General features: G+C 40.1%; 57 protein-coding genes, 1 tRNA gene and 1 pseudogene (1 of these 59 running past the window's edge). 37 read left to right on the top strand and 22 right to left on the bottom strand.

The window, feature by feature from the left end; all coding sequences use genetic code 11:
• The 4 genes from rpmB to cgtA form a co-directional block, all read left to right on the top strand.
• On the top strand, positions 1-144 hold the 3' portion of the coding sequence (gene rpmB, locus QV04_RS02790; protein ID WP_013746215.1) for a 50S ribosomal protein L28. The gene continues 93 nt to the left of window position 1, outside the view; the window shows 144 of its 237 coding nt (coding positions 94-237); the start codon falls outside the window, past its left edge; its stop codon occupies positions 142-144.
• Positions 145-155: 11 nt separating this feature from the next.
• A complete protein-coding gene (rpmG, locus tag QV04_RS02785; RefSeq protein WP_005542835.1) occupies positions 156-326 on the top strand; it encodes a 50S ribosomal protein L33 in 171 nt (56 codons plus the stop codon).
• Between the two features lie 169 nt (positions 327-495).
• Positions 496-1,440 carry a DMT family transporter gene (locus QV04_RS02780; RefSeq protein WP_065231078.1) on the top strand — a complete coding sequence of 315 codons (945 nt, stop codon included), beginning with the start codon at positions 496-498 and terminating at the stop codon, positions 1,438-1,440.
• A gap of 17 nt (positions 1,441-1,457) precedes the next feature.
• Complete coding sequence (gene cgtA / locus QV04_RS02775) at positions 1,458-2,624, top strand: Obg family GTPase CgtA (protein WP_065231079.1); 1,167 nt, start codon at positions 1,458-1,460, stop codon at positions 2,622-2,624.
• Between the two features lie 57 nt (positions 2,625-2,681).
• Here the strand turns inward: cgtA and QV04_RS02770 are convergent, their stop codons facing one another.
• Together QV04_RS02770 and proC are read right to left on the bottom strand one after the other, a co-directional pair.
• Entirely contained in the window at positions 2,682-3,854 is a 1,173-nt protein-coding gene (locus QV04_RS02770; RefSeq protein ID WP_039172255.1) for a 3-phenylpropionate MFS transporter, read from the bottom strand.
• Positions 3,854-4,669, bottom strand: coding sequence for a pyrroline-5-carboxylate reductase (gene proC, locus QV04_RS02765; protein ID WP_039135041.1), 816 nt, complete (start codon positions 4,667-4,669; stop codon positions 3,854-3,856). Before proC ends, QV04_RS02770 begins: the two co-directional genes overlap by 1 nt.
• A gap of 78 nt (positions 4,670-4,747) precedes the next feature.
• On the opposite strand from proC, the gene rdgC reads away from it, so the two are divergent.
• From rdgC to QV04_RS02740, 5 genes are all read left to right on the top strand, one after another.
• Positions 4,748-5,656 carry a recombination-associated protein RdgC gene (rdgC, locus tag QV04_RS02760; protein ID WP_039172210.1) on the top strand — a complete coding sequence of 303 codons (909 nt, stop codon included), beginning with the start codon at positions 4,748-4,750 and terminating at the stop codon, positions 5,654-5,656.
• Positions 5,657-5,863: 207 nt separating this feature from the next.
• On the top strand, positions 5,864-8,020 hold the full coding sequence (gene pnp / locus QV04_RS02755; protein ID WP_039172207.1) for a polyribonucleotide nucleotidyltransferase: 2,157 nt from the start codon (positions 5,864-5,866) through the stop codon (positions 8,018-8,020).
• An 86-nt stretch (positions 8,021-8,106) separates the two neighbouring features.
• Positions 8,107-9,027, top strand: a complete 921-nt coding sequence (gene nlpI / locus QV04_RS02750) for a lipoprotein NlpI (protein ID WP_065231080.1) — start codon at positions 8,107-8,109, stop codon at positions 9,025-9,027.
• Positions 9,028-9,063: 36 nt separating this feature from the next.
• On the top strand, positions 9,064-10,851 hold the full coding sequence (locus tag QV04_RS02745) for a DEAD/DEAH box helicase (protein WP_039083671.1): 1,788 nt from the start codon (positions 9,064-9,066) through the stop codon (positions 10,849-10,851).
• Between the two features lie 51 nt (positions 10,852-10,902).
• A complete protein-coding gene (locus tag QV04_RS02740) occupies positions 10,903-11,793 on the top strand; it encodes a YgfZ/GcvT domain-containing protein (protein WP_065233142.1) in 891 nt (296 codons plus the stop codon).
• A 34-nt stretch (positions 11,794-11,827) separates the two neighbouring features.
• On the opposite strand, the gene QV04_RS02735 is transcribed toward QV04_RS02740, so the two are convergent.
• Positions 11,828-12,688 (bottom strand): YicC/YloC family endoribonuclease, encoded by an 861-nt coding sequence (locus tag QV04_RS02735; RefSeq protein ID WP_065233141.1) that lies wholly within the window; start codon positions 12,686-12,688, stop codon positions 11,828-11,830.
• Between the two features lie 23 nt (positions 12,689-12,711).
• Positions 12,712-14,070, bottom strand: coding sequence for a CDP-diacylglycerol--serine O-phosphatidyltransferase (gene pssA / locus QV04_RS02730; protein WP_065233147.1), 1,359 nt, complete (start codon positions 14,068-14,070; stop codon positions 12,712-12,714).
• Positions 14,071-14,213: 143 nt separating this feature from the next.
• On the opposite strand from pssA, the gene QV04_RS02725 reads away from it, so the two are divergent.
• A complete protein-coding gene (locus QV04_RS02725; protein ID WP_039172194.1) occupies positions 14,214-15,287 on the top strand; it encodes a TrmH family RNA methyltransferase in 1,074 nt (357 codons plus the stop codon).
• A 97-nt stretch (positions 15,288-15,384) separates the two neighbouring features.
• On the opposite strand, the gene dnaE is transcribed toward QV04_RS02725, so the two are convergent.
• The 7 genes from dnaE to QV04_RS02690 form a co-directional block, all read right to left on the bottom strand.
• On the bottom strand, positions 15,385-18,858 hold the full coding sequence (gene dnaE / locus QV04_RS02720; protein ID WP_039172190.1) for a DNA polymerase III subunit alpha: 3,474 nt from the start codon (positions 18,856-18,858) through the stop codon (positions 15,385-15,387).
• A gap of 75 nt (positions 18,859-18,933) precedes the next feature.
• On the bottom strand, positions 18,934-19,188 hold the full coding sequence (locus QV04_RS02715) for a BolA family protein (protein ID WP_039135023.1): 255 nt from the start codon (positions 19,186-19,188) through the stop codon (positions 18,934-18,936).
• Positions 19,189-19,208: 20 nt separating this feature from the next.
• On the bottom strand, positions 19,209-19,544 hold the full coding sequence (locus QV04_RS02710; protein WP_039172187.1) for an STAS domain-containing protein: 336 nt from the start codon (positions 19,542-19,544) through the stop codon (positions 19,209-19,211).
• Positions 19,545-19,569: 25 nt separating this feature from the next.
• Positions 19,570-20,193 (bottom strand): phospholipid-binding protein MlaC, encoded by a 624-nt coding sequence (gene mlaC, locus QV04_RS02705; RefSeq protein ID WP_231924164.1) that lies wholly within the window; start codon positions 20,191-20,193, stop codon positions 19,570-19,572.
• A gap of 46 nt (positions 20,194-20,239) precedes the next feature.
• Positions 20,240-20,749 (bottom strand): outer membrane lipid asymmetry maintenance protein MlaD, encoded by a 510-nt coding sequence (gene mlaD / locus QV04_RS02700; protein ID WP_039172185.1) that lies wholly within the window; start codon positions 20,747-20,749, stop codon positions 20,240-20,242.
• Positions 20,750-20,765: 16 nt separating this feature from the next.
• Positions 20,766-21,527 (bottom strand): lipid asymmetry maintenance ABC transporter permease subunit MlaE, encoded by a 762-nt coding sequence (gene mlaE / locus QV04_RS02695; protein WP_039172248.1) that lies wholly within the window; start codon positions 21,525-21,527, stop codon positions 20,766-20,768.
• 20 nt (positions 21,528-21,547) lie between these two features.
• On the bottom strand, positions 21,548-22,342 hold the full coding sequence (locus tag QV04_RS02690) for an ATP-binding cassette domain-containing protein (protein ID WP_065233140.1): 795 nt from the start codon (positions 22,340-22,342) through the stop codon (positions 21,548-21,550).
• A gap of 139 nt (positions 22,343-22,481) precedes the next feature.
• On the opposite strand from QV04_RS02690, the gene lptC reads away from it, so the two are divergent.
• The 8 genes from lptC (at position 22,482) to QV04_RS02650 (ending at position 27,245) form a co-directional block, all read left to right on the top strand.
• Positions 22,482-23,036: an LPS export ABC transporter periplasmic protein LptC gene (gene lptC / locus QV04_RS02685; protein ID WP_039135092.1), complete on the top strand. Its 555-nt coding sequence runs from the start codon at positions 22,482-22,484 to the stop codon at positions 23,034-23,036.
• On the top strand, positions 23,017-23,535 hold the full coding sequence (gene lptA, locus QV04_RS02680) for a lipopolysaccharide transport periplasmic protein LptA (RefSeq protein ID WP_013746237.1): 519 nt from the start codon (positions 23,017-23,019) through the stop codon (positions 23,533-23,535). Before lptC ends, lptA begins: the two co-directional genes overlap by 20 nt.
• A gap of 9 nt (positions 23,536-23,544) precedes the next feature.
• Entirely contained in the window at positions 23,545-24,270 is a 726-nt protein-coding gene (gene lptB, locus QV04_RS02675) for an LPS export ABC transporter ATP-binding protein (protein WP_065231082.1), read from the top strand.
• Positions 24,271-24,284: 14 nt separating this feature from the next.
• Positions 24,285-24,764, top strand: a complete 480-nt coding sequence (ptsN, locus tag QV04_RS02670) for a PTS IIA-like nitrogen regulatory protein PtsN (RefSeq protein ID WP_065231083.1) — start codon at positions 24,285-24,287, stop codon at positions 24,762-24,764.
• A gap of 68 nt (positions 24,765-24,832) precedes the next feature.
• The gene (gene rapZ, locus QV04_RS02665; RefSeq protein ID WP_065231084.1) at positions 24,833-25,702 is read left to right on the top strand and encodes an RNase adapter RapZ; all 870 of its coding nucleotides are present in this window, start codon (positions 24,833-24,835) and stop codon (positions 25,700-25,702) included.
• A gap of 14 nt (positions 25,703-25,716) precedes the next feature.
• A tRNA-Arg gene (locus tag QV04_RS02660) sits at positions 25,717-25,793 on the top strand.
• Positions 25,794-25,827: 34 nt separating this feature from the next.
• Entirely contained in the window at positions 25,828-26,325 is a 498-nt protein-coding gene (gene tadA, locus QV04_RS02655) for a tRNA adenosine(34) deaminase TadA (RefSeq protein WP_065231085.1), read from the top strand.
• Positions 26,326-26,417: 92 nt separating this feature from the next.
• A complete protein-coding gene (locus tag QV04_RS02650) occupies positions 26,418-27,245 on the top strand; it encodes a class II glutamine amidotransferase (RefSeq protein ID WP_039089084.1) in 828 nt (275 codons plus the stop codon).
• 72 nt (positions 27,246-27,317) lie between these two features.
• Here QV04_RS02650 and QV04_RS02645 read toward each other — a convergent pair whose 3' ends face one another.
• Entirely contained in the window at positions 27,318-28,307 is a 990-nt protein-coding gene (locus tag QV04_RS02645; protein WP_039163355.1) for an amidohydrolase family protein, read from the bottom strand.
• Positions 28,308-28,559: 252 nt separating this feature from the next.
• Positions 28,560-29,885, bottom strand: a complete 1,326-nt coding sequence (locus QV04_RS02640; RefSeq protein WP_039172167.1) for a sodium-dependent transporter — start codon at positions 29,883-29,885, stop codon at positions 28,560-28,562.
• 190 nt (positions 29,886-30,075) lie between these two features.
• On the opposite strand from QV04_RS02640, the gene xerD reads away from it, so the two are divergent.
• A complete protein-coding gene (xerD, locus tag QV04_RS02635; protein WP_039172165.1) occupies positions 30,076-30,969 on the top strand; it encodes a site-specific tyrosine recombinase XerD in 894 nt (297 codons plus the stop codon).
• 50 nt (positions 30,970-31,019) lie between these two features.
• Here the strand turns inward: xerD and trpS are convergent, their stop codons facing one another.
• From trpS to srmB, 6 genes are all read right to left on the bottom strand, one after another.
• Positions 31,020-32,018, bottom strand: a complete 999-nt coding sequence (trpS, locus tag QV04_RS02630; protein ID WP_065231086.1) for a tryptophan--tRNA ligase — start codon at positions 32,016-32,018, stop codon at positions 31,020-31,022.
• A gap of 15 nt (positions 32,019-32,033) precedes the next feature.
• Positions 32,034-32,696 carry a phosphoglycolate phosphatase gene (locus tag QV04_RS02625; protein WP_065231087.1) on the bottom strand — a complete coding sequence of 221 codons (663 nt, stop codon included), beginning with the start codon at positions 32,694-32,696 and terminating at the stop codon, positions 32,034-32,036.
• A 12-nt stretch (positions 32,697-32,708) separates the two neighbouring features.
• Positions 32,709-33,383 carry a ribulose-phosphate 3-epimerase gene (gene rpe, locus QV04_RS02620; protein ID WP_065231088.1) on the bottom strand — a complete coding sequence of 225 codons (675 nt, stop codon included), beginning with the start codon at positions 33,381-33,383 and terminating at the stop codon, positions 32,709-32,711.
• A gap of 163 nt (positions 33,384-33,546) precedes the next feature.
• Positions 33,547-34,689, bottom strand: a complete 1,143-nt coding sequence (locus QV04_RS02615; protein ID WP_065231089.1) for an N-acetylneuraminate epimerase — start codon at positions 34,687-34,689, stop codon at positions 33,547-33,549.
• Positions 34,690-35,003: 314 nt separating this feature from the next.
• Complete coding sequence (gene glmU / locus QV04_RS02610) at positions 35,004-36,389, bottom strand: bifunctional UDP-N-acetylglucosamine diphosphorylase/glucosamine-1-phosphate N-acetyltransferase GlmU (protein WP_065231090.1); 1,386 nt, start codon at positions 36,387-36,389, stop codon at positions 35,004-35,006.
• 9 nt (positions 36,390-36,398) lie between these two features.
• Positions 36,399-37,742 (bottom strand): ATP-dependent RNA helicase SrmB, encoded by a 1,344-nt coding sequence (gene srmB / locus QV04_RS02605; RefSeq protein ID WP_039134964.1) that lies wholly within the window; start codon positions 37,740-37,742, stop codon positions 36,399-36,401.
• A 91-nt stretch (positions 37,743-37,833) separates the two neighbouring features.
• Here srmB and QV04_RS02600 point away from each other — a divergent pair, with 91 nt between their 5' ends.
• From QV04_RS02600 to QV04_RS02575, 6 genes are all read left to right on the top strand, one after another.
• Positions 37,834-38,565, top strand: a complete 732-nt coding sequence (locus QV04_RS02600) for a tRNA1(Val) (adenine(37)-N6)-methyltransferase (RefSeq protein ID WP_197494783.1) — start codon at positions 37,834-37,836, stop codon at positions 38,563-38,565.
• 176 nt (positions 38,566-38,741) lie between these two features.
• The gene (locus QV04_RS02595; protein WP_065231093.1) at positions 38,742-39,578 is read left to right on the top strand and encodes an efflux RND transporter periplasmic adaptor subunit; all 837 of its coding nucleotides are present in this window, start codon (positions 38,742-38,744) and stop codon (positions 39,576-39,578) included.
• The gene (locus QV04_RS02590) at positions 39,578-41,299 is read left to right on the top strand and encodes an ATP-binding cassette domain-containing protein (protein ID WP_065231094.1); all 1,722 of its coding nucleotides are present in this window, start codon (positions 39,578-39,580) and stop codon (positions 41,297-41,299) included. Before QV04_RS02595 ends, QV04_RS02590 begins: the two co-directional genes overlap by 1 nt.
• A complete protein-coding gene (locus QV04_RS02585; RefSeq protein WP_065231095.1) occupies positions 41,296-42,402 on the top strand; it encodes an ABC transporter permease in 1,107 nt (368 codons plus the stop codon). Before QV04_RS02590 ends, QV04_RS02585 begins: the two co-directional genes overlap by 4 nt.
• Entirely contained in the window at positions 42,399-43,514 is a 1,116-nt protein-coding gene (locus QV04_RS02580) for an ABC transporter permease (protein WP_065233139.1), read from the top strand. Before QV04_RS02585 ends, QV04_RS02580 begins: the two co-directional genes overlap by 4 nt.
• A 244-nt stretch (positions 43,515-43,758) precedes the next feature.
• The gene (locus QV04_RS02575; RefSeq protein ID WP_039092700.1) at positions 43,759-46,002 is read left to right on the top strand and encodes a nitric-oxide reductase large subunit; all 2,244 of its coding nucleotides are present in this window, start codon (positions 43,759-43,761) and stop codon (positions 46,000-46,002) included.
• Between the two features lie 64 nt (positions 46,003-46,066).
• On the opposite strand, the pseudogene QV04_RS02570 reads toward QV04_RS02575, so the two are convergent.
• A pseudogene (locus QV04_RS02570) lies at positions 46,067-47,326 on the bottom strand (D-amino acid dehydrogenase).
• Between the two features lie 220 nt (positions 47,327-47,546).
• Here QV04_RS02570 and QV04_RS02565 point away from each other — a divergent pair.
• The 5 genes from QV04_RS02565 (at position 47,547) to QV04_RS02545 (ending at position 50,581) form a co-directional block, all read left to right on the top strand.
• Entirely contained in the window at positions 47,547-47,798 is a 252-nt protein-coding gene (locus QV04_RS02565; protein ID WP_039172144.1) for a succinate dehydrogenase assembly factor 2, read from the top strand.
• Positions 47,799-47,940: 142 nt separating this feature from the next.
• Positions 47,941-48,516 (top strand): RNA polymerase sigma factor RpoE, encoded by a 576-nt coding sequence (gene rpoE, locus QV04_RS02560; protein WP_039172141.1) that lies wholly within the window; start codon positions 47,941-47,943, stop codon positions 48,514-48,516.
• A gap of 21 nt (positions 48,517-48,537) precedes the next feature.
• Positions 48,538-49,101, top strand: a complete 564-nt coding sequence (locus tag QV04_RS02555; RefSeq protein WP_039172138.1) for a sigma-E factor negative regulatory protein — start codon at positions 48,538-48,540, stop codon at positions 49,099-49,101.
• Positions 49,102-49,196: 95 nt separating this feature from the next.
• The gene (locus tag QV04_RS02550) at positions 49,197-50,150 is read left to right on the top strand and encodes a MucB/RseB C-terminal domain-containing protein (RefSeq protein ID WP_013746446.1); all 954 of its coding nucleotides are present in this window, start codon (positions 49,197-49,199) and stop codon (positions 50,148-50,150) included.
• Positions 50,147-50,581 (top strand): SoxR reducing system RseC family protein, encoded by a 435-nt coding sequence (locus QV04_RS02545; RefSeq protein WP_039172130.1) that lies wholly within the window; start codon positions 50,147-50,149, stop codon positions 50,579-50,581. Before QV04_RS02550 ends, QV04_RS02545 begins: the two co-directional genes overlap by 4 nt.
• Positions 50,582-50,621: 40 nt before the next feature.
• Here QV04_RS02545 and greB read toward each other — a convergent pair whose 3' ends face one another.
• Together greB and hslR are read right to left on the bottom strand one after the other, a co-directional pair.
• Positions 50,622-51,107: a transcription elongation factor GreB gene (gene greB, locus QV04_RS02540; RefSeq protein WP_065231097.1), complete on the bottom strand. Its 486-nt coding sequence runs from the start codon at positions 51,105-51,107 to the stop codon at positions 50,622-50,624.
• A 3-nt stretch (positions 51,108-51,110) separates the two neighbouring features.
• On the bottom strand, positions 51,111-51,518 hold the full coding sequence (hslR, locus tag QV04_RS02535; RefSeq protein WP_065231098.1) for a ribosome-associated heat shock protein Hsp15: 408 nt from the start codon (positions 51,516-51,518) through the stop codon (positions 51,111-51,113).
• A 126-nt stretch (positions 51,519-51,644) separates the two neighbouring features.
• On the opposite strand from hslR, the gene nudE reads away from it, so the two are divergent.
• The 7 genes from nudE to gnd all read left to right on the top strand — a co-directional run bounded on the left by nudE (position 51,645) and on the right by gnd (position 57,598).
• Entirely contained in the window at positions 51,645-52,187 is a 543-nt protein-coding gene (gene nudE / locus QV04_RS02530; RefSeq protein ID WP_065231099.1) for an ADP compounds hydrolase NudE, read from the top strand.
• Between the two features lie 10 nt (positions 52,188-52,197).
• Positions 52,198-53,001, top strand: coding sequence for a 3'(2'),5'-bisphosphate nucleotidase CysQ (gene cysQ, locus QV04_RS02525; protein WP_065231100.1), 804 nt, complete (start codon positions 52,198-52,200; stop codon positions 52,999-53,001).
• A gap of 124 nt (positions 53,002-53,125) precedes the next feature.
• On the top strand, positions 53,126-54,625 hold the full coding sequence (gene zwf / locus QV04_RS02520) for a glucose-6-phosphate dehydrogenase (protein WP_039136953.1): 1,500 nt from the start codon (positions 53,126-53,128) through the stop codon (positions 54,623-54,625).
• A 2-nt stretch (positions 54,626-54,627) separates the two neighbouring features.
• Entirely contained in the window at positions 54,628-55,347 is a 720-nt protein-coding gene (gene pgl, locus QV04_RS02515; protein ID WP_065233138.1) for a 6-phosphogluconolactonase, read from the top strand.
• Between the two features lie 7 nt (positions 55,348-55,354).
• On the top strand, positions 55,355-55,783 hold the full coding sequence (locus QV04_RS02510; RefSeq protein WP_065231102.1) for a nucleotidyltransferase substrate binding protein: 429 nt from the start codon (positions 55,355-55,357) through the stop codon (positions 55,781-55,783).
• Positions 55,776-56,087: a nucleotidyltransferase family protein gene (locus QV04_RS02505; RefSeq protein ID WP_039136947.1), complete on the top strand. Its 312-nt coding sequence runs from the start codon at positions 55,776-55,778 to the stop codon at positions 56,085-56,087. Before QV04_RS02510 ends, QV04_RS02505 begins: the two co-directional genes overlap by 8 nt.
• A gap of 56 nt (positions 56,088-56,143) precedes the next feature.
• Positions 56,144-57,598, top strand: a complete 1,455-nt coding sequence (gnd, locus tag QV04_RS02500) for a decarboxylating NADP(+)-dependent phosphogluconate dehydrogenase (protein ID WP_065231103.1) — start codon at positions 56,144-56,146, stop codon at positions 57,596-57,598.
• Positions 57,599-57,671: the final 73 nt, after the last annotated feature.

The following is a 57,671-nucleotide window of genomic DNA, read 5'->3' as shown; positions in this document are numbered from 1 at the left end:
AATCTACATACCCATCGTTTTTGGGTTGAAAGTGAAAACCGTTTCGTAACTTTACGCTTAACAGCGAAAGGTATGCGTATTATTGATAAAAAAGGCATCGATGCAGTTTTAGCTGATCTTCGTGCTAAAGGCGAAAAAATCTAAGGAGCTGAACAATGGCAGCAAAAGGTGCACGTGAGAAAATCAGACTAGTTTCAACTGCTGAAACAGGTCATTTCTATACTACAACTAAAAATAAACGTAATATGCCGGAAAAAATGGAAATCAAAAAATTTGATCCAGTTGTTCGTAAGCATGTTATTTATAAAGAAGCGAAAATTAAATAATCGTTTTTTTGTAAGTCAAAATTTTTAATTCTAACTGCACCCAACGGTTTTTACTGATGGGTGCAGTTTTTTATATTCTTTAATGGAAGAAGTTATAGTATTTCCTGAATTGAGCCTGAAAAAGATTGAGAGTATTCTGAGCAGAAAGATAAACAAGTAAGGAAAAACAATGAAGCAGAAGCAAGTAGAACGACCATTATCGGGGTTTTTATTGGCATTGACGACAGCGATCTGTTGGGGATCTCTGCCGCTTGCATTGCAACGTGTTTTAACTGTTTTAGATAGTTACACCATAGTATGGTTACGTTTTTTAGTAGCGATGCTTGGGCTAGCGATTATCTTGCTGGTGACAGGAAAAATGCCGAAGTTTCGCATTGCGTTTAATCAACGTTTTCGTTGGATCACAATTATTGGTACTTTGGGGTTAGCGATAAACTTTATTTTATTCAACACGTCATTGGAATATATTAATCCTTCGGTTTCACAGGTGCTTGGGCAAGTGTCGCCATTTATTATGATGCTTGCCGGTGTGTTGATTTTTAAAGAAAAATTAAGTTGGAATCAGAAAGTTGGCGCAATACTTTTATTTATTGGACTACTGACATTTTTTAATGCACGTTTAGTTGAATTGTTCACCAGTTTGACCACTTATACTATGGGGGTGATTATCTGTGTTTCTGCGGCAATTATTTGGGTATCTTATGCGATTGCACAAAAATTATTGTTACGCCGTTTTAATTCTCAGCAGATTTTATTTATTTTTTATATCGGCGCCTCATTAATTTTTACACCGTTAAGTCATCCGGCTAAATTAGAAAATTTGACTTGGCCGATAGCATTATGTTTAGTCTATTGCTGTTTAAATACATTAATTGCTTATGGTGCTTATGCCGAAGCCTTAAACCGTTGGGAAGTGTCCAAAGTGAGTTCAATTCTTACTTTAACGCCATTGTTTACCATTGTGTTTGTTGAAACTTTCCACCGAATCTATCCGGATATTGTGCCGGCTTCTGAATTAAATACTTTGGCGTATATCGGTGCTTTTATCGTTGTATTAGGTGCACTATGTTCAGCATTAGGACATAAATTATTGAAAAAACGTCCTGTGACGTAATAGGAGATTAAAACAAGATGAAATTTATTGATGAAGCCTTAATTCGTGTTGAAGCTGGTGATGGTGGCAATGGTTGTGTCAGTTTTCGCCGAGAGAAATATATTCCGAAAGGTGGGCCTGATGGTGGTGATGGTGGCGATGGTGGTGATGTTTACCTAATTGCTGATGAAAATTTAAATACATTGGTAGATTATCGTTTTGAAAAACGGTTTGCGGCAGGACGAGGCGAGAACGGGCGCAGTTCTAACTGCACCGGACATCGTGGTAATGATATCACGTTACGTGTACCAGTTGGTACGCGTGCGGTTGATAACGATACCAAAGAGGTCATTGGTGACTTAACTGAACATAATATGAAATTATTGGTAGCAAAAGGCGGTTATCACGGTTTGGGGAATACTCGTTTTAAATCATCGGTAAATCGTGCGCCTCGCCAAAAAACTAATGGTACGCCGGGTGAAAAACGAGATTTGCAGTTAGAGTTAATGTTGCTTGCTGATGTTGGAATGTTGGGGTTGCCTAATGCTGGTAAATCAACTTTTATCCGTGCGGTGTCAGCAGCAAAGCCGAAAGTGGCGGATTACCCTTTTACCACATTGGTGCCGAGTTTAGGTGTGGTGAAAGTGGATGCAAACCGTAGTTTCGTTATTGCGGATATCCCAGGATTGATCGAAGGGGCGTCAGAAGGAGCCGGTTTAGGAACTCGTTTCTTAAAACACCTTGAACGTTGTCGAGTGTTGATCCATTTGGTGGATATTCTGCCAATTGATGAGAGTGATCCAGCGGATAATATTGCGATTATCGAAACCGAATTGTTCCAATACAGCGAAAAATTAGCGGATAAGCCACGTTGGCTGGTTTTCAATAAAATGGATACCTTGAGCGATGAGGAAGCGCAACAGCGTGCGGCAGAAATTGCTGAACGTATCGGTTGGGACAGTGATTATTATCTTATTTCCGCTGCAACAGGGCGCAATGTACCGGATTTGGTCAGAGAGGTGATGGACTTTATTGAAGCCAATCCGCGCGAAAAAGTGGTTGTTGCCGAGAATGAAGAAGTGAAATTCAAATGGGAGGACTATCACCAGCAACAGTTGGCAGATGTTGAAGAAGGTGACGACGACTGGGATGATGATTGGTCAGAAGAAGACGAAGAGGGTGTGGAGATTATTTATAAACCATAAACTTTGTCTAAAATACAAATAGAAAGAGGATAGTACGTTTTATACTATCCTTTTTGTTTATTCACGGATTGCAGTGACTTTTCCACAATTTGTTTTTGGTAAAAACAGTAATGCCGATAAGGCAAAAGCTGCCATTGTCCAGAATGCGAAAGTCGGGTTGTAGCTGTAAATAACGCCGGATAATGCGGTCAACAGTGCGACAGCGATACAGTTGCTGATACCGTTATATAACGCCTGTAACTTAGCGATATGTGAATCGGGTTGAGCAGAAATATAGCGAACAGTGGCAAAGTGGCTGACAGCGTAAGTTAATGCGTGAAATAGTTGTAACAAGGTCAACAATGCTAAATTTCCTAATACTGGAAATGCCATCCAGCGGATAGCAGCAGCAATGATGCTTAGCGTAAATAATGTAGTAATATTCCAATGTTTAAATAATTTGGAAGCAAAAAAGAACAAAATCACTTCCGCTACCACAGAAATTCCCCACAATAGGCTAGTGGTTTTCAGATCGATACCCTGTGAAACCCAATAGATGGTACTGTAAGCATAGTAAGCACCGTGTGAGCCTTGAATTAATGAAATGGCGATCAATAAACGGAGAGTATTCGTTTCGGATAATAATTGACGATAACTTATACTTTTCGCTTGGGTTGCTTGCAGATTAGAAATTGGAAGTGTCGCGGGGATTGGCAGTTGGTATAAAATATAGACGATTAATAAACTCAAGATGACCCAAATAATAGAAGAATCGCCAAGATAACTAATTAATGCACCAAAAACTACTACTCCAATCACGAACCCTAATGAACCGATTAAACGTACTCTGCCATAATCTAAGCCGATTTGTCGATTCCAAATACCAGCAAGACTATCCTGCAATGGCATTCCAGCACCGTTGAATAGACTAAACAGAGCAAATAGCACAAAAATTAATAAAAAAGAGTGCCAATACCATGAGCTGATGGCAATCATTAAAATAACTAAAGCAGAGGAAAATGCCAGATTGCGTAACATTGCCGGTAGATAAGCGGTATCTTTAATTTTGCCGGAAAAGAAAATACCGCCCAAGAAACGGAATATGTAGGCAGAAGCTAGCAAAAGAGCAATATTTTCATCACTGTAAGATTGTGATTGTAACCACACTGGAATAAGTGGCACAAACACACCATAGGCACAGAAATAGCCAAAATAATTGAGAATGAGCCAATAATTTGATTTCAGTTTAATCAAAATAATTTCTCCATCTCTTCCGCACGTGCCACTGCCGCTTGCATTGCTTGTGCAATCGTCTGTTCTAGCTGATGTTGTTGGAACACATTAATCGCCGCCGCAGTCGTGCCGCCCTTAGAAGTGACTTGTTGACGTAAGATCTCTAAGGACAAATCTGGATTTTTAATTACCATTTGTGCTGCACCCAACGCGGTTTGTTGCACTAATAAACGTGATTGCTGTTCATCCAATCCCATTGCCATCGCAGTTTTTTGCATCGCTTCCATAAAGAGGAAAAAATAAGCTGGGCTACTGCCGGAAGTTGCAATAATAGTATTAATGCTGGATTCTGTTTCCACCCAGCAACTTTGACCAATCGCATTGAAAAGTTCTGTGGCATATTTTTTAAATTCCAAATTAACATTCGGATTGGCATATAAACCGGACATTCCTTCGCCGATCAAAGCAGGTGTGTTCGGCATAACACGTACAATTTGTTTGGCGGAGGGTAGATAACGCTGCAACGTGTCTACGCTGATGCCGGCAGCGATAGAAATCAGCCATTTATGTTGTAAATCATATTGTTGAAATACCTGGCAGGTTTGTTGCATATTTTGTGGTTTAACCGCCAACACAATCACTTCGGCAAATTCAATAGCGCTGGTGGATACCGCTGTGGTTAATATGCCTTTTTCTTCAAAGGCTTGACGTTTGTTTTCGTTATGATCGCAAATCATAATGTGATCTGCTTGATAGCCTTTTGCTAATAATCCCAATGCAATGGCACGTGCCATATTGCCGCCGCCGATAAAGGCGATCTTTTTCAGTTGCATAAGATTTTCTCCATAAATCACGGTACAATAGCGGCTATTGTACCCGACAGCTATGAAGATAACTATAAGGAAACAGCGATGTTTTGGTTTAAGAATATTTTAGTTTACCGTTTAACAAAAAAATTAGACTGGTCTACAGAAAACTTACAGCAGAGTTTAGCATTACAGCAATTTTTCCCTTGCGGCGCAGGTGATAGAACAAAATTAGGTTGGCAAGCACCTTTGATGGATAGTGAAATGTTCTATTTTGAAGTAAGTGGACAAATTCTATTGGTAGCACACAAAGAAGAGAAAATGTTGCCGAGTAATGTGGTTAAAGAAACACTGGAAAACCGAATTAAAGAGATTGAAGCGGCACAGCAACGTAAATTAAAAAAGACAGAGAAACAATCCTTAAAAGATGATGTGATTGCCACGTTATTACCGCGAGCATTTAGCCGTCATCAGCGTACCGCCTTGTGGGTTGATACACAAAACGATTTAATTTATGTTGATGCAGCCTCAAGCAAGAGAGCTGAAGATGTGTTGGCATTATTGCGTAAGTCGCTTGGCTCGTTACCTGTAGTACCATTATCGTTTGCTGAACCGTTATTTATGACAATGACGAACTGGTTATTGACCGATAGCCTGCCTGAATGGCTTTCTTGCTTGGAAGAGGCGGAATTTAAAGATTTGGATACAGGTTCAACGCTACGTTGTAAAAATCAAGACCTCTATGAACAAGATATTCAGGGACACCTTTCTGCCGGTAAGGTTGTAACTAAATTGGCATTGGAATGGGAAGATCATTTTAGTTTTATTTTTAATGAGGATACTTCCTTAAAACGAATAAAATTTGCTGATGTGGTTAAAGAGAAGAATGATGACATTTTAAAAGAGGATGTTGCCCAACGATTTGATGCTGATTTTGTCTTAATGACGGGTGAGTTATCACTGTTTATGCAAAAAATGCTGGAATTATTAGGTGAGAAAAAATTGGGAGAATAAGATTTCCTGAGAAAATAACAATGCGTCTGTTTTAAAATCACGCTATAATAGCACACTTTGTAATACCTCGTTTTGTGTGCGGCTAACAAAAATATTTTTGTTTAGTGGTGTTTTCATTTCTTAATTTTTAGGAAAATATTTTTGCTAGTCGCAAACGGGTCATTACAAATGTCATTAACTTAACATTATTTATAAGAGGATAAAATTGTGACTCCATTTGTGAAACAATTTAAATACGGGCAACATACCGTAACATTAGAAACGGGAGCGATGGCACGCCAAGCGACCGCAGCGGTAATGGCAAGTATGGATGATACTTGTGTATTTGTCACCGTTGTAGCAAAAAAAGATGTGAAAGAGGGACAAGATTTCTTTCCATTAACTGTTAATTATCAAGAACGTAGTTATGCTGCTGGTCGTATTCCGGGTGGTTTTTTTAAACGTGAAGGGCGTCCTTCAGAAGGTGAAACCTTAATTGCACGCTTAATTGATCGTCCGATTCGTCCATTATTTCCGGAAGGTTTTTTAAATGAAATTCAGATTATTGCGACTGTTATGTCTGTTAATCCTCAAATTAGTCCGGATTTAGTCGCAATGATTGGTGCATCTGCGGCACTTTCTTTATCTGGTGTGCCGTTTAATGGTCCAATTGGTGCGGCACGAGTCGGTTTTATTAATGATCAGTTCGTACTTAACCCAACAATATCAGAACAAAAACAGAGTCGTTTGGATTTAGTGGTTGCCGGTACGGATAAAGCAGTATTAATGGTTGAATCTGAAGCGGATATTCTTACCGAAGAACAGATGTTGGCAGCGGTGGTTTTCGGTCATCAACAACAACAGGTTGTGATTGAAGCGATCAAAGAGTTTACGGCAGAAGCTGGTAAACCTCGTTGGGATTGGCAGGCTCCAGCTAAAAATGAAGCTTTAATCAATCGTATTAAAGAACTCTCTGAAGCTCGTTTAGGTGAGGCTTATCGTATTACTGAAAAACAGGCACGTTATGAACAGATTGATGCGATCAAAGCCGATGTGTGTGCTACTGTGTTAGCTGAAAATAGCGAAGATGATAGCATTACCGAAGGTAAAATCATTGATATTATTCACGAATTAGAAAGTGGTGTTGTTCGCAGCCGTATTTTAGCAGGTGAGCCGCGTATTGATGGACGTACCGTTGATACTGTTCGCGCATTGGATATTTGTACTGGCGTTCTGCCTCGTACCCACGGCTCCGCTATTTTCACTCGTGGTGAAACGCAATCTTTAGCGGTGACTACATTAGGTACGGAACGTGATGCTCAAATTATTGATGAATTGACTGGTGAAAGAACCGATCATTTCTTGTTCCACTATAATTTCCCGCCATACTCTGTTGGTGAAACAGGTTTGATTGGCTCACCAAAACGCCGTGAAATAGGTCACGGACGCTTAGCCAAACGTGGCGTTGCTGCAGTAATGCCGACTTTAGAAGAGTTCCCTTATGTGGTGCGTGTGGTGTCTGAAATCACAGAATCAAACGGTTCTTCTTCAATGGCATCTGTTTGTGGTGCATCTTTGTCATTAATGGATGCCGGTGTGCCGATTAAAGCAGCGGTTGCCGGTATTGCAATGGGCTTAGTGAAAGAAGATGATAAATTTGTCGTGTTATCCGATATTCTTGGCGATGAAGATCACCTTGGTGATATGGACTTCAAAGTTGCAGGTACTCGTGCAGGGGTAACCGCATTGCAAATGGATATTAAAATTGAAGGGATCACGCCTGAAATTATGCAGATTGCGCTTAACCAAGCAAAAAGTGCAAGAATGCACATTCTTAATGTAATGGAACAAGCGATTCAAACACCGCGTGCTGATATTTCTGATTTCGCACCTCGTATTCATACAATGAAGATTGATCCGAAGAAAATTAAAGATGTTATCGGAAAAGGTGGCGCGGTGATCCGTAGTTTGACTGAAGAAACAGGCACTTCTATTGATATTGATGATGATGGTACCGTGAAAATTGCCGCAACCGATAACAATGCGGCGAAAGAGGTAATGTCTAGAATCGAAGAGATTGTCGCTGAAGTGGAAGTGAATAAAATCTACCAAGGCAAAGTGACTCGTATCGTTGATTTTGGTGCATTTGTTGCGGTGTTGGGCAACAAAGAAGGGTTGGTTCATATCTCACAAATTTCTGATGAGCGTGTAGAGAAAGTCAGTGATTATCTACAAGTTGGTCAGGAAGTGGTAGTTAAAGTGGTTGAAATTGATCGTCAAGGGCGTATTCGTTTGACAATGAAAGACCTTCAACCTAAAACAGTTAATGAGCCTGAAACGACAAATGAAAACAGCGCAATTGAAGATCATTCAATAGACGCGTAAGATATAAGCAATGACGAATAACACCGTGGTTTTGCCACGGTGTTTTTGCCGCAAGTGTTGGGCTTAGTGCTAGTTAAGGCAGTATTATGTGTCGATTGCAGAGAAGAGTTTGTTCATTTTTCTATTTTCCGTTTTTTTCATTATGCTTTTTGTTGATGGGGTGTTCTACTTCACCATTACGTGTTTTAGGAACGGATTCTCAATTAATATTTTCCGATACCAAACCGCAGGAACATATTGATCAGGAAGTAGTTATTGCTAAACTCAGTCAAGTGCTGCAATTAGAAAAAATGAATCGAGAAGATCGTGCTGCATTTTATTTTGAACGCGGTGTTTTATACGATAGTCTTGGTCTTTGGACATTGGCTAGATTTGATTTTTCTCAAGCGATTCAGCTCAAACCAACAATAGTGGATGCTTATAATTATTTAGGGATTTATGCCCTAGTTGAGGGGGATTACGATGCTGCGATTGATTATTTCAATGCCGTGCTGACATTTGATCCTCATTACAGTTATGCTTTCTTTAATCGTGGGTTAAGTTACTATTACTCTAACCGTTTTGCACGAGCGGAAGATGATTTAATTAAATTTTATCAAGAAGATACGACAAACCCTTATCGCGTACTTTGGTTATATTTCAATGAATTGAAACAGAACCCTGATTTGGCGTTTTCTCGTTTGAAACAGCGTGCAAATAAACTTTCCAATCAATATTGGGGAACGAATATTGTACAGTATTATTTAACGCAGATTTCTTTATCCGAATTACAACAACGGATGAAGCAGTATGCAGGCAAATCTTCCTCACAATATTCAGAAGTTTTAACGGAAACCTATTTTTACTTGGCAAAACAGCAATTAATGCAAAATCATCAACAGGATGCGATTACGCTATTTAAATTAGCAATGGTGAATCAAGTTTATAGCTTTGTAGAATATCGTTTTTCATTGTTAGAACTTTTGCGTTTAAGTGAAACTAAAGCCCCAGCACAAAGCAAGCCATAATATTATTAAAACAAAAATTTATACTTTGGTATTTACATGACAGAACAAATAATGACTTTTGCAGATTTAGGTCTGCCGGAAAACCTTTTATCTGCAATTTCAGACCTAGGTTTTATTAATCCTTCACCTATCCAGCAAGCGTGTATTCCGCATTTATTGAATGGTGAAGATGTGTTGGGCATGGCGCAAACCGGTAGTGGGAAAACAGCCGCGTTTGCATTGCCGTTATTAAGCAAAATCGATCTTGATAAAAAATATCCGCAACTTTTAGTGATGGCACCGACAAGAGAATTGGCTATCCAAGTGGCAGATGCGTGCGAACAATTTGCGAAAAATTTAAAAGGTATCAATATTGTTACCGTTTATGGCGGTCAACGTTATGATATTCAATTACGCGCATTAAAACAGGGTGCGCAAGTGGTTGTCGGCACACCGGGACGAATTTTGGATCATATTCGTCGCAAAACATTGGATTTAAGTGCCTTGAAAGCCATTGTGCTTGATGAAGCCGATGAAATGTTACGAATGGGCTTTATTGAAGACGTTGAAACCGTGATGGCGGAATTGCCGGAATCGCACCAGACAGCCCTATTTTCAGCAACAATGCCGGAACCGATTCGCCGGATCACACGCCGTTTTATGCGTGAACCGCAAGAGATCAAAATTCAATCTACACAACAGACCGCACCGGATATCACACAATCTTATTGGTTTGTGAATGGTTTCAAAAAAAGTGAAGCGTTAGTGCGTTTCCTTGAAGTGGAAGAGTTTGATGCTGCAATTGTTTTTACTCGCACTAAAACCGGCACCACCGAAGTGACAGATCTGCTTGAACGTAACGGTTTTCGTTGTGCGGCACTAAATGGTGATATGACACAACAGCTGCGTGAACAAACATTGGATAAATTAAGAAACGGTCGTTTGGATATTGTGGTGGCAACGGATGTGGCAGCACGTGGTATTGATATTGATCGCATCAGTTTAGTGGTGAATTATGATATTCCGCTTGATCCTGAATCTTATGTGCATCGTATTGGGCGTACCGGACGCGCCGGACGTGCCGGACGTGCGCTGTTGTTCGTTGAAGCGAGAGAGAAACGGTTGTTACGCAACATTGAGCGTTTGATGAAGAAAACGGTTGATGAGGTGCAGATCCCGAATCACGAGCAGTTACAACAAGTTAGACGTGATAAATTCCGTCAGCGGATTACAGCACAGTTGGAACATCACGATCTCGATCAATATCGCAGTCTATTGGAAGATATATTTGCGGCGGATCAATCACAGGAAGATATTGCCGCGGCAATGATGATGTTATTGCAAGGTAAACAGAAATTAATCCTGCCGCCAGATCCGGAAATTAAACCGGCACGTCGTGAGAACAGACGAGATCGTGCTGATCGGGAGCGTAGAGAAAATCCACGTTCGGCAGAGCGTCGTGGGGTAAGAAATGAATTGCCGATGGATCTTTATCGTATTGAAGTCGGTCGTGCCGATGGCGTAGAAGTTGGTCATATTGTCGGTGCGATTGCGAATGAGGGCAATATCAGCAGTCGTTATATCGGTCATATTAAATTGTATGATCATTATGCAACAGTGGAGTTACCGGTAGAAATGCCGAAACCTTTGTTGCAACATTTCCAACGTACTTATGTTGTTGGCAAACCAATGAAAATGTCTTTATTGGAAATGGCGAAAAATAGCGATGAAGGCAAACATTCGCCACGTAAAAAAGGGCGTGAGGGAGAATCTTTTACCAAGAGATCGCATTCCGGTAAAGAACGGAAATTTAAAGAAAATCGCAAAAAATTTGCGCGTCATTAATGAAGAATGGGCTTGTATTGCAAGCCCTATTTTTAGGCTGAGGAGCGAAAAATGTCCAGTTTAAATAATATCAACGGGTTGGCAGCCAAATTGAATAATTATTGCGTCATTGAGATCAATGGTGTAGACAGCCAAACTTTTTTACAGGGGCAATTAACTTGTGATGTCGTCAATATGAGCGCAAACAGCTCGACCTTAGCGGCGCATTGTGATCCGAAAGGTAAGGTGATCTCTTTATTCCGATTAATAAAATTTTCCGCAGAGCAATTTTGGTTTGTATTTGACAACAGTTTGTTGCCGCTGGCATTACAGCAGTTAAAAAAATATGCGGTTTTTTCTAAAGTTACTTTTGTTGAGAAAAATTTGCACATTGCCGCTTTTAGTGAAGATTGTCTGCCGAATGATTTAATCACTGATGTAGAAGTTACTACAACAGCAGATAAAACATTAGTACGTGTTAATGCAGAGAATGATTTTTACCTGTTATTCAGTGAGAGCGAGCAGGCACAGGCGGAACAGGCAGAACAGTGGAAATGGCTGAATATTGTTAATGGTGAGCCGTTATTTACCGCTACGGCACAAGGGGAATTTATTCCGCAAGCATTAAATTTACAACATTTGGAACAGGCAATTTCGTTCACTAAAGGTTGTTATATCGGTCAAGAAACCATTGCACGTGCTAAGTATCGTGGTGCAAATAAGTTGGCGATGTTTACCTTGGTGGCGGATGAGATTGAGGCGGTTGAAATCGGTTCCAGCGTGCAAATGGCGTTGGAAAACGGTTGGCGAAAAACAGGTACAATCATTAATTTCGCCCATTATCAACAGCAAACGTGGCTACAAGTGGTGTTGAATAAAGATTTGCCACTGGAAACGCCGTTCCGTTTAAAAGAAGATGGCGCGGTTTACCAGCTACTGGAAAATAGATTTGAAGAACAGTAAAAATTAAAGGCAGCTCAAATGAGCTGCCTTTTGCTTATTCGATATTTTGCACCTGCTCACGCATCTGTTCAATTAACACTTTCAACGTGACCGCAGCGTTGGTGATTTCGGTATTAATTGACTTGGATGCCAACGTGTTGGATTCTCGATTCAGCTCCTGCATCATAAAATCTAAACGGCGACCGACAACACCACCTTTGTTGATAATGTTGTTGGTTTCTTTGATGTGCATTTCCAAACGATCCAACTCTTCAGCAACGTCAATACGTTGTGCCAGCAAAATCATCTCCTGTTCCAAGCGGCTCGGTTCAAGCTGTAATTGCACCTCTTCAAAACGTTGTAATAAGCGTTCACGCTGCCATTGCAGCACTTCCGGCATTTTATTACGAACGAATGTCACTTCAGTGGCAATTGCTTGTAAACGAGTGCTAATCGCTTGCGCCAACTTTTCCCCTTCTCGTGCACGCATTGCAATAAAATCATCCAATAATGCATTGAAACTAGCAAGCAGCTCCTGACTAAGTTCATCGACATCAACGCCGGCATCTTCCACTACCCCCGGATAACGCAGAATATCAATCGGATTAATTTGACCATCATTTAATTCAGTTTTAATCCAATACAAAGCTTCCATTACTTGGCGAGCGAACGTTTGATTAAGGTTTAATCCGGATTTTGCCTGATTTAATTCAATGCGCAAACTGCATTCGATTTTACCGCGTGATAAGCGTTGTCTTAATGTTTCTCGCAGTGTATTTTCTAACGCTCTGAACTGCTCGGGTAAACGAAAAAAAGTTTCCAGATAACGTTGATTAACAGAACGAATTTCCCAAACTGCACAGCCCCATTCTGCTTGGATTTCGTGGCGTGCAAATGCTGTCATACTATAAATCATTCATTACTTCTCTTATGGTGAAACTATAAAATCATCTTAACCAAATGATCTGCTTTAATCCGCTCAAAACGGCGCAAGATTTTTTGTACCGGTGCCGGATAATCGCTTGGTTTATCCAATTGTTGATAGCTATTAAGAATGGTGGTGTAAGTGCGTATTTCCGCCAATTCGGTGCAGGTTTGAGCGGTCAGTTTGTGATCCAAATCTTGAATCAGTAAACCGTTTTCCGCATCCAAACGCCAAGCACGCGGATTTAAATTATTACCGGTAAGCAAAATGTAATTGTCATCAACCCAAACGCCTTTAAGGTGATAACTGTTTTTACCGTCTTTCCATAGGCGGATAGTCAGCTGCTTATTATCAATAAATTCGGCAAACTTCCGTGCAAATTGGCGTAAGTTTTTCTCATAAAGATAAGGCAATGCCCCTGCCATTTTGAACGGTTCAGATGGCGGAATGTAGAAATCATTCGCAGTTTTGTCACCCACGATGATTTCAATTTTTTTGCCTTCGTGCAGCAAAGTGTGGATGCGTTGTTGTAATGAACGCGGAAAGTTGAAATAAGGTGTGCAAATCGTTAATTTTTGCTGAGTTACTACAAATAAAGCTTCAATCACTTTATTCAACAGATTGTTTTTACCCAGTCCGAACAGTGGTGTAACGGTTAATCTGCCGTCTTCAAGATGTTGTTTGGTACGACAATGATATTTACCGGTTAAAATCAAATTTCTACGGAAAGAACGAATCGCAGGGCGTAACTCTTTGGTTGGTTTTCGCGCTTGATCAAGGCGATTTACCGCACAAATATCATTTAAATTTTGTTGGATAAATTCAACCAGACAGTCGGCTAATTGTGGATTGGTAATTTTTTGATAACGGTCGTAGCGATAACGATCCAGTTGATGCAAGTAGACATTGTTAATGCTTGCACCGCTATAAAGCACGGTATCGTCAAAGATAAAACCTTTAATGTGCAACACGCCGAAAATCTCGCGAGTGTTGATCGGCACACCATAAACAATGACATCATCAAAACCGTATTTCTGACGCATTGCCGCATACCAATCGGCATTGCTGCTTTGTTGATCTTCACCGATGCGTCCACGTTGCGCACGATGCCAATCGACAAAAATTTTAATATCTAACTGCGGGTGGTTCTGTTTTGCTTGATAAACGGCATCAAGAATCTCTTGCCCCGCCTCATCTTTTTCCCAATAAAGTGCGGTAATGTAAATGCGTTTTTTAGCCTGGCTGATAAGTTCCAGTATTTGCTGTTTAAATGCTTTGGAAGATAGGATAATTTCAACCTGTTGCGCTTCCAGTGTATACGCAGGCAAACGAGCTAATCTTCTTTTCGCACGATCTAATCTTGATAGTAACATAATATAATTATGGTTATGCGCTACCATTATGGCGTTGCGCTTTTCTATAAAATGCCTAAGTTTACAATTATTTGTTAAGACTTCTCAACTGTTTCAGTTATAATGGGCGAAATTTTCCTATTATCCAACCTGAAAATAATCCAATGAATAAAAAACCAGTTTTTCAAGAAAATAAATTCCGTTTTTCTGAAAACAATCGCCGTCAGGATCGCACCGAACGTGATCAGAAAGGCAAATCACGTTTTTCAGATAAACCACGTTTCGGCGATAAAAAACAGGATCGTTTCAATGATGACAAACGATCAGGTTTTTTGAATCAAAATAAATTCCGTCAACCACGCGAACCACGTTCTATTTGGGGAGATAAACAGCAGATTACCGCACATAAAGCAGGTACGCTTGGCGAGGGGAGTGTAACGGTAACCATTAAATCCAATGCACCACAACAAAAAATGAAAAAGAAAGGGGCATTATCACCGCGAGCCCCAGAAAATATCCGCCAAAATCGTGCCGAAGAGGTGAAAGTTTATGGCGAAGCGGCGTGTTTTGCTTTATTTGAACATCGTCCGCAAGATATTGTGCGTTTATGGGTCACGCAGGAATTAACGAAAAAAGCCGGTGAAATGATGAGCTATTTAGCAGAAAATAAAAAGGCTTATCACGTGGTGAAAGGGGACGAATTACAGCTTGTCAGTGGTACAGAACATCATGGTGGCATCTGTTTATTAGTGAAAAAACGTCCACCATTAATGCTAAAAAGTTATTTAGAAACGCCTAGAAAACGAGATTGTCTTGTCGTGTTGGATGGCATCGGCAATGCAGCGAATATTGGTGGAGTATTGAAAACACTCGCATTTTATGGTGTGAAAAATGTAGTAACGGATAAGATTGATGCAGTACAAAGCTCGGCAGCGATGCGTGTTGCTGAAGGTGGTATTGAATATTTGCGTTTATTTGAAGTTGCCCATTCGGCATTAGCGTTAGATCTGTTAAAGCAGGAAGGTTATCAACTGATACGTGCCAGTTTATCCAAACAGGCAATAGCACTAAACAAATTGGAGTTACAGGACAAAGTGGCAATTGTGTTGTCGGAAAATACGATTAAAGATCTCGATCCTGATGTGACTAATGTGGCGTTATCGATAACTAATCCACTTTCAACTGGGCTAAATGTGGCAGTTACTGCAGGTGTTTTGTTGTCTAAATGGTATTTCTAGATTATTGATAAAATACCAAGTGAGTTTTTGTTATAAAATCCGCACCTACATAGTTAATATCAAGAATAATTTTTAAGGTGCGGATTCGTTTTTCTTTTTAGTCAAACTCCAACTCAACTTGCTCTTCGCCGATAAAAGCGGTTAAATCGGAAATGAGATCATCGTGTGGTGTAATACGCCATTCGATACCTAAAGTGAGCATTGCACGACCTTTCGGACTGTCATAATAGATATGAACCGGGATTGTGCCTTGTGCATAAGGGGTTAGGATCTGTTTAAAGCGTTCGATAAAGTCGTTATTTAACTGCTTTTGTTTAATCGCAATCGCTAAACTTTTTACTACACGTTGACGAATCTCTTCTAGTGTATTGAGTTCTCTGGCTATCATTCGGATACCGCCGGTGAAATCGTCAGGAATAACTGATCCGCTAACGATAACAATATGATCTTTTTGGATTTTTTCTTCAAATTGCTCTAAAGCATCAGAGAATAGAGTAATATCCATTCTTGCCGAGCGATCATCTAGAGTTAGAATTCCTAAACGATTACCTCGTTTAGTAACCAGTGATCGGAAATTAACTACTAACCCTGATACGGTGCAGCTTTCGCCACGACGAGTGACACTCACTTCTGATAAACGATTGCCATAGTGTGATAACTCTTTCACATAACGGCTGATTGGATGGCTACTTAAATATAATCCCAATGTTTCTTGTTCACCATCTAACACCATTTTTTCTGTCCATTTAGGGGCATTGGCGTAAGCTTGTTCTACTTGGTTCGGTGAACTTGCCAATACACCGAACATATCTGTTTGTCCTAATGCTTCATCTTTGGCGTGCTGATCGGAGGCTTTGAGGGCATCTTCTAAATTTAGTGCAATTGCAGCACGGTGTGGCCCAAGTTTATCTAATGCGCCAGCTTTAATCAGATTATCAAAGGTGCGCCGATTAATTTTGCGTAAGTCCACTCTAGCACATAGATCAAACAGATCACGAAATAGTCCACCCGATGTTCTAGCTTCAATAATATTTTCAACGGGAGCTTCTCCCACACCTTTAATTGCGCCTAAGCCATAAACGATTTCTCCCTTTTCATTCACACTGAAACCGTATTTTCCGGTATTAATATCGGGGGGAACAACTTTTAAACCCATTCGCAAACTTTCATCGTAGAAATTGACGATCTTTTCCACTTTATACATTTCTGATGTCATTACTGCCGCCATAAATTCAGCAGGAAAGTGAGCTTTTAGCCAAAGTGTCTGGTAGGAAACCAGTGCATATGCGGCAGAATGTGATTTGTTGAAACCGTAACCGGCGAATTTTTCCACCAAATCGAAAATTTTCATTGCTAATTCACCGTCAACACCGTTTTTAATTGCTCCCTCTTTGAAAACAGAACGTTGTTTTGCCATCTCTTCCGGTTTCTTTTTTCCCATTGCTCGGCGTAATAAATCCGCACCACCTAAGGTATAACCAGCAAGCACCTGTGCAATTTGCATTACCTGTTCTTGGTATAAAATAATGCCGTAAGTTGGTTCTAAAATTGGTTTAAGGGATTCGTGCTGATATTCAGCATCTGGATAGGAGATTTCTTCTTCCCCGTGTTTACGGCGAATAAAGTTATCCACCATTCCGGATTGTAATGGTCCCGGACGAAATAGTGCCACTAATGCGATAATATCTTCAAAACAGTCAGGTTTTAAACGACGGATTAAATCTTTCATTCCGCGCGATTCCAGTTGGAATACCGCAGTTGTTTGCGCATCTAGTAGCAATTTAAAGGATTTTTCATCATCCAATGGAATATGGTGAATATTGATTTCCGGTTTACCCTCACGGCGCATACGTTCATTAATCATATCAACCGCCCATTGGATAATAGTGAGCGTGCGTAAGCCTAAAAAGTCGAATTTGACCAAGCCGGCATATTCAACATCACTTTTATCAAAATGAGTAACAGGATGTTTACCTTCGGAATCACAGTAAATTGGCGAAAAGTCGGTAATTTTGCTTGGTGATATAACCACACCACCGGCGTGTTTCCCTGCATTTCGGGTAACTCCCTCTAATTTACGCCCCATATCGATCAGTGCTTTAACCTCTTCATCGCTGTTGTAAACCTCGACTAATTTAGGTTCGGCATCAAATGCTTTTTGTAAAGTCATACCGGGATCAGGGGGAATCAGTTTTGCAATGCGATCAACAAAACCATATGGATGACCAAGCACTCGTCCAACATCTCGAATTACTGCTTTTGCTGCCATAGTACCGAAAGTGATAATTTGCGATACAGCATCCCGTCCATACATTTGTGCCACGTGTTCAATTACGCGGTCGCGACCATCCATACAGAAATCGACATCAAAATCCGGCATTGAAACACGTTCTGGATTTAAGAAACGTTCAAAAAGCAGATCAAATTGCAGCGGATCAAGATCGGTAATTCTAAGGGAATAAGCCACTAAAGAACCGGCACCGGAACCTCGTCCCGGTCCAACCGGAATATTGTTATCTTTTGACCACTGGATAAATTCCATCACGATTAGGAAGTAACCGGGGAATCCCATTTGGTTGATTACTTTTAGTTCCGTTTCCAAGCGTTCATCATATTTTGCACGTTTTTGTTGTCGTTCCTGTTCATCAGGGAAAAGAACAGCTAAACGTTGCTCTAAACCGGTTTTTGCCTGTTGAATTAGGTATTCCTCAGTGCTTAATTTTCCGGTCGGGAATTGAGGTAGAAAATATTGACCTAAGCGAATGGTAACATTGCAACGTTGTGCAATGTAAACACTGTTTTCGAGCGCCTGTGGGAGATCGGCAAATAATTCGCACATCTCCTGTTCACTACGGAAATATTGTTGTGGACTATATTTTTTCGGGCGGTTAGGATCATCTAGCGTATAGCCATCGTGAATAGCGACACGGATTTCGTGAGCTTCAAAATCATCCTCCGTAAGAAACATTACATCATTAGTCGCAACTAGTGGAATTTGGTGTTGCTCCGCTAAGTCGACCGCCTGTTGCAGATAATGTTCTTCATCATTACGACCAGTGCGGCTGATAGAAAGATAAAAATGATCTGAAAAATGACGTTGATAAAAAGCTAGGCAGTTCTCCGCAGAATTTTGATTTCCTCTCACGAGAAACTTACCAACATCACCGTCTTTGCCACCGGAAAGGATAATAACACCTTCAGCGTGTTCAATCAGCCATTCTTTGTCTATCATTGGATACTCACGATAACCGCGCTGATAAGCACGGGAAAGCAATAAAGTGATATTTTGATAGCCGACATTGTTTTTGGCGAGCAGTGTTAGAGAGAACGGTTCATCCGGAAGCTCTTCGCTATTGACTAAAACATCCGCACCAACAATTGGTTTAATGCCTTTACCTAAGGTTGCACCATAAAATTTCACTAAACCACAGAAGTTAGTAAAATCGGTTAATGCCATTGCCACCATTTGTTGCTTTGCACATTCATCAACCAATGTTTTTATTTTGGTTAGCCCATCAATCATTGAGAAATCGCTATGAATGCGCAAATGAACAAATTTCGGTGATGACATAATTTTTCCTAAAGATGATTCTACATTAGAAAGGTGCGAATTCACGCACCTTTCTGCATAAATTAATGAGAAATATTATAGATTAAAAAAGAGCTTTTCACGTTTCCATTTATCAACGGTAAAGGTTTTGATGGTTAATGCGTGAATAGCATTGCTGGCAAGATGCTCCATTAATGGTGCGTAAATCATTTGTTGTTGTTTAACACGTGATAAATCAGCAAACTTATCGCTAACTGCAATCACATCATAATGGGCATTTTCACCACGCACATAAACTTCATCTAAATTAAGTGTTTGTTTTAATAATTGTTCAATTTCTTTTGGATCCATAAATGTTCTCTAATTATTGATTAAATTAAATATTGGTGTAACCATTGATCTAATGAAAATAACGCTGCCAGATTTTTGCATTGTTCCGGTAGATTAATTAATCGCACTTTTTCAGCCGGATTCAATAGCAATAATTCAGTCAGTAAAGCAAAACCGGCGGAATCAATATGGATGATTTGTTGTAAATCCCAGGTTATCTGTTGACAGCTTTGCAAATTAGCATTCTCTTTCAAGCTGAACTGCTGACGTTGTCGCCATAGTTGTGGCACAGTTTCACGATTTAATATGCCGTTTAAGGTAACAATAGCCTGTTGTTCAACCTGCTCCAGTTGCCAGATTAAATTATCATCGCTCATCCAAAATCCCTTAATGGCTGAAATTTTATTTTTTATCTAAAGTTATCGGCATACTTGCTGATTTTGCGATCTGAGCAGTGAGTGCTTCAATACCCTGTTTGCGTAGTACACTACTCCACTCATTTTTCTTAGTTTCAACCATACTCACGCCTTCAACCGCCATATCGTAAGCTTGCCATTGATTAATTTTACTGTTTTTACGCCATTTGAAATCCAATTTAATTGGAGCAGCACCGTTATTTTGTTCAACGGTAACACGAATATTGACAATATTTTTACCGTCAACAGGTTTTTCAGGTTCTATGGTAACTTTTTGTCCATTATAAAAAGTTAAAACTTGAGCATAAGCTTGTTCTATGTAGTTGCCAAAAGTCGTGAAAAATTGCTCACGTTGTTCCGATGTTGTAGTTTTAAAGCTTGAATTGCCTAAAACTAATGAACCGGCATATTTAACGTGAATATAAGGCATTAAATCTTGTTTGACAATAGTACGTAAATAGTTTGGATTTTGCTTAATTTTGTTCTGATTTTGTGTAATATCAGCAAAGAGTTTATCAGATGCTTGATGCATTAGTTGATAAGGATTTTGTTCGGCATTGGCAAGACAACTGACCAACATTAAAGTGGTGGTGATTAATGACCAAGCCATTTTTTTGAGATAGCGTTGTAACATATTTGTTCTCCTTTAAGATAATTTATTCTTTATTTGTTTCGCTTGATTCTGTGGCGGAATCATTGGATTTTTTATCACCATAGATAAATTGCCCGATTAAATCTTCCAGCACCATTGCTGATTTGGTATCAACAATTTTGCTACCGTCTTTCAACATCGGGGTTTCTCCATCATCAAAACCGATATTTAAAGCAATATATTGTTCACCCAATAAACCGGCGGTTTTGATCGATAATGAACTGTTATCCGGAATTTGATTATATTGTCGCTCAATCACTAGCGTTACTTTTGGTAAATAGGTGGTTGGATCCAATTCAATTTTATTGACGCGACCGACAACTACACCACCAATTTTCACCGGCGCTCTTACTTTCAGACCGCCTATATTATCAAAAGTTGCCTCTACACGGTATGTTTGTGATTCACTAAAATTTTGAATATTGGCCACTTTCAAACCTAGGAAAACTAAGGCGGCAATGCCTAATAATAAAAAAAGCCCAACCCAAAATTCATATTTCATTGTGTTTTTCATAAATTGTCCTTTTTGATTAACTTCCGCCGAACATTAATGCAGTTAAAATAAAATCTAATGCCAATACCACTAATGAAGACTGTACTACAGTTTTGGTCGTAGCTTGGCTGATACCTTCTGAAGTTGGTAAAGCATTGTAGCCGTTAAATAATGCGATCCAAACTACGCTGAGTGCAAAACATAAACTTTTAATGATGCCATTACCGATGTCTTTGCCCCAAACAACAGCGCTTTGCATTACCGACCAGAAACTACCGCTGTCAACACCTTTCCAGTCAACGCCGACTAAAGAGCCACCCCATATGCCCACAGCAGTAAAGATTAAGGCAAGTAATGGCATTGCAATCATTCCCGCCCAAAAACGAGGAGCAATAACACGCCTTAAAGGATTGACTGCCATCATTTCTAGTCCGGAAAGTTGTTCTGTTGCTTTCATTAAACCGATTTCCGCCGTCAATGCAGAGCCGGCTCGACCAGCGAAAAGCAATGCTGTTACCACTGGCCCAAGTTCACGTAACAGTGATAAGGCAACGAGTTGCCCTAAGCTGGTTTCAGCAGAAAAATCGACCAAAATAACATAACCCTGTAAACCAAGTACCATCCCGATAAAAAGGCCGGAAAGCACAATAATCAGCAAGGATTGTACGCCTAACACATATAACTGTTTGACAACTAAAGGAAAATTTTTTCTAAACTGAGGGACACCGATTAATGCACCATAAAGCATTAAGGCAGATTTCCCCAACGTGCGCAACCAATGAACGCCACGTTTTCCCATCCACTCAATAATTGTGATTTTCACTGAAATAATTCCTCTTCATAGTTTTGTGCCGGATAGTGGAATTTCACTGGACCATCTGCTTGTCCAGATAAAAATTGAACCACACGTGGATCTTGGCTCTGCCGTAGTTGTTGAGGCATACCTTCCGCAATAATTTTTTGTTCCGCCACGATATAAGCATAATCGGCGATACTTAAAACTTCTGTGACATCGTGCGAAATAACAATAGAAGTTAGATTCAAGGTTTGATTTAATTTTTTGATTAAATCAACAATCACCCCCATACTGATTGGATCCTGCCCGGTGAAAGGTTCATCATACATAATTAAATCTGGATCTAACGCAATTGCACGAGCTAGTGCGGCACGACGAGCCATTCCGCCCGATAACTCATTCGGCATCAAATTTGCTGCGCCGCGCAAACCGACAGTTTCTAATTTCATTAACACCATTTTGCGAATAATGCTTTCCGGCAGTTTGGTATGTTCACGAATAGGAAAAGCTACATTTTCAAAGGTGGTCATATCAGTAAATAATGCACTTGATTGGAATAACATTCCCATCCGTTCCCGAACTTTATAAAGTGCTTTGTCGGATAAATTACAAATATCTTGTCCGTCGAACAGAATTTGACCTTGCTCCGGAATTAATTGACCGCCGATGAGTTTCAATAAAGTCGTTTTACCAATTCCGGAAGGCCCCATAATAGCGGTGATTTTGCCCTGCTCGATTTTTAGGTTTAGACCGTTATAAATCGTTCTTTCACCGCGTTTGAAAATGAGATCTTTCACTTCGATAAGAATATCTTGCATTTATTTTGTGCCTTATGTTCTTGATCGTAAAGTTGCTATTTTAACAGAAGAAAGTGTTTTGTTGAAAAATAACTCATTAATAACGATTTTATGCTATTATTTTGCGGCTAAAAATTTTACTGAAAAAGGTATTTTGTTTATGTCCATTCGTTGGAATATTTTACTTGCGGTGATCGTATTTGCTTTATTGGCGTGGCTTTATTCGCTACAGCATAATAATGTGCCAACCCTAGTGAAAGATGATTCCGCACCAGAATATATCGCCAAACAGATGACAACAACAGTATTCGGTCCGACAGGATCAATCCAATATCAGGCACAATCAAGTAATGTCGATTATTTTAATAATGATAAGACCGTATTCAGTCAGCCGATTCTGTATGTTTATGATGAAAATCAGATAAAAACTTGGCGTTTACAGGCGGATACCGCCACATTGACGGATAAGGATAAATTGACTTTGCGGGGCAATGTGAAATTGCAAAGTTTAGTTGAAACTTCAAAGTTGCAGACGATTGATGCAGAGCGGGCGTTTGTCAATTTAACGACACAGGATATAACATCTGATACAATGGTGACCTTGACCGGGCTGAATTTTACCAGTCAAGGAAAAGCATTGGATGGCAATTTGAGAAAAGAATCCGCAACATTAAAAGAACAGGTTAAAACATATTATGAAATCCAAAAAAATTAATTTTGCTTTTGCGTTACTCGCTTTATTTGTCAGCTATTCGGCAAATGCGTTGACCGGTGATTCCGAACAGCCGATTAACATCGAGTCGGATAATCAATCGTTAGATTTAACCAATAATGTTGTGACTTTCAATACCAATGTGGTGATTACGCAAGGCAGTGTCAAAATTAATGCCGATAAAGTGGTGATTACACGCCCGAACGAGAAAGAGAAAGCCGATAATAAAAAAGAGACGGTGGATGCTTACGGTAAACCGGTGAAATTCCAACAGAAATTGGATAACGGCAAAATGGTTTACGGCAATGCAGACAAAGTCCATTATGATTTAGGCAAAGAGTTTTTAACGCTTATCGATAATGCGCAGTTGAAGCAGGAAGACAGCCGTATTAATGGCGATATCATCACTTATGATGTGAAAAAACAACAGTTGAAAGCGAATGGTAACGGTAATTCTCGTGTGAAAACCATTTTGATTCCAAACCAATTAAAATCAAATTAGAGCATATTTATGTCAGTTTTATCTGCTGAACAGTTAAGTAAAAGTTATAAAGGTCGTCCGGTGGTTAATGGTGTCAGTTTAACGATTAATTCCGGTGAAATTGTTGGATTGCTTGGGCCGAACGGTGCCGGTAAAACAACAACTTTTTATATGGTGGTGGGGTTGATTAGTCACGATCAAGGTAAGATCACTATTGATAATCAGGATATTAGTCGCCTGCCGATGCATCAGCGTGCCAAACAAGGGATCGGGTATTTGCCACAAGAAGCTTCGATTTTTCGTCGTTTATCCGTGTATGATAATTTGATGGCAGTGCTGGAAATTCGTAAGGATTTAAGTAAAGAACAGCGAGTCGAGGAATTGGAACGTTTGTTGGAAGAGTTTCATATTACCCATATTAAAGACAGTATTGGGCAATCGTTATCCGGTGGTGAACGTCGTCGAGTTGAGATTGCACGTGCATTAGCGGCAAATCCAAAATTTATTTTGTTGGATGAACCTTTTGCTGGTGTTGACCCTATTTCTGTATTGGATATTAAAAATATTATCAAAGGGTTGCGTGATCGTGGTTTGGGTGTGTTGATTACTGATCATAATGTGCGTGAAACATTGGATGTTTGTGAGCGTGCTTATATTGTGAGTGCAGGAACAATGATAGCGGATGGTACTCCGCAACAAGTGTTGGCGGATGAGCACGTGAAACATGTTTATCTCGGTGAACATTTTAAACTGTAACAAGTATTTGAAATATGAAAATCACTGATTTTTTACAACCGCAAAATATTCGTACTGGCTTGCTTTGTTCAAGTAAAAAACGGGCGTTTGAGTTAATTTGCAATTTAGTTTCACCACAAACAGAAGAGAATGAAATCACCTGTTTTGAAGCATTGTTTAATCGAGAAAAAATGGGTAATACCGGCATCAATAACGGAATTGCTATTCCACACGCAAAGTTAGCAGTTGGTGATAAACCGGTGGCGGTCTTTTTGCAGTTGGATACACCAATAAAATACGAATCAGCCGATCATCGAGATGTTGATTTAATCTTCGCTATTCTGATTCCGGAAACCTGTTGTTCAAGCTGTTCGGCATTATTGCCTTATTTAGCGGAATGTTTTTCAGATAAGAATCTGTGTAAGCAATTACGTTTGGCAAAAAATCCTGAAGAAGTATGGTCTATTTTTGTTGCTTTTGATCATTCGGAACATCAGGATAATCAGGCGGAATAGGTGGAAGAAACCAAGGAAAGTGAGCAAACTAGATAAATAGCTTTTCGTTGAGTGTGGGGGATCGATTTATGGAACTTGTGATTATTAGCGGTCGTTCTGGGGCAGGAAAATCCGTTGCATTAAAAGCTCTTGAGGATATTGGTTATTATTGTATCGATAATTTGCCGTTGTTTCTTCTTCCTCAATTAATTGAAAAGTTAGGTAGTGGGCAACAGACAGTTGCGATTAGTGTTGATATTCGTAATATTCCGCTTGATTCACAAAAACTAGAATCAATTTTGGAACAACTGCCTCATTCTTGTAATACGAAAATTATCTATCTTGATGCGGATCGTAACAGTTTAATTCGTCGTTATAGTGATACTCGTCGTTTACATCCGTTGTCTAAAGAAAATCTATCGCTAGAAGGTTCGATTGATTTGGAAAAAGAGCGACTTGAACCATTGTTCCAACACGCTAATTTTATTATTGATACTACCAACCTTTCCACTCACCAGTTGGCGGAAAAATTACGGGAATTTGTACGTGGTAATGCCGACAAAGAGTTACAAATTATTATTAAATCTTTTGGTTTTAAATATGGCATTCCACAGGATGCGGATTATATTTTTGATGTTCGATTTTTACCGAATCCGCATTGGGAACCGAAATTGCGCCCTTTAACTGGTTTGGATCAACCGATAATCAATTTTCTACGTCAATATGATGTGGTACGTGAATTTATTTATTCTACCTGTAATTATATTGAAACTTGGTTGCCTTTATTAGAACAGAATAACCGTAGTTATTTGACGATTTGTATTGGTTGTACTGGTGGTAAACATCGTTCTGTTTATATTGCACAACAATTAGCAGAATACTTTAAAGCGAAAGGAAAAAATATTAAAATTCAACACAACTCCTTGATTCGTCAAGAACATAAAAACAATACGAATTAACTCCTCAAATTTGCGAATGTGTAGCTCAGCTGGATAGAGCAATCCCCTCCTAAGGGATAGGTCGGCGGTTCGAACCCGCCCACGTTCGCCATTTTTATTAGTTTATCCAATTAAATCAAATAATTATGCCTAATGAAGATCAGAAATTTATGCAATATGCACTAGCGTTGGCTGATAAAGCAGCAATGATGGGAGAAATTCCTGTCGGAGCAGTGTTAGTGGATGATCAAGGAAATATTGTGGCGGAAGGATGGAATCAATCGATTACTTTATCCGACCCGACCGCCCACGCCGAGATTATTGCTTTACGCCAAGCAGGGCAGAAATTGCAGAATTATCGTCTATTGAATTTAACACTTTATGTAACGCTAGAGCCTTGCCCAATGTGTGCTGGAGCTATTTTACATAGCCGTATTAAACGCTTAGTGTTTGGTGCAAGCGACTATAAAACCGGTGCCATCGGTTCGCGTTTCCATCTATTTGAAGATTATAGAATGAATCATATTGTAGAAATTACTGCTGGAGTGTTGGAACAGGAGTGTAGTGCTAAAATTAGCCAATTTTTTCAAAAAAGACGGGCTGAACAGAAACAGATGAAACAAACTAAAGCCTATTTCATATAATAAATTATTATTAATATCCTTACTACTCATATGTGAATTATGATTTATAATATACAGCCTGAAATTTTAACTTTTCGTATGTGGGTTTGTTTATGTGTCAATTATTGGGAATGAATTGTAATACTCCGACCGATATCGTGTTCTCTTTTGAAGGATTCCGCCGTCGTGCCGGTATTACCGATTGCCATTCGGATGGCTTTGGAATTGCGTTTTTTGAAGGGAAAGGTGTGCGAGTTTTCCGTGATGATAAACCTTGCAGCTCTTCACCGATTGCTGATTGCGTGAAGCAGTATCATATCAAGTCACTTAATGTAATTGCACATATTCGTAAGGCGACACAGGGCAATGTAAATCTAGAGAATACGCATCCGTTTATGCGTGAAATTTGGGGTGAAAATTGGGTGTTTGCTCATAATGGTAATTTAACTACTTTGCCTGACTTATCAGATTGCCGCGCACAACCTATAGGTACTACCGATTCCGAAGCGGCGTTTTGCTATATGACTGAGTTTTTAAAACGCCGTTATTTACGTAAACCGAGTGAAGATGAAATTTTTGATGCTGTTTACGAAGTTAGTCAAGAGTTATCAAAGCTTGGTACATTTAATTTTATTTTATCCAATGGGCAGTTTATGATGGCGCATTGTTCAACATTTTTGCATTACCTAACACGTAAAGCACCGTTCGGTAAGGCATTCCGTGTTGATGATGACGGCTTTATTGATTTTAATGATTATGCTAAACCGGGAGATAAAGTCACAATAATCTCAACCCAACCACTTACAAAAAATGAACATTGGACCAAAATGAAACACGGCGGTTTTGTGATGTTCAAGGATGGAGAAAAAGTGAGAGAAATTGTTGGTGTCGAACAAGAAGTCAAGGATGATGGTACGCTTGGTAATATGAAAATTGCCTAAGCGTTGAATTTGTTCCCAACGAAATGTGAAAAGATGGCGTTATATACGCCATCTTTTTTATGCGGGAAAATATTAATAAGGATCTAACCCTAATACTTTGCGACCGTTTGTACTAGCGATGTCGACCATCTGTTCTAAATGAGGGAAGCGGCAACCGGCAGTTAAAAGGCTGAGTTCCTGCCACATATCGCCTTCGCATAACGGCACCATATAGTCACATATATTATCAGTACCAATTGCGACCGTGATTCCTTCAGGAATCATCTCGTCCGCTGGTGTTAATGCATTATGGAATGGCATTAAATCTTCTTTACGGTTGCTGTCAATCCACGCCATTGGGCAAGCGATAATCATCATTTTAGCCTGACGCATCTTTTCATACAGTTTATAACGATATTCACGAGAGTGAGCTCCGATAGAAATGCCGTGAATCGCCACAACACGCCCTTCCATTCCGTGTTCAATAGATTTATCACATAACTGTTCGGTTTCTTTCTCTTCTGGTGTGTTAAATTGGTCAACGTGTACGTGCAACATTTTTCCCAATGATTTAGCTTTATCCATCAAAATGTCCATTGCTTCTAAACCTTTGCCGTATTCCAATTCGTCTCGGTAAGGTAAGCCGCCGATAATATCAACCATTTCAGAACCTAGATCGAACCAATGTTTTGCTACCGGATCGATCACACCTTTCAGTGTTTGATTAGCGAATTTTAATTCAATGTCATTTTTATAGACTTCTCTTGCTTTGTGCGCTGCAATAATGGCGCGATCTTCACAGATAGGATCAATATCAACAAATGTACCGAAAGCGGTAACACCTTGTGAAATCATTAATTCAATTGCTTGACTGAAACGAGCGTAATAATCTTCAATGCTAGAATTGCGTTTCACTTCATCCACCAAATCCCATTTTTGTTGTAGGTTGCTGTTGTGATAAATGTGCATTTTTTCTGGGGTCATTGTGAATGCGCGGTCTGCGTGAGCATGAGAATTTACCCAACCGCCTTTTTTAATAATCTCATCACGCACATAGGCTTTAAAAGTACGAATATGGTTCATTGTGTTTGCTCCAGTGTTGATTAGTCGAAATTAGTGAAGCCCAAATTGCAAGCAAAAAAAAATCCTCAATAAATGAGGATTTTAAAAATAAGCAACAAACAACAATGGACTTAATTTTACCACTTGTTGGTAAGTTGAGTTTGCCTCGTTGTTTGGTTGATAAACTTGCATTTTGGGTTCCAGTCTATAAGCACTGGGGCGGCAGTATAAAGAGTATTCATTGAAAACTCAACTACTTTTAATTAATTATTTTTATGACAGAATTCCTTGTAAGAAAATTGCAAATATTATCAAAGGAATAACAATACCTAATAGTAATCGTAATAGCGTTGTCCAAATAGTATTTGTGGAGCAAATTTGCGATTTGATTTTATCCCAACGCCACCAAGCGACAAATAGTGTTAATAGAATTTCACCCAACGGCATCAATAGATTTTGTGTGGATTTATCCAATGCATCAAAAATATTGTAATTGAAGATTTTATATTCGCTCCAAGAACCTAAAGAGAGGGAAGCGCCAATACCAAGTAAGAAAAAGAGTACGAAAGATATTACACCAGCTTTAAGTCGGTGAAACTTAAATTCATCAATAAGAAAGCTGACTAAAACTTCAAGTAAAGAGATAGAAGAAGTTAATGCGGCTACTAATAACAAAGCAAAGAATAGTACAGCCAACAGATGTCCGAATGGCATACTAGCGAATACTGCCGGCATTGTGATAAAAGTTAAACCTGGGCCGGCACCTGGTTCAAAACCAAAAGCAAAAACTGCGGGCAGTACCATTAAACCGGAAAGAACGCAGGTCAATAATGTAAGCAGAATAACCCAAACGGATGAACTGACCAATTTTGCTTCTGGTCCAACATAAGAGCCGTAGGTAATCATAATACCGATTCCCAAAGACAAAGAGAAAAATGCTAAGCCAAGTGCTTCCAACCAAGTTCTACCATCAATTTTGCTGAAATCGGGTAGTAGGAAGAACTTAATGCCCTCTATTGCGCCAGGTAGTGAAACGGCACGACCGATTAATACCAACATTAAAATCAATAAGATTGGCATTAAATATTTTGAGATACGCTCAATTCCTTTTTCCACACCGGACACGACAGTAAATAATGTGAGGAAACCGAAAATAAAGTGGTAAATAAGTGGTTGCAAAGGATCTGTAATAAAAGAGGAAAATAGATTTCCGTTAATAACCGGATCGGTTGAACCTGCAATGTTACCAGTTACTGCTTTTACTAAATAAGCAACTGTCCAACCGCCGACAACACTATAGAAAGAGAGGATAAAAAAGGCAACCAATACTCCCATAATACCGATGATAGACCATTTATTATTGCCTAATTTTCGGAATGCACCTATCGGACCTAAGTGTGTGGCACGACCGATAGCCATTTCGGTAGCCATTAGAATTAACCCTAAAGTCAGACAGATAAAGAGATAAATTAATAAAAATGCACCTCCGCCTTGTGTGGCGGTAACATAAGGGAATTTCCACACCGCACCTAAGCCGATAGCGGAACCGGCAGATGCCAAAATAAAGCCAAGACGTGACCCCCATTGTGAACGAGCCATAAAATAATCCTCAAATGAAATAAAAGTTTGTATAAAAAGTAATGTCAATAAGTTGAACTGGAATAAGATTTAAACGGTTTATCAAAAAATCACGCTCCAACCTTGCGGCGGAGCGAGAATAGCGATAAAGTCCGTTATTATTGACAATTTTCGGCACATTATACCTGATCACATATTAATTAAAACCTAAATGAAAGACAGCACTTTAATCAATCTTTTTCTAGATGATATTTGGCTAAGTAAAAATCTATCACAGAATACTATCGCCAGTTATCGTTCGGATCTTAAATTTCTCAGTGAATGGTTGGAAAAACATCATTTAACTTTGCAACAGGTTCAATATCTTGATTTACAGGCATTTCTTGGTGAGAGATTGGAGAAAGGATATAAAGCAACAAGTTATTCTAGAATGTTGAGTTCAATGCGAAAATTATTCCAATATCTATATCAGGAAAAATATCGTGAAGACAACCCTTGTTCATTACTTTCTTCACCTAAATTACCGTCACGTTTACCAAAGTATTTAACTGAGAGCCAAGTTACAGACCTTTTAAATACACCGGCAACAGAAAATGCATTGGAATTACGGGATAAAGCAATGTTAGAGTTGTTATATGCTACAGGGTTACGAGTAACAGAACTGGTAACATTAACAGTTGACAACATCAATTTGCAACAGGGCGTTGTTCGGGTTATCGGTAAAGCCGATAAAGAACGATTAGTTCCGATGGGCGAAGAGGCTAATTATTGGATACAACAATTTATCCTTTATGGTAGAACAGAATTATTAGGCGGGCAGAGCAGTGATATTTTATTTCCAAGCCGACAGGGTAAATTGATGACACGACAGACATTTTGGTATCGTATTAAACATTATGCTAGTTTAGCAAATATTGATGCAGATAAATTATCGCCGCACGTTTTGCGGCACGCTTTTGCTACACATTTAGTTAATCACGGTGCTGATCTGCGTGTAGTACAGATGTTATTAGGGCATAGCGATCTTTCTACAACGCAAATTTATACACACGTTGCCAAAGAACGCTTAAAACAGTTACATAGCAAATTCCATCCTCGTGGATAAATGACAGGAAAAATTCAAGGTGCGATCAGCGCACCTTGAAACAGAGAGAATTATTTTACAAAACCTACAGCTTGGTAAACCTTATCCAAGGTTTCTTTTGCTTTTGCTCTTGCTTTTGCTGCACCTTCGTGCAAGATATTATTTAATAATGTTTCATCATTGCGGAAATGGTAATAACGTTCTTGTAATTGAGTTAACATTGCGCTTACTTCATCTGCAACTGCACCTTTTAGATGACCATACATTTTGCCTTCAAATTCAGCTTCCAATTCTGGAATGGACTTTTCAGTAATCGCAGAGAGGATACTTAACAAGTTGGACACACCCGGTTTATTTTCAGCATCAAATTTCACACGAGGTGGTTCTTCGGAGTCAGTAACTGCACGTTTGATTTTTTTTGCTACCGCTTTGGGATCTTCTAATAAACCGATCACATTGTTGCGATTATCATCCGATTTTGACATTTTTTTATTTGGATCAAGCAATGACATCACTCTTGCTCCAGCTTTCGGAATGAAAACTTCCGGAATAGTGAAAATATCACCATAAAGTGCATTGAAACGTTGGGCAATATCACGAGTGATTTCAAGATGTTGTTTTTGATCATCGCCGACCGGCACTTGTTTGGCTTGATATAACAAAATATCTGCCGCCATCAAAACTGGATAAGTAAACAAGCCAACGCTGACATTGCCTTCATAACGTGCGGATTTATCTTTAAATTGTGTCATACGCCCCATTTCACCGAAATAGGTGTAACAGTTTAACACCCAAGCTAATTGAGTATGTTCGGGTACGTGAGATTGTACGAAAATTGTGCTTTTATTCGGATCAATACCGCAAGCCAAATAAAGTGCCAAAACATCTAAAGTGGCTTTATGTAAAGCTACAGGGTCTTGGCGAACAGTAATAGCGTGCAAATCTACCACACAGAATAAACATTCATAATCATCCTGCATTTTAACCCATTGGCGTAAAGCACCGAGATAGTTACCAATCGTCAATTCACCGGAAGGCTGAACGCCGCTAAATACAATAGGTTTACTCATTTTCTTTCCTTCATTCTATTCAACAATAGTTAAAATTTGTGCAAAATCACTAAACACCCAATCAGGATGAGAATTAGCAATCGGAATATTATAGTTGTAACCGTAAGTTAAGCCGACCACTGAACAGCCGGCGGCACGAGCAGCTAAAATGTCATTTTTAGAATCACCGACAAATAATAATTCTTTAGGCAAAATCCCGAATTTACCACATAGATAAAATAATGGTGCAGGGTGAGGCTTAATTGCTGGTAATGATTGACCGCCCAATGTTTCGGAGAACAGATGCTCAATACCGAATGCTTTCAACACCGGAATGACGTGTTGGGTCGGTTTGTTGGTGACTACCGCTAGAATAAACCCTTTCTGTTTTAATTGTTCTAAAGTCTGTTTTACATTTGGAAATAACTGACTTTTATTACAAATATTTTCACCGTAATAGTAGTTAAAACGGGATTTAATCTGCATTAACTGCTCAGTATTCGGAGAAAAATTTGCCCATTCCAATGCATGTGCTAATAAAATATCTGCGCCATTACCAATCCAAGTTAACACTAACTCTTCATTGGGTGTTGGTAAATTTAATTCCTTTAATGTATTGCTAACGGCTAAAGCGAGATCCGGTAAACTGTTAACCAATGTTCCATCTAGATCAAAACCGATAGCTTTAAATTGACTCATAGCTTTTCCTTATTATTTATGGGCGTGAGCAAGTTGCTCACGCATTGCTTGAATAACCTGTTGATAATCAGGCTGACCGAAAATTGCCGATCCGGCAACAAACATATCCGCACCGGCACGAGCAATTTCAGCGATATTATCCACTTTAACACCACCATCTACTTCTAAACGAATATCTCGGTTGCTTGAAGTAATGCGTTGACGGGCTTGACGCAATTTATCTAATGCGTGTGGAATAAAAGATTGTCCGCCGAACCCAGGATTAACTGACATAATTAAAATAATGTCAAGTTTATCCATAACGTGATCTAAATAATGTAACGGTGTGGCTGGATTAAAAACTAACCCTGCTTGACAGCCGAGATCTTTGATTAATTGTAATGAGCGATCGATATGTTCACTTGCTTCAGGATGAAATGTGATTGAAGTAGCTCCGGCTTTGGCAAAATCGGGAATTAAACGATCAACCGGCTTCACCATTAAATGCACATCAATAGGAGCGGTAATGCCGTCATCACGTAAAGCCTGACAAACGGCAGGTCCAAACGTTAAATTCGGCACATAATGATTGTCCATTACATCAAAATGGATGACATCAGCTCCAGCAGCCAACACTTTCTTCACATCATTGCCGAGATGCGCAAGATTGGCGGATAAAATAGATGGTGCAATAAGATAAGGTTTCATAGTCAGCTCCCAATATTCAACGCAATAAATGCAATTAGTGTACTACTTAATCAGTATTTTTAATAGCGGAAGTTTCTAATTGGTACTATTGAAATAATATGGCAGATACAAAAAAGCACGGCATTTGCCGTGCTGATGTTGATTAACTCAAGAGGAGGGAGGGTTATTCAACGGTGAGTTTTTTGCCGTCAAAGCTTAACTCTTGAACGGAAGTTAATGCTTTACCGCCATCAGTTTCACCACCGATGAGTAATACTTTGTTACTGTAAGATACGCTGACGCCATAGCCTGCACCTGCCGGTAAATTGCCGACCACTTTCCATTTGCCTTTATCCAAACTGTAGACTGCGGTTTGATAGGCTTTTTTCAAACCTTGATGAGCAAAGAGTTTGCCTTCTTTGAATTGTTTGGTTGCACCTGGGAAGTTAGCACCGCCGGTGACTAAAAGGTGACCGTTACTATAACCGGCATATGCACCTGCTAAACCGTCTTGTGCTGTGCCTTTTTGCGGTTCAGGTAAGTTAGGTAAATTTTTCCAATCAACAGTGCCGTGTTTATTGAATTTACCTTGCTCTGTTTCTGCTGTTCTTAAGCCCGGTTTGATTTCACCGTTAATTACAGTGAGTACATCGCCGTTTACGGTAACCGCCGCACCGGCACGTCCTGAAAATGGAAGCTGTCCTTCATTACGCCATTTATTGGTTGATGGTTGATAGCTGAAGAATGTGGTATTGAAGAAGTAATCTTGTGGACGTTGATTGAAATAGGCTGCCATTACCGCATCTTTCTTCGCCTGATCATCACCGGCTGCGGTGTAATCTTGGAAGTAACCGTTAAAGATAGAAAGATTTGAACCGCCAATCACATAAACTTTATCACCATAATTTACACCGGTTGCACCAACTAAACCAAGCGGTGAGCGAGTTGGTAATTTGCTCCAAGTGTTGTCTTGCGGATTGTAGCTATAGGCATCATTAACAAGCTGTAATTCACCTTTTTCATTTTTTTGTAAGCCGCCGAAAACATAGAGTTTGCCGTCAACGGCGCTGACCACAGGTTGTGAACGATCACCACCAGGGAATGTAGCAATCTCTTTCCAACCTGCTTTCGAGTCTTTTAAATTAAGGGCATAAAATTTATCTGCACCTGAACCTAACCCGACATAAACAGTGTCACCGATTAATGCACCGCCGCCGCTTTTAATACCGACAGGGAGATCAGGGTATTGTCCGGCTTGTGCTGCAAAAGCAGATAATGAAAGACCGGCAATGATCATTGAATGAAGAACGGTTTTTTGTAATTTCATCATATTTCTCCTAAATGGTTGAATTTGACAGAGGAGTAACCTCTTCCAAATCAGGACAATTCATAGAGCAATACTTTATGTGGTTGTTCTGTGAATTGAAACATAGTATTACCCTCTGAGTTTGTGAATAGACCATTCTAAAGACGACACTGAATGGGTTAAAAGATAGACTAATGATAAAACTACTCCATTATATTTGTAAATATGGAGGATACCTTTAATTTTCAGAAGTTTGGACGAGATCACAAAAATAATAAAATGCAGCGTTGTTTTCGCTGCATTTTGTCTAAATTTTAAGCTTTAATAGTGTTTAATTATGCTTTTTTCTTGGTAGGGCGTTGCCAACCTTGGATATGTTTTTGTGGAACACGTGTAATCACCAACTCATTTTCGGAAATATCTTTGGTGATGGTGGAACCGGCGCCGATAGTTGCACCATCTGCGACAGAAACCGGTGCAACCAACTGCACATCGGAACCGACAAAAACATTATCACCGATCGTGGTTTGGAATTTATTGGCACCGTCATAGTTGCAAGTGATGACACCGGCGCCAAGGTTGCAATCTTTACCGATCACGGCATCACCGACATAGGTTAAATGGTTCACTTTGGAGCCAACACCGACAGTCGCTTTTTTAATTTCCACAAAGTTACCGACGTGAACGTTGTCTGCCAATACCGCACCCGGACGTAATCGGGAGAATGGCCCGACCTGAGCACCTTTTCCGATCACAGCGTCTTCAAAAACGGAATAAGGTTTGATTTCCACATCATCTGCGACTTCAACATTTTTTAGCACGCAACCGGCACCGATTTTGACACGATCGCCGAGTTTAACGTTGCCTTCGATAATGACATTAATATCAATTTCGACATCTTTGCCGTGAATCAACTCGCCACGAAGATCAAAACGGTTCGGATCTGCCAACATCACGCCTTCCAATAAAAGATGTTCCGCATTTTTTTGTTGGTAATAACGTTCCAAGCGGGCTAATTGTAGACGATTGTTGACACCTTCCACTTCCATTGGATCTTGCGGATGAACAGAAACCACTTTGCAACCGTCGTGGTGCGCCATAGCGATAATATCGGTGATGTAATACTCTTTTTGTGCGTTATTATTGGTTAATTGTGATAACCATTTTTTCAGATTTTTGCCGTCACAAGCGAGCAGACCGGTGTTAATTTCTTGAATTTTTAGCTGTTCAGCGGAGGCATCTTTCTGCTCAACAATGCCGATAATATTGCCGTCCGCCTGATTATTTTCTCGCAAAATACGTCCGTAACCGGTCGGATCGTCCAGTTTAACGGTTAAGAGTGCAATGCCGTTTTCCGGTTTTGCAGCAATTAATTGTTGGATAGTTTCTGCACTGATCAAAGGACCATCACCAAATAACATTACAATGGTTTCGTTATCATTAAAATAAGGTGCTGCCTGTTGCATTGCGTGACCGGTGCCGAGTTGTTGTGCCTGCAATACCCAATTTACTTTTTCGTTGGCAAGACGTTGTTGCAGCAATTCTGCACCGTGTCCATAGACTAAATGGATCTGATTGGCTCCAAGTTTGGATACGGTATCAATCACGTGTTTAACCATCGGTTTACCGGCGATAGGGTGCAACACCTTAGGCAAATCAGAGTACATACGAGTGCCTTTACCGGCTGCTAAAATCACGACACTAAATGGAAGAGATGACATAAATTCTCCTTACTGTTCAGAATTATTTTGTTGCGCCATACGCAATGCGGTAGGAACTCGACGTTTACCGATATTTTTACTATCACGATGACGTAATTTTACTTTTTTCTTGCTGGTTTGTTCTTTGGCTTGTTGCCGTTTTTGTTTTAAATGTGCTTTCTTTTTCTTGATGACTTTTTTGATCTCATTTACTTTCGGTGCTTTTGTACGAGGCGCAAGATCGTCAATCACTCTAGCCTTCAGAATTTCGCCGGTGTAACGGCAAATTTTACCAAGCAAGGGATAATCGTGCGCTTCAACAAAAGAGATCGCACAACCTTTTTTACCCGCTCTGGCGGTACGTCCGATACGGTGTAGATAAACATCGGCGTTATAAGGTAGATCAAAATTGAAAACGTGTGATATATCATCAATATCAATACCACGAGCAGCCACATTGGTTGCGACCAAAATTGTTACTACGCCATCACGCAATTTCTCAATTGCATTATTGCGTTGTGTTTGTGCCATTTCACCTTCTAAATAGGTGCTACGGATGCCTCGTTTACGCAAAATCTCAGCCAGTTCACGCACTTCTTCACGATGGCGTACGAATACAATACCTCTGCTTACTTTTTCGTCAACAATGACACGAGCCAACAATTTGATTTTGTGTTCTTTGCTGTCGGCGTGGTAATACCATTGTTGAATCTTTTTACGTTCACGGCGGCTCGGTTCTGCATTCACCTCAACCGGATTATCCAATAAACGTTGTGCAAAATTGTTTAACTCTTCGCCTTCAAGTGTGGCGGAGAAGAGCATTGTCTGCTTGCGCCAACGGGTTTCAGCGGCAATACGTTCAGCATCCTGACCGAAGCCCATTTGCAACATTCGATCTGCTTCATCAAAAATTAAGATTTCTACCGCACGACAATCGAAATTTTCTTCCTGAATGTACTGGAGCAAACGTCCGGGCGTAGCTATGACCATATCTTGATTTTTATTGAAAATTTCGCCGTGATTTTGATAAGCGACACCTCCGGTAATGGTGGCGATATTTAAAGAGGTGAATTGTGCTAATTGTCGTGCCTGTTCAGCAACCTGCATTGCTAATTCTCTGGTTGGTGTCAGCACTAAAACTCGTGGCGCACCCGGTTTACGGCGAGGAAAATCTAATAGATGTTGAATTGCCGGTAATAAAAAAGCGATGGTTTTTCCGGTACCAGTTGGTGAAGAACCTAAAACGTCGTGTCCATCCATTGCCGCAGGAATTGCATCAATTTGGATGGCAGTCGGACGATTTAAGCCTTTTTGGGCTAATGCCTTGAGTAATTGCGGATCAAGATCAAATTCGTCAAAATTAGGAATGGTCATAAAAATTCTCGAAAATAAAAAATCAGCCTCGAATTATAGCGAAATTTTATTAAAATATCGCTATTCAATCCTGATCCGAACGATTTTAACAATGGCAAAATCAGACTGTTTTCAGTTTAAGCAATTTAAAATTTATCACGACCGCAGTGCAATGAAAGTAGGTACAGACGGGGTTCTGCTTGGTGCGTGGGCGGATATTGTCGGTGCAAAACGGATATTAGATTTAGGTTGTGGCACTGGATTAATTGCTTTGATGTTGGCACAAAGAAGTGCATCGGATTGTAAAATTGTTGGTGTTGAAATTGAAGAAAATGCTTATTGTCAGGCGCTTGATAATGTAGCGATTTCACCGTGGTCGGCGCGCGTTACGATTTATCATCAATCGATGCAGCAATTTTGTCGGCAAAGCTCGCAGCGTTTTGATCTTATTGTGGCAAATCCGCCCTATTTTGAAAGTGCCAGCCAGTGTCGGGATCAATCCAGAGAAACCGCGCGTTATGTTGGCGATTTATCCCATTTGGATTGGCTACTCGCTGCCGAAAATTGTTTAAGTGTAAAGGGCAAAATCCAATTTGTGTTGCCGTTTCAAGCAGGTATCTGTTTGCAACAGCAATTGTCGGCAACTTCCTCAAAACTGTGTTGTACGGAGGTTTGTCACGTCATTACCAAAGAGGGAAAAATGCCGCAGAGAATGTTATTAACCTTTGCTTTTTTAGCCAACAAAACATCACCGAAACAGAGCGAATTAACCATTTATGATCAGCAACATTGCTACCATTCGGATGTCATTCCAATGTTTAAACCTTTCTATTTGAAGTTATAAAGAACAGTTTTGTCTGTTAATCAATAGTTTCTTTAGTGATTATCCGCCATATCATTATCATTTAGAACTATTTTCTGTTTAATGTCACAGTTTCAGGACGCAGTGGATGAAGATCCTTGCCGAGAGGAGTATGATCAAACAGTAGACAATGCAACGGAATGGTTAAGGATTGTGCTATGAAAAAAAGTCTTATTTTTTTACTCCTCATTATTATCGGAATAAGCGGTTATTATCTTTTCCAACAACACCAACGACAAGCCGTGAATGAAAGCGAAATTAGGCTGTACGGCAATGTTGATATTCGCGATGTCAACCTTGGTTTTAAAGTTGCCGGTAAAGTTGAACAGCTATTGGTTGATGAGGGGGATCAGGTAAAAGCCGGTGATTTGTTGGCGACATTAGAACAGAAAACCTTTCAGGATGAACTTATTTTAGCTAAAGCTAAATTGGCGGATGCGGAAGCAGCGTTGGTGCAAGCGGAAAAACTTTATCAACGTGTACAGGGATTAATCAAGAAAAATGCGGTGTCCGATGCGGACTATGATGATGTGGTAGCATCTCGTGATCGAGCTTTGGCACAAGTGGATATTTCCAAATCATTGGTTTCGATTGCTGAAACGCGTTTGGCGGATACCAAATTGATTGCGCCGAGTGACGGCGTGGTGTTAACCCGAGTGCGAGAAAAAGGCAGCGTGGTGAATGCCGGCTTACCGATCTATTCCATTTCATTACAAAAACCGGTGTGGGTGCGTGCTTATGTGGATGAACCAAATTTGAGCAATCTTTATCAAGGGCAAAAAGTGACTGTCGTTACCGACAGCGGCGCACAATATACCGGGCAGATCGGTTTTATTTCACCTCAAGCGGAATTCACGCCCAAAAATGTGGAAAGCGAACAGTTAAGAACGGAATTGGTTTATCGTTTCAAAGTTATGGTCGAAAACAGTGATAACGGTTTACGCCAAGGTATGCCGGTGACGTTATTGATTGAAAAACAGGCTGAGGATAAATAATGTCACAAGCAATGGTGGTTATCGATAAGGTGACCAAACATTTCAAAGGAATGGATAAACCGGCACTTGATGTTGTATCGGCACAGATTTTTCCCGGCAAAATGACCGGTTTGGTTGGGCCGGACGGTGCAGGTAAAACGACCTTAATTCGTCATATTATCGGTTTAATGCAGGCAGATAGCGGAACGATTATAGTTGATCAGTTGAATGTAAATGATGAAGCAGAAATGGTTCATCAAATCAGTGGTTATATGCCGCAGAAATTTGGTTTGTATGAAGATTTAACGGTTATCGAAAATCTGAATTTATATGCGGATTTGCGTTTAATCAGCGGTGCTTCCAGAAAAGAGAAGTTTGACAAATTGTTGGTTTTTACTGATTTGGCAGCGTTTCAACAGCGTTTAGCCGGTAAGCTTTCCGGCGGAATGAAACAAAAATTGGGCTTAGCGTGTGCATTGGTCGGCGATCCGAAACTGTTATTACTGGATGAACCAAGTGTCGGCGTTGATCCGATTTCACGGCGTGAATTGTGGAAATTGGTGCAAGCGTTAGTACAGCAAGGAATGGCAGTGTTGTGGTCAACCGCTTATTTGGATGAAGCGGAAAAATGCGATAGTGTCATTTTGCTGAATGAAGGCAAAAAATTGTATGACGGTGCGCCACAAGGCTTGTTGGAATCGGTGCAAGGCCGTGTTTTTCAAGTAAGCGATATTCCGGTGGCGGACAGGCGTTCCAGTCTAATTCATTTATTGCAGCAACCACAGGTGATGGACGGCATTATTCAAGGCAGTAATTTGCGGATTGTGTTGAAACCGGAAGCGGCAAAACCACAGTTATCGCAAGGTAAGTGGCAGCCCGTTAATCCCTGTTTTGAAGATGCCTTTATTAATCGTTTGGGTGGCGGTCCCGGTGGAAATTCAGCATTGGCAGCGCAGATTGAAGCCAAGCAGGATGATGGCAAACCGGTGATTGATGCGAAAGGATTAACCAAAAAATTCGGCGATTTTGTCGCGGTTAAAGATAATACCTTTTCGATTAAACGTGGTGAGATTTTTGGCTTATTAGGGCCGAACGGTGCCGGTAAATCGACCACATTTAAAATGATGTGCGGTTTGTTGCAGCCGACTGCCGGAGAATGTTTCGTTACCGGTTTGAATTTACGTTATGCCACCTCACAGGCACGCAGCAGAATCGGCTATATGGCACAACGTTTTTCACTGTACGGCAATTTAGATGTGTTACAAAATTTACGTTTTTTTGCCGGTTTATATGGCGTTACCGGCAAAGCACAACGTGAACGTATTGAAATGATGATCGATATTTTTGATTTTAAACCTTATTTGAAAATGAATGCCGGCGATTTGCCGTTAGGGTTTAAACAGCGGTTATCACTTGCTTGTGCTGTGATTCATCAGCCGGATATTCTGTTTTTGGATGAGCCGACTTCGGGGGTTGATCCGATTACCAGACGTGAATTTTGGCTGCATATCAATGCGATGGTGGGCAAAGGTGTTACGGTGATGGTCACCACGCATTTTATGGATGAAGCGGAGTATTGTGATCGTATCGGTTTGATTTATCACGGTGAAAATATTGCGACCGGCACACCGGATGAATTAAAGCAGCAGGCAGTGCAGCTGGCGGGCTTGCAGGCACCTACATTGGAAGACGCTTTTATTGCATTGGTGCAGGCGAAGGATCAGGCTAAGGAGGCAATATGAAACGATTGTGGGCGTTAGTTTATAAAGAGATGTTGCAGATTATTCGCGATCCCTCTTCTATTCTGATTGCTTTTGTATTGCCTTTTATTCTGTTGTTTATTTTTGGTTACGGCATCAATTTGGACAGCAACAAAGTGAATATCGGCGTGGTGAATCAATCTTCATCACCGATGGCGACAGAATTGGTTGATGCTTTCCGTCATTCACGCTTTTTAGACAGCCGTTTTGCGGATGATCGTCGAGCTTTGTATCAAGATTTGACCGCCGGCGATATTAAAGGCATTGTGGTGATCCCGCCGCAATTTAGCCGACAATTATTACAGCAACAACCGGCGCAAATTCAGGTGTTAACCGATGGCTCGCAGCCGAATACAGCAATGTTCGTTAACGGTTATACCAGCGGTGTCATTCAGAATTGGTTACAACAACAAAATACCATTGATGAGGCGAGTGGCGGCATTGGCTTGCAGGAACGTTATCTGTTTAACCCTGAATTAAAAAGCCGTCATTTTTTATTGCCGGGTTCAATGGCGATTACAATGACATTGATTGGTACATTATTGACGGCGTTGGTGGTCGCTCGCGAATGGGAACGTGGCACGATGGAAGCAATGATGGCGACACCGGTAACCATTACTCAAATTTTATTAGGAAAATTAATCCCTTATTATATTTTGGGTATCGGTTCAATGTTGATCTGTTTTTTGGTAACAACGCTTTATTATGATGTGCCGTTTAGAGGATCGTTGTTGGTATTGTTTATTGCGACCTCTGTTTTCCTGATTTGTGCGTTAGGGCAGGGATTGTTGATCTCTTCGCTATCAAAGGATCAGTTTGTTGCTTCACAAATCGCGATTTTATTCGCCTTTTTGCCCGCTTTTATGTTGTCCGGTTTTGTGTTTGAAATCAGTTCAATGCCGTTGCCGGTGCAGTGGCTGACCTATCTGTTCAGTGTGCGTTATTATGTAACAATTTTGCAAACGCTATTTTTAGCCGGCAATGTATGGGGGCTATTGGCACAAGCGATCTGCATAATGTTGATTATCGGCATTTTGACTTTTCTCTTTACTAAACGCAAAACACATAAAAGGATCGATGTATGATTTTCAATGGACGTATTTGGGCATTAATCATCAAAGAGTTATTGGCACTGTTTCGTGATCCGCGTAGCAGATTGGTGTTGATTGGGCCGCCATTGTTGCAACTTTTCCTTTTCTCTTATTCTGCCACATTGGAGGTGAAAAATATTTCTGTGGCGGTCTATAACCAAGATCACGGCGTTTATAGCACCGAAGTGATTCAACGCATTGTAGCTTCGCCCACCTTTACCGAGTTGCAATATGTGCAGAGTGAGCAGCAATTACAACAGCGGTTGGCTAATAAAAAAGTATTGATGGCAATGCAATTTCCAGCAGATTTTAGTCAAAAATTGTTATCGGGGAAGACGGCAAATATTCAGCTGTTGTTAGATGGGAGAAATTCCAATTCGGCACAAATTATCCATAACTATGTAGCGCAAATTATTCTGCAATACAATACCGAATTGGCATTGCAACAGGGTAAACAGGGGTTGCCGGTCGTAGTGTTGACCAGAAATTGGTTTAATGAAAATTTGCAGCACTTGTGGTACACGGTGCCGGCATTGGTCGGTATTTTAGCTGGATTAGTGGCTTTGATGGTTACTGCACTTTCCGTTGCTAGAGAACGAGAGTTGGGAACTTTTGATCAGATTTTGGTTTCACCGCTAACCCCAGCGGAGATTCTGTTAGGGAAGACTATTCCGGCAGTGATGGTCGGTTTAGCGGAAGGACTGATTATTTTTGTATTGGTATTGACCGTTTTCAAAGTGCCGTTTGTAGGATCTTTCTGGTTATTGTTTGCGGCAATTTTTGTCTTTATTTTGGCAATGGTCGGTGTAGGTTTATTTATTTCTGCAATTTCTAAAACACAGCAACAAGCGATTTTGGGTACGTTTATTTTTTTAGTGCCAGCAGTGGCACTTTCTGGTTATGCTTCACCAGTAGAAAATATGCCGAATTGGTTGCAATGGGTGGTGGAAATCAACCCGATTAAGCATTTCTTGATTATTGTAAACGGGCTGTTTTTGAAAGATATGTCCGCTGCATTGGTGTGGCTGAACCTTTATCCAATGTTAATTATTGCTGCTTGTACTTTAGCAGTGGCAAGTTGGTTATTTAGTCAACGATTGGAATAATTGATAGTTTTTGAAAATGGATAATGTATTTTAACGCCGTTTTTTTCTTTTTTTATCTACCTAAAAATAATCATTTTTTAATAAAAACAAATACTAACCTATAAAGTGTATTGTTTTTACATCTATTAATTCTATAATGACGCTGATCTTTTAGTTGAGTAATTTACTCAGGTATTTTTTTACTAAAAGTGAAAATTGTTTTTTCAAACTGCATTTTTTATTCAAACTTAGGGAGTAAGTGAAAATGGGTAAATATAAAAAGTTGTGGATAATGCTATTCACAATTCTTATCCTGACTTTTACGTTGCTTGGCTATATCGGCGTTGAAGTTTATCGTCAGGCGCCACCGGTTCCGAGTGCCTATGTGACTCAAAACGGTGAAGTCGTAATGACGAAAGAGGATATTTTAAAAGGGCAGACCGCGTGGCAAACGACCGGTGGTATGGAATTAGGTTCTTTGTTGGGACACGGCGCTTATCAAGCACCGGATTGGACAGCGGATTGGTTGCATCGTGAGTTGACAGCGTGGTTGGATATCACTTCTAAAGCGGCATTCGGCAAGCCGTATGCGGATTTGGATCAGCCGACACAAGCAGCGTTACAAGTAGCTTTGCAGGATGAATATCGTCATCAAAGTCGCCTGAAAGACAATGACACCGTTGTTCTTTCAGATGTCCGTTTACAGGCCATAAAACAGACAGCGGAATATTATGCCAAGTTATATAGCGATGATCCTTCAATGGTGAAAACTCGTGAATCTTTCGCAATGAAAGATAATACTTTACCAACTGCCGAAGCACGTCAATATTTAGCGGATTTCTTCTTCTGGACAGCGTGGGCGGCATCAACGGATCGTCCGAATGCGGAAGCAACTTATACCAATAACTGGCCGCACGAACCGTTAGTTAACAATGTGCCGACCACCGAAAATATTATGTGGTCATTAATTTCGATTGTGTTCTTGATCGCAGGAATCGGTTTCTTAGTTTGGGGCTATTCATTCTTGAGAAATCATAATGAAAAAGAACCGACCCCTCCGGCAACAGACCCATTATTAAAATTAAATCTTACTCCTTCACAAAAAGCATTGGGTAAATATGTGTTTTTAACCTTGGCGTTGTTTGTAGTACAAGTTGCATTAGGCGGTGTGTTGGCGCACTATACTGTGGAAGGTCAAAAATTTTATGGCATTGATATTTCACAACTTTTCCCTTATTCACTTGTGCGTACCTGGCATATTCAATCCGCACTGTTCTGGATTGCAACCGGTTTCTTAACCGCAGGTCTATTCTTAGCACCGGTTATTAATGGTGGCAAAGATCCTAAATATCAGGCATTTGGCGTTAATTTCCTTTTCTTAGCGTTATTAATCGTAGTAGCGGGCTCTTATGCCGGAAATTTCTTTGCATTAAGTCATCAAATTCCAACTGAACTTAACTTCTGGTTCGGACATCAAGGCTATGAATATTTGGATTTAGGTCGTTTCTGGCAAATTCTTCTCTTTGTAGGCTTTGTAGTTTGGTTATGGCTAATGTTGCGTTGTACGCGTAACGCTTTCAAACAGGGCGGCGATAAAAACTTGCTGGCAATCTTTATCTCTTCTATTGTCGGTGTCGGATTATTTTATGCGCCAGGGTTATTCTACGGCGAACATTCCAGCGTTACTGTAATGGAATATTGGCGTTGGTGGGTGGTTCACCTTTGGGTAGAAGGCTTCTTTGAAGTATTTGCTACCTGTGCGTTAGCCTTTATTTTCTATAATTTAGGTTTGGTGAGTTACCGCAGTGCGACTGTCGCTTCATTGGTGGCAGGAAGTTTATTCTTGCTCGGTGGTGTACCGGGAACCGCACACCATTTATATTTCTCCGGAACGACAACACCGGCATTAGCCGCCGGTGCGGTATTCTCCGCATTGGAAGTGGTGCCATTGGTATTGCTCGGTCGAGAAGCTTATGAACACTGGTCATATCAGCACGCCACACCTTGGATGCAACGTTTACGTTGGCCATTAATGTGTTTCGTGGCAGTTGCATTCTGGAATATGTTGGGTGCAGGCGTATTCGGTTTCTTGATTAATCCACCGATCTCACTTTTCTATTTACAAGGACTGAATACCACCGCTGTCCACGCACACGCAGCATTATTCGGGGTTTACGGTTTCTTAGCATTAGGTTTCGTTCTATTGGTTGCCCGTTACTTAAAACCGGATTTCCAATTCAACGAAAAAGTGATGAGAACCGGTTTCTGGGCAATGAATCTTGGTTTAGTGTTGATGATTGCCATCAGCTTATTGCCAATCGGCTTATTCCAAGTTTCGGCGAGTATCAGCGAAGGTTTATGGTATGCACGTAGCGAAGGTTTCTTACAACAAGATTTCCTACAAACATTGCGTTGGTTACGTACTATCGGGGATATTATTTTAATCTTCGGCGCAGTGTTGTTTGCTTATCAGGTGACTAAATTAACCTTTAGCCGCCGTAATTCATAATGATTTGATGCACTACTTTTTCATTTTAAGGATTGGCAGATCGTAATTTGCCAATCCTTTTTTGTTATCTTTTTTGATAGCGGGAAAGTGCAAAGCCTTCCGTGTCGATTTCAGGTTTCTCACCACTGATCAAATTGGCAAGATATTTTGCGGAACCGCAGCCCATTGTCCAACCGAAAGTACCGTGACCGGAATTTAGCCATAAATTTGGAAAACGAGTTGCACCGACAATTGGCGTGCCGTCCGGCGTAGTCGGTCTTAATCCTGTCCAGAAAGTGGCTTGGTTTAAATCGGCAGCTTCAGGGTATAAATGATTAAAGACTTGATTGAGTGTCTCACGATATTTCTGTTTCAGACTGAGATCAAAGCCGTTCAGCATTGCCATACCGCCCATACGGATGCGATTGTCAAAACGGGTCACGGCAACTTTAAAACTGTCATCCAATACGGTAGAGCGTGGTGCTTTCTCGGTATTTTTAATAGGTATCGTCAATGAAAATCCCTTTAATGGATAGATAGGAGCATCAATGCCGATCGGTTTTAATAATTCTGGGCAGTAAGAACCCAGTGATACAACATAGGCATCTGCGGTTTTCAATTCGTTATTTATCCATACTCCTTTGATTTGATCATTCTGATATTCAAAACCATTCACTTGTTGATTAAACCGGAAGTTGACGCCGAGATGTGTAGCAATGTCAGTGAGATTTTTGCAAAAGAGATAACAATCGCCGGTTTCGTCATTAGGCAACCTGACTGCACCGACGAATTCGTGAATATTGTCACTTAATCCCGGTTCATAGGTCAAAATGCCCTGTTTATCGAGGATTTGATATGGAATACCCATTTTTTCTAGCATTTTGGTATCTTTAGCAGTGGCATCAAACTGTTTTTGTGAGCGGAATAGTTGAATCGTTCCCAGTTGGCGCTGTTCATATTGAATATTGGTTTCCTGTCGTAATTGTTGGAAACAATGGCGACTATATTCAGACATTCTTGTCATCCGTTCTTTATTGATGAGATAACTTTGTAAGTTACAATTCTACAACAAATTCCACATCCAGCGATATTGCTGCGGATCTAAAGTAGGCTTAATCGCGAGCGGAGAATGTTTTTGCAACATCCATTTTATGGCTTTTAATGGAATTCCCGGTGCTGCCCAAGGGGAAGAGTAACCCGGCGTGATTTGCCCGGCATTGGCGAAACTGGTTTCCATTGCAGCTTTATCCTGACGGTCGATAACTGTGACTTGAAACCCTCGTTTTGCTGAATAATAGGCGGTTGTGGTGCCGATAATACCGCTACCCAATACATAAATATGCATAGTTTGTTCCTTTTGCCGCTGATCTGAAACAGCAGTGTATCGAATATATAAAAAATAGACAATTTTTTTAAAAAGATGTTAAAAGTAGGGTGGTTCGGCATTGATTAAAAAATAGGATTGTTTGCAAAAATCATAATTCTCTACTAATTCTTCTTCGTTATTCTTGATAAAAATTGATAAGATACGGCTTTGATGATTAACACAATTAAAGAAGCATAAGATGAAACACTATAATAAATTAAGGATTGAATGGGACTGTCGTCGGGGAATGTTGGAACTGGATAAAATGATAATGCCGTTTTATAAAAAAGAGTTTGATCATTTATCTGATGAGCAGAAAGACACTTTTTTGGAATTGCTTACTTTTACTGACCCGCAGTTATTCCGATGGTTAATGAATCAAGAAAAAGCACCTACCGATAAATTGCAACAGATGGTGAACTTGATAAAAGTGAAACTGACCGCATCTTGAGAAGCTCTAAAAACTTTTTGTTTAAATTTTTGAACTTTTATTAAATTTTGAACTCTAACAGTTCAATGCATTGCTTGCTGTGTAACTTACAGACCGTTTTGGGAAGCTGTTAGATAAAGATAAAAATGGAGATTTCACTTAGATGAGTGAACAACTAACAGATCAAATTTTGGTGGAAAGAGCGCAGCAAGGCGATAAAAAAGCATTTAATTTGTTGGTTGCACGTTATCAAAATAAAGTCGCTGGATTATTGACTCGTTACGTATCAGCTAATGATATTCCGGATGTTGCTCAAGAAACGTTTATTAAAGCGTATCGTTCTTTGGATACATTCCGCGGTGAGAGTGCTTTTTATACATGGCTTTACCGTATTGCCGTGAATACAGCAAAAAATTACTTGATGACACAAGGGCGTCGTCCACCAACGGAAGATGTTTTGGCGGAAGATGCGGAAAGTTTTGATGCTGGAGCGAAGTTACGTAATATTGATACGCCGGAGCATTTGATTCTATCTGATGAATTGAAAGAGATCGTGTTTAAAACTATCAATGAATTACCAGATGAATTAAAAACCGCGATCACGTTACGAGAACTTGAAGGAATGAGTTACGAAGAGATCGCAGATGTGATGGATTGCCCAGTCGGTACAGTGCGTTCTCGAATTTTTAGAGCAAGAGAATTTATTGAAAATCAATTAGCACCGTTGGTGAAACATTAATTGAATGGAAAGGCGGAAATTATGCAAAATAAAGAACAACTTTCAGCTTATATGGATGGTGAAGACGTAGAACGTGGCTTTGTCGAAAGTCTTTGTCAAGATAAAGTGTTACAGCAGACGTGGTCAACTTTACATATTGCACGTTCAGTGATGCGCAATGAAAGTGAAGTCATACTTGATACTTCTTTTACAGAAAGAATGGCAGTATTAATTGAACAAGAGACAACCGTTCAGTTGCAAGAACAGCCGAAACCAGAAACTGCGGCAATGCCGAAAGTTTCTTTCTGGGCTAAAGCGAAAAAATATGTCGTTCCTGTTGTGCAAACCGCAGTGGCTGCAAGTGTTTGTTTAATCGCTGTGTTTAGCATCCAGAATTTGAATAAAGGTTCTGAAACAGAAACTACCGTTTCTCCAGCGTTACAAACTTTGCCGTTTACACAATCGGTTCAAGAAGTTAGCTATAATGTTTCGCATAAAAATGTGCCGAGCAAAGAACAGTTGGAACAGCAAAATAAACGTTTAAATGAAATTTTGCAGAATTACCAATTACAACGTCGTTTATATTCTGACTTAAAATCTGAATAAAAATTTCCGAAATTTCCCGACATCACCACCATTTTGGTGGTGATGTTGTTTTATAATAGGCATCTTGATTTACGCCATAGGCACAGGTTTATTATATGTTTAAGAAGTTATTCCTCACCTCAGTGTTCTGGATTGCTAACAGCTTCGCTACTGCATATGCCTCCTCACCGATTGATCAAATTATTGCTGATCTGAACCACATGAAAACCGCATTTCAGCAGCAAAATTACACAATGTTGTTTACTTATGGTGAGGATAATCTTCATTTTTCATTGAACTATCGACACGCATATGCCGACCATAAACATTATGCACAGCTGCTTTATTTAGATGGACCTAGAACAGAAATTTGGCAGCGTGATAATACAATCAGTTATTTTTCTGCTAATTATGCGCCGTTTAGTATTCGCAGTGATAAAATTATTGATTCATTACCAAATATTGTTTATAGCGATTTCAAGCAGTTAGCACAGTATTACGATTTCGTACCGTTAGGTAAGGACAGAATCGCTAATCGTATAGCCAATGTGATTAAACTAATGCCGAAAGATGAATTTCGCTATGCTTATACGATCTGGATTGATGAGCAAAACAGCCTGCCATTGCGAGGAGAAATTGTTGATCGTAGCGGCAATGCGTTATCGCAGTTTAAAGTGATTGATCTTTCTATGTTGGAAGATACAACAAGTTTAACTGAATCGGCGGATAAAATGATTCAGCCACCGGCAATTACCATATATAGCCCGAATACCACCGACTATAACTGGAAACCGTCGTGGTTGCCGAAAGGTTTTAAATTGGTGAAATTTCATTCTGATGGGTTATCGCCATCTATCCAAACACAGCTTTATAGTGACGGTTTATTCTCTTTCTCGCTCTATCTATTGGAACAGAAAGATATGCCGATTAATGAATCGTGGCGACAAGGTGTAGAAACGCTTTATACCGAAGTGGTCAATGGTAAAACCGTGGTGTTGGTCGGCGAAATTCCATTAACAACGGCACGTCGAATTGTGCAGGACATTGAGTTTAAACAGGATAACAAATGATTACAGAAAAAGCGGTGGTAATTGCTTATCAATCAGGTGAAGTGACAGTTGAGTGTCAAGCAAATCAAGCGTGCGGCGGTTGTGCATCCAAAGCAAGTTGCGGTACAGCGGCACTGAGTGAATTAACCGGAAAATCAAGCCGTTATCTTTTTACTTTCCCTTGCTCCAGACCGATGAGGATCGGGGAAACGGTGGAAATCGGGCTGCCGGAACAATCCTTACTGAAATTAGCGTTTATTGCTTATACCATCCCATTATTTGTGTTAATTTTCAGTGTGTTATTGGGAAATTACCTGTTTGTTGAAGAGTGGCAGAATATCGTTTTTACATCAGCGATGACCGTACTGGCATTTGTGATCGTAAAATTATTGAACCACCATTTGCAGCGACAGAAAAAATACCAACCGATTTTAATTGAACGGATTATTTAAATCTTGAAAAGAAAATGAAAGCTAACTAGAAAGCGGAAAATTAGATTCCGCTTTTGTCATACCAAATCTTATTTACATAGAAAATGATTTTTCCGGATGGGGTATCGACTTTCACTTCATCATCAATGCTTTTGCCGATTAAGGCACGTGCTACGGGAGAGTCTATAGAGATCCAGTTTTTCGCCGGATCGAATTCATCACAACCAACAATGCGGTACTGTTTTAAATCACCGCTTTCAGTTTCCAATTCTACCCACGCACCGAAAAAGATTTTTCCCTCTTGGCAAGGATGATAATCAACAATTTGTAGCACTTCCAAACGTTTAGTGAGAAAACGGACACGACGATCAATTTCTCTTAAACGTCGTTTTCCATAAATGTATTCTGCATTTTCACTGCGATCGCCCAATGCCGCCGCATCAGAAACCGCCTGTGTTACTTGTGGACGCTCCACTTTCCATAAATATTTCAACTCTTGATCCAGCGTATTCCAGCCGGCACGGGTAATATAGTTTGATTTTGCCATAAGTTATTGTTGATATTTGAATTTTAATAAATCACGACGCTCTTTTTTGTTTGGACGGCGTTCCGGATTCGGCATTGATAAGGCATTCGCTTTTCTTGCCCACGCTAACTGCTCTCGTCTTTTAATGCTCTCTTCCGTTTCCTGATAAAGTTGTTGTGCCAGCGGTGCAGCCTTGCGTAGATTGGAGAGTGCTAACACTTGCACCTCTTTTTCATCATTGCCTTGACGTAATTTGATCATTGCGCCTATTTCTACCTCTTTGCTTGGTTTGGTGCGTTGCCCGTTGTAATGCACTTTGCCACCGTCAATCATTTCACGTGCTAAAGTGCGAGTTTTATAAAAACGTGCTGCCCACAGCCATTTGTCAAGGCGATAATTTTCCTGTTCCTGTTGATGTTTATCTTTTGCCATAATCAATAAAAATTAGTTGTCTAAGCGTTCGAATAATTCGGTTAAGTATGGTATCGTTACTATCGTTTTTTGTAAAACAAAGCACAGTAATTATGACAACAAAAAAGTGCGGAGGTGAATTTTTTTATGAAAAAACCGGAAATTTTGGCAATTAATACAGCAGCTAAATCGCGACTTTTTGAAATTCAAGCAGTGGATTTACGTTTTTCTAATGGTGAGTTGCGGACTTATGAGCGTTTTAAGCCCTCGACACGCAGTGCAGTGATGATTTTAGCAATTGATGCCCAACAAAATCTATTATTGACTTATGAATATGCAGTCGGGACTGAGCAGTATGAACTTGGTTTTCCGAAAGGGTTGATGGAACTCGGTGAAACGCCACAACAGAGTGCGAATCGTGAATTGCAGGAAGAGATTGGTTTTAAGGCGGAACGTTTAACGTTATTACGCACCTTAATCTCATCTCCCGGTTATATGAATAACCCAATGCATATTTTATTGGCAGAGACATTATCTCCAAGCAAATTAGAGGGGGATGAACCTGAGCCATTGCAACTGGTACGTTATCCTTTAGCAAATATTGATCAATTGATTGAAGATCCGAATTTTAATGAGGCAAGAAATTTAGCAGCATTGTTCTTGCTGAAAAAATATCTGACACAACGTTAATGAGGTTGAAATGAAAACATTAACCACTTTGTTGGAACAGGCATTAACTATTGCCTATCAGGCAGGCGAACAGCTAACAGCGTTTTATCATCAGAATGTCCATATCAAAATTAAAGCCGATCAAACGCCGGTAACGGAGGCGGATATTGCGGTAAGTCGGTTTTTAGTCAAGGCGTTAAGTGAATTAGATCCGACCATTCCGGTGTTATCAGAAGAAAATTGCGTCATTCCGTTAGCGGAACGCCAACAATGGCAGCGTTATTGGTTGATTGACCCGTTAGACGGCACGCAACAGTTTATCGATCGTACCGATCAATTTTCCGTATTAATTGCGTTGGTAGAAAATCATCAGCCGGTTATCGGCATTATTCACGCACCGGTGTTGGCACAGACCTTTTATGCGGCAAAAGGCGAAGGCGCATTTTTCGTGGAAAACGGGCAAAAAACACGCTTATTGCATCAAAAGCCGTTTGATCAACAGCAGCCGATTAAGATTGCAGTCGGCAGAAGTGCAAATCAACAAAAAATGTTAGCGGCATTAAATCCGGCGTTTCAATATCAATTTATCACTTACGGTTCCAGCGGTTTGAAAAGCACGTTGGTAGCACGCCAACAGTGTGATTGCTATCTTCGCTTTGGCGACACCGGCGAATGGGATACCGCCGCCGCACAGGTGATTTTGCAAGAGAGCGGTGGCGATATTTTCACCACACAGCATCAGCCGTTGAGTTATAACTGGCGGGAAACCTTTGTCAATCCGCATTTTATCGCGGTGGGAAACCGTCATTGGGATTGGCATAAGATCCTGTTGTAATCGGAGTTATCGCTACTTTAGGTAAAACCGATTAGCGTTGTTTCAATTCTCGGCGGTAGAATGGTACCATTTAGCGGAGGGCGACCTCTTTCACAGCAGAAAATAAGTTGTAGGAATAAAAAGTATGCAAAAACCAGATAATAATACCATTGTTATTTTTGGAGCTTCCGGTGATTTAACTCACCGTAAACTGATTCCAGCGTTATACCAACTCTTTGAAAATGAAAAGCTATCTGAAGATTTTGCCATTTTAGGCGTAAGTCGCACAGAATTCAGTGATCAGGCGTTTCGTGATAAATTGCGCCAAAGCCTGATTGATAATGAAAAAGTGAATGAAGGTATTTTAGAAGTCTTTTTACAACATATCTATTACCAAGCAATTGATACTAAAAATGTCAATGATTATGCCAAAATTAAAAACCGTTTAGACGATATTAATGCACGTCATCACTGTCAAGATAATGTGCTTTATTATCTTTCTACACCACCAAGCTTATATGGTGTGATTCCTGAATGTTTAGCGGCACACGGTTTGAATGATGAAGCGAAAGGTTGGAAACGTTTAATTGTTGAAAAACCGTTCGGTTATGATTTGAACTCATCTATCGAATTGGATGACAAAATTCACCGCTCTTTTGCAGAACACCAAATTTATCGTATCGACCACTATTTAGGTAAAGAAACGGTACAAAACCTATTAGTGTTGCGTTTCTCGAACGGATTATTTGAACCGCTTTGGAACCGAAATTATATTGATTATGTGGAAATCACAGGTGCGGAAGCATTGGGTGTGGAAGAGCGTGGCGGCTATTATGACGGTTCGGGAGCAATGCGAGATATGTTTCAAAACCATTTATTACAGGTGTTGTCATTGGTGGCGATGGAAAGTCCGGCGGTCATTAATGCAAAGTCAATGCGTGATGAAGTGGTAAAAGTGTTGCAGAGTTTACATCCATTAACTGCGGAAACTATCGAAGAGAATTTAGTGCTTGGTCAGTATACTCGTTCAAAAGTAAGAGGTATGGAATTACCGGGATATCGTGAAGAGAAAGGCGTTGATCCACAATCTCGTACTGAAACTTATATAGCATTGCGTTTGAATATTGATAACTGGCGTTGGAGTGGCGTGCCGTTCTATGTACGTAGCGGTAAAAGAATGCCGACTCGTGTTACAGAGATCGTGATCCATTTCAAGAAAACACCACATCCGGTGTTTAATATGAATGCACCGGAAAATAAATTAATTATTCGTATTCAACCGGATGAAGGCATTGTGATGAGCTTTGGTTTAAAACAACCAGGTTCAGGTTTCAAAGCGAAAGAAGTCGCGATGGATTTCCATTATGATTCAATTGCAGAAGGGCATTTATTCTCTGCCTATGAACGTTTATTATTGGATGCCTTAAATGGTGATGCAACGCTATTTACTCGTAGTGATGCGGTACAGGCAGCGTGGAAATTCGTTCAACCTATTTTAGATTATAAAGCTGGTAATCCTAAAATTCACGGTTATGCTTGTGGCACTTGGGGGCCTGAAGCGGCAAATAAATTAATGAGTCGTAGCAATCGTGAATGGCGTTTCCCGTGTAAAAACTTAACTGATACTAACTATTGTGAGTTATAAAAATGAATTATAAGATTTTTCCGACTGCCCAAGCGGTAGTCGAGCAGATTGCTCGGGAATTTAAACGTTACAGCCAATTAGGTAAAGCTGTGCATATCTCGCTTTCTGGTGGTAGTACCCCTAAATTGTTGTTTCAGACATTAGCAAAAGCACCTTATAGCCAAGAGATTCAATGGCAAAATCTACATTTCTGGTGGGGGGATGATCGAATGGTTGAACCGAGCGATGTCGAAAGTAATTATGGTGAAGTGCAACGTTTATTATTCGATCATATTGTCATTCCGGCTGAAAATATTCATCGTATTTATGGGGAATTAGCACCGCAACAGGCGTTGGAAAAGTTCAAGCAGGATTTGCAACAGATCGAAGATAAACAAAATGGAATGCCGGTATTTGACTGGATTATTTTAGGAATGGGAGCGGATGGACACACTGCGTCGCTGTTTCCAAATGCGACCGATTTTTCAGATTCGCATTGGGCTGTAATTGCACAACATCCAGAAAGTGGGCAGTATCGTGTTTCCAAAACGGCAGCATTAATTGAAAACGCTAAACGTGTAACCTATTTGGTTACCGGTGCTGGTAAAGCATCTATTTTAAAAGAGATCGAAACCAGCCCAGCGGAAGCACTACCTTATCCGGCAGCTAAAATTAAAGCGAAGTACGGCATAACGGAATGGTATTTAGATCAGGATGCGGCACAATTATTGTCTAAAAAATAGGAAAAATATGGAACGGCTTGATCTCTCGGCATTAGAGAATGCATTTACCTCTTTAGCATTAACCATTGCAAAATTGGCGGATAAACAGTGGTTTACACAGCAGGATGCGATTGTTCAGGATACCTTAATTGCCGGTGTGATTCAGAAATTTGAATTTGTCTATGAACTCAGTATCAAAATGATGAAGCGCCAGTTGAAACAGCTTGCTGCTGTGCCGGAAGAGATTGACAGTAGTGATTTCCGAGATATTTTGCGTTTAAGTGCCAGAGCAGGTTTGATTGATGCGGTTGAAGATTGGTTGTTATATCGCAAAATGCGCAATGTAACCTCTCATACTTATGATCAGGACAAAGCGCAGCAGATTTATCAACAAATTTCCGACTTTTTACAATCAGCACAATTTTTACTTAATCAACTGAAGCAACATAATGTGTAAGCTTGACATCCAACCACAACATTTTGAGATCGTAAAACAGATTTTACGTACTTACTTGCCGGATTACGAAGTGCGAGCATTCGGTTCGAGAGTAAAGCAAACCGCAACCACATTTTCTGATTTGGATTTGGCGGTAATGAGTGAGAAAGCGCTTTCATTAAGGCAATTATGTGAAGTGGAACAGGCATTTAGCGACAGCGATTTGCCTTGGAAAGTGGATGTAGTGGACTGGGCGACAACTACGCCGGCGTTTCAAGCGATTATTATGCAGAAGTCGATCGTGATTCAGCAAAAGCCGGCATAATTTAGTGATTTAACTATTTAGGTGATCTGTTTCACCTCATTTAACAGGAGAAAAATATGAGCCAAAAAGGTGATATCGGCGTTATCGGTTTAGCGGTAATGGGGCAAAATTTAATTTTGAATATGAATGACCACGGTTTTAAAGTAGTGGCGTATAACCGTACTACTTCAAAAGTGGATGAATTTTTACAAGGAGCAGCGAAAGGCACGAATATTATCGGTGCTTATTCATTGCAGGATTTAGTAGATAAACTTGAAAAACCACGTAAAGTGATGTTAATGGTGCGTGCTGGTGAAGTGGTGGATAAATTTATCGATAGTCTAGTGCCATATTTGGAACAAGGCGACATTATTATTGATGGCGGTAATTCAAATTATCCTGACACCAACCGTCGTGTTGCAGCATTAAGAGAAAAAGGTATCCGTTTTGTCGGTGCAGGCGTTTCAGGTGGTGAAGAAGGTGCAAGACGAGGTCCATCTATTATGCCGGGTGGAAATGAAGAAGCGTGGCCATATGTAAAACCGATTCTACAAGCGATTGCTGCTAAAACACCGGCTGGCGAGCCTTGCTGTGATTGGGTTGGAAAAGATGGTGCCGGTCATTTTGTAAAAATGGTACACAATGGTATTGAATATGGTGATATGCAATTAATCTGTGAAGCATATCAATTTTTAAAAGAGGGCTTAGGATTAAGTTATGATGAAATGCAAGCCATCTTTACAGAATGGAAAAAAACAGAATTAAACAGCTATTTGATCGATATCACTGCTGATATTCTTGGTTACAAGGACACTGATGGTCAGCCGCTAGTCGAAAAAATTCTTGATACTGCTGGACAGAAAGGAACAGGTAAATGGACAGGTATTAATGCATTAGATCTTGGCATTCCATTAACTTTAATTAGCGAAGCGGTTTTTGCACGTTGTGTTTCTTCTTTCAAAGAACAGCGTTTAGCGGCAGCCAAACTTTTCAATAACAAAATTGAAGCGGTTAGCGGTGATAAAAAAGCGTGGATTGAGGCAGTACGTCAAGCATTATTGGCATCAAAAATCATCTCTTATGCACAAGGCTTTATGTTAATTCGTGAAGCTTCTGAAACTTATCATTGGGATCTTAACTATGGTAACACCGCATTATTATGGCGTGAAGGTTGTATTATCCGCAGTGCATTCTTAGGCAATATTCGCGATGCTTACGAAAATAATCCTGATCTTGTATTCTTAGGCTCAGATCCATATTTCAACAATATTTTGAAAGATTGTTTGTCTTCTTGGCGTAAAGTGGTGGCAAAAGCGATTGAAATCGGGTTACCAATGCCTTGTATGGCATCTGCTCTTACTTTCTTAGACGGTTATACCACAGCTCGTCTTCCAGCAAACTTGCTACAAGCACAACGTGACTATTTTGGCGCACATACTTACGAACGTACTGATAAACCTCGTGGAGAATTTTTCCACACTAACTGGACTGGTCACGGTGGTAATACTGCATCAACTACATATGATGTTTAATTAGTAGCTTGATTAGATTTTTAGCTAAACCCTGCCTATATGATCTGCATCTCTAAAGTTGGACTTATTATCC

Origin of the sequence: Gallibacterium genomosp. 1 (assembly GCF_001678575.1) — a bacterium.
Classification (GTDB): domain Bacteria; phylum Pseudomonadota; class Gammaproteobacteria; order Enterobacterales; family Pasteurellaceae; genus Gallibacterium.
The sequence above is the reverse complement of the archived record's forward strand: the minus strand, read 5'-3'. Positions and strand labels throughout refer to the sequence as shown.

Bases quoted from the DNA above. Each gene is read 5' to 3' on its own strand.
- proC (WP_039135041.1), bottom strand. From the start codon at position 4,669: ATGCAACTGAAAAAGATCGCCTTTATCGGCGGCGGCAATATGGCACGT.
- QV04_RS02710 (WP_039172187.1), bottom strand. From the start codon at position 19,544: ATGAGCGATGATAATTTAATCTGGCAACTGGAGCAGGTTGAACAACAG.
- cgtA (WP_065231079.1), top strand. From the start codon at position 1,458: ATGAAATTTATTGATGAAGCCTTAATTCGTGTTGAAGCTGGTGATGGT.
- dnaE (WP_039172190.1), bottom strand. From the start codon at position 18,858: ATGTCATCACCGAAATTTGTTCATTTGCGCATTCATAGCGATTTCTCA.
- rapZ (WP_065231084.1), top strand. From the start codon at position 24,833: ATGGAACTTGTGATTATTAGCGGTCGTTCTGGGGCAGGAAAATCCGTT.
- QV04_RS02740 (WP_065233142.1), top strand. From the start codon at position 10,903: ATGTCCAGTTTAAATAATATCAACGGGTTGGCAGCCAAATTGAATAAT.
- nudE (WP_065231099.1), top strand. From the start codon at position 51,645: ATGAAAAAACCGGAAATTTTGGCAATTAATACAGCAGCTAAATCGCGA.
- QV04_RS02715 (WP_039135023.1), bottom strand. From the start codon at position 19,188: ATGGATCCAAAAGAAATTGAACAATTATTAAAACAAACACTTAATTTA.
- QV04_RS02585 (WP_065231095.1), top strand. From the start codon at position 41,296: ATGAAACGATTGTGGGCGTTAGTTTATAAAGAGATGTTGCAGATTATT.
- rdgC (WP_039172210.1), top strand. From the start codon at position 4,748: ATGTTTTGGTTTAAGAATATTTTAGTTTACCGTTTAACAAAAAAATTA.
- glmU (WP_065231090.1), bottom strand. From the start codon at position 36,389: ATGTCATCTCTTCCATTTAGTGTCGTGATTTTAGCAGCCGGTAAAGGC.
- QV04_RS02565 (WP_039172144.1), top strand. From the start codon at position 47,547: ATGAAACACTATAATAAATTAAGGATTGAATGGGACTGTCGTCGGGGA.
- pssA (WP_065233147.1), bottom strand. From the start codon at position 14,070: ATGTTACTATCAAGATTAGATCGTGCGAAAAGAAGATTAGCTCGTTTG.
- rpoE (WP_039172141.1), top strand. From the start codon at position 47,941: ATGAGTGAACAACTAACAGATCAAATTTTGGTGGAAAGAGCGCAGCAA.
- QV04_RS02580 (WP_065233139.1), top strand. From the start codon at position 42,399: ATGATTTTCAATGGACGTATTTGGGCATTAATCATCAAAGAGTTATTG.
- nlpI (WP_065231080.1), top strand. From the start codon at position 8,107: ATGTGTCGATTGCAGAGAAGAGTTTGTTCATTTTTCTATTTTCCGTTT.
- rpe (WP_065231088.1), bottom strand. From the start codon at position 33,383: ATGAAACCTTATCTTATTGCACCATCTATTTTATCCGCCAATCTTGCG.
- lptB (WP_065231082.1), top strand. From the start codon at position 23,545: ATGTCAGTTTTATCTGCTGAACAGTTAAGTAAAAGTTATAAAGGTCGT.
- QV04_RS02615 (WP_065231089.1), bottom strand. From the start codon at position 34,689: ATGAAATTACAAAAAACCGTTCTTCATTCAATGATCATTGCCGGTCTT.
- cysQ (WP_065231100.1), top strand. From the start codon at position 52,198: ATGAAAACATTAACCACTTTGTTGGAACAGGCATTAACTATTGCCTAT.
- QV04_RS02650 (WP_039089084.1), top strand. From the start codon at position 26,418: ATGTGTCAATTATTGGGAATGAATTGTAATACTCCGACCGATATCGTG.
- QV04_RS02780 (WP_065231078.1), top strand. From the start codon at position 496: ATGAAGCAGAAGCAAGTAGAACGACCATTATCGGGGTTTTTATTGGCA.
- tadA (WP_065231085.1), top strand. From the start codon at position 25,828: ATGCCTAATGAAGATCAGAAATTTATGCAATATGCACTAGCGTTGGCT.
- mlaD (WP_039172185.1), bottom strand. From the start codon at position 20,749: ATGAAAAACACAATGAAATATGAATTTTGGGTTGGGCTTTTTTTATTA.
- QV04_RS02590 (WP_065231094.1), top strand. From the start codon at position 39,578: ATGTCACAAGCAATGGTGGTTATCGATAAGGTGACCAAACATTTCAAA.
- QV04_RS02555 (WP_039172138.1), top strand. From the start codon at position 48,538: ATGCAAAATAAAGAACAACTTTCAGCTTATATGGATGGTGAAGACGTA.
- QV04_RS02640 (WP_039172167.1), bottom strand. From the start codon at position 29,885: ATGGCTCGTTCACAATGGGGGTCACGTCTTGGCTTTATTTTGGCATCT.
- lptC (WP_039135092.1), top strand. From the start codon at position 22,482: ATGTCCATTCGTTGGAATATTTTACTTGCGGTGATCGTATTTGCTTTA.
- mlaC (WP_231924164.1), bottom strand. From the start codon at position 20,193: ATGGCTTGGTCATTAATCACCACCACTTTAATGTTGGTCAGTTGTCTT.
- greB (WP_065231097.1), bottom strand. From the start codon at position 51,107: ATGGCAAAATCAAACTATATTACCCGTGCCGGCTGGAATACGCTGGAT.
- QV04_RS02725 (WP_039172194.1), top strand. From the start codon at position 14,214: ATGAATAAAAAACCAGTTTTTCAAGAAAATAAATTCCGTTTTTCTGAA.
- gnd (WP_065231103.1), top strand. From the start codon at position 56,144: ATGAGCCAAAAAGGTGATATCGGCGTTATCGGTTTAGCGGTAATGGGG.
- xerD (WP_039172165.1), top strand. From the start codon at position 30,076: ATGAAAGACAGCACTTTAATCAATCTTTTTCTAGATGATATTTGGCTA.
- pgl (WP_065233138.1), top strand. From the start codon at position 54,628: ATGAATTATAAGATTTTTCCGACTGCCCAAGCGGTAGTCGAGCAGATT.
- QV04_RS02600 (WP_197494783.1), top strand. From the start codon at position 37,834: ATGGCAAAATCAGACTGTTTTCAGTTTAAGCAATTTAAAATTTATCAC.
- trpS (WP_065231086.1), bottom strand. From the start codon at position 32,018: ATGAGTAAACCTATTGTATTTAGCGGCGTTCAGCCTTCCGGTGAATTG.
- hslR (WP_065231098.1), bottom strand. From the start codon at position 51,518: ATGGCAAAAGATAAACATCAACAGGAACAGGAAAATTATCGCCTTGAC.
- QV04_RS02745 (WP_039083671.1), top strand. From the start codon at position 9,064: ATGACAGAACAAATAATGACTTTTGCAGATTTAGGTCTGCCGGAAAAC.
- QV04_RS02625 (WP_065231087.1), bottom strand. From the start codon at position 32,696: ATGAGTCAATTTAAAGCTATCGGTTTTGATCTAGATGGAACATTGGTT.
- QV04_RS02550 (WP_013746446.1), top strand. From the start codon at position 49,197: ATGTTTAAGAAGTTATTCCTCACCTCAGTGTTCTGGATTGCTAACAGC.
- QV04_RS02575 (WP_039092700.1), top strand. From the start codon at position 43,759: ATGGGTAAATATAAAAAGTTGTGGATAATGCTATTCACAATTCTTATC.
- QV04_RS02545 (WP_039172130.1), top strand. From the start codon at position 50,147: ATGATTACAGAAAAAGCGGTGGTAATTGCTTATCAATCAGGTGAAGTG.
- ptsN (WP_065231083.1), top strand. From the start codon at position 24,285: ATGAAAATCACTGATTTTTTACAACCGCAAAATATTCGTACTGGCTTG.
- QV04_RS02510 (WP_065231102.1), top strand. From the start codon at position 55,355: ATGGAACGGCTTGATCTCTCGGCATTAGAGAATGCATTTACCTCTTTA.
- QV04_RS02645 (WP_039163355.1), bottom strand. From the start codon at position 28,307: ATGAACCATATTCGTACTTTTAAAGCCTATGTGCGTGATGAGATTATT.
- lptA (WP_013746237.1), top strand. From the start codon at position 23,017: ATGAAATCCAAAAAAATTAATTTTGCTTTTGCGTTACTCGCTTTATTT.
- mlaE (WP_039172248.1), bottom strand. From the start codon at position 21,527: ATGGGAAAACGTGGCGTTCATTGGTTGCGCACGTTGGGGAAATCTGCC.
- zwf (WP_039136953.1), top strand. From the start codon at position 53,126: ATGCAAAAACCAGATAATAATACCATTGTTATTTTTGGAGCTTCCGGT.
- srmB (WP_039134964.1), bottom strand. From the start codon at position 37,742: ATGACCATTCCTAATTTTGACGAATTTGATCTTGATCCGCAATTACTC.
- QV04_RS02595 (WP_065231093.1), top strand. From the start codon at position 38,742: ATGAAAAAAAGTCTTATTTTTTTACTCCTCATTATTATCGGAATAAGC.
- rpmG (WP_005542835.1), top strand. From the start codon at position 156: ATGGCAGCAAAAGGTGCACGTGAGAAAATCAGACTAGTTTCAACTGCT.
- QV04_RS02505 (WP_039136947.1), top strand. From the start codon at position 55,776: ATGTGTAAGCTTGACATCCAACCACAACATTTTGAGATCGTAAAACAG.
- QV04_RS02690 (WP_065233140.1), bottom strand. From the start codon at position 22,342: ATGCAAGATATTCTTATCGAAGTGAAAGATCTCATTTTCAAACGCGGT.
- QV04_RS02735 (WP_065233141.1), bottom strand. From the start codon at position 12,688: ATGATTTATAGTATGACAGCATTTGCACGCCACGAAATCCAAGCAGAA.